Below are 45,402 nucleotides of genomic sequence, written 5' to 3' on the forward strand. Positions count from 1 at the left end.
TGTAATTCCTGCCTGTGGCAGACAGGCGTGTAATTAGTGGACAAAAAATTCCATTTCTTCAACAGAACAAGACTCTCAAACCTTCAAAGCTCCCACTTGGCTCTTTTGCCTTTTGCCTTGGCTCTTTCTTTTTGTTCAAGGTTCAAGGTTCAGATGTTAAATATTAAATGTTAACCTTTAACTCTTAACCGTTAACATTTTGACTCATTCCAAGGTGGTATTGTCAACATTTCAAGCAATTTCCTTAATGAAATCCTTAAGACCTTAACTTCTTAATGGTTCACAATCTTCCCAAATCCGGCTTTCCTCTAATCTCCACTCCTCACTTTTCATTCATCACTCCTCACTATTCACTCCCCCCTCCTCAAACCCCTATCCCATAATGCTCAAATCCCAATCCCTTCAAATACTCCCTATCATAAATGTTCCTCCCATCAAACACCACCTTATCTTTCAGCAACTTGCCCAAAACCTCCCAACTCGGAATACGGAATTCATGCCATTCGGTCACGAGCAACAAGGCATCTGCATCCACACAGGCATCATAGGCGTCCTTGGCATAAGTCACCGTATCCCCCAAGTACAGGTGCTGTGCTTCCTTCATCGCCACAGGGTCATAGGCCCTCACTTGGGCACCTAAAGCCAACAACTGCTCGATAATCACCGTCGCCGGTGCCTCCCGCATATCATCTGTATTGGGTTTAAAGGCCAATCCCCATACCGCAAAGGTCTTGCCCGAAAGGTCCTTCCCATAATGCTGCTTCACCTTCTCCACCATCACCTGCTTCTGAAACTCATTCACTTCCTCTACTGCCTGAAGTACCTTCAGTTCATAACCAAACTGCCGTGCCGTACGGATAATGGCCTTCACATCCTTGGGGAAACAGGAACCCCCATAACCCACGCCCGGATAGATAAACTTGTTCCCGATCCGAGGATCCGTTCCAATCCCCCTCCGCACCATTTTGGCATTGGCCCCAACCCGCTCGCAGAGGTTGGCGATGTCATTCATAAAGGAAATCTTGGTAGCCAACATGGCATTGGCCGCATACTTGGTCATCTCCGCGGAGGGAATATCCATAAAGATGATGCGGTCACCGTTCAACTGAAAAGGTTTGTATAGGCGTTTCATGATTTCTTCCGCCCGTGCCTCGTCCACTCCGATTACAATGCGGTCCGGCTTCATAAAGTCCTCTACAGCAGCTCCTTCTTTCAGAAATTCCGGATTGGAAGCCACTGCAAAGGGCAGGTCTGCCCCACGTTTTTCCAGTGCCTGCTGCAAGGTATTCCGAACTTTCTCCCCTGTACCTACGGGGACGGTACTCTTGGTCGCCACCACCATATAATCTGAAAGGTGCTGTCCGATTTCATCGGCTACTGCCAGCACATATTTCAAGTCTGCGGAGCCATCCTCACCGGGAGGGGTGCCCACAGCGATAAAGGCCACTTCGGAACCCTGAATGGCTTCTCCCAAGTTGGTAGAGAAAGCCAGCCTACCCTGGGCATAATTTCTTTTGACGATTTCTTCCAGTCCGGGTTCATAGATGGGCATGATCCCATTTTTTAGCCCATCGATTTTTTTCTGGTCCACGTCCACACAGACCACTTGGATACCTACTTCCGCAAAACATGCGCCTGACACCAGACCTACATAGCCGGTGCCTACTACGGTGATTTTCATAATTTATTGTTAAATGTTCAGTTGTTCAAAGTTCAGTTGTTCAAAGTTCAGTTGTTAATGCTTGCTCCGAAGAATTTCGGAGGGTTAAGAGTTAACTGTTAACCTTTAACATTTTAACCGTTAACCGTTAACATTTTAACCGGAGAGCTTTGGATTGTTCAGTTGTTAAATATTAAGGTGTGTATCCCTGATTAGTGCTGACCGTTAACGCTTAACCGTTAACATTTTAACTATTAATAGTTAAAATCCTGATTTGAGAGCTTACTCTTTTATTGAATGCGGAGGGGAAAGTTGTTCAGCGTTCAATTGTTCAGATGTTACTGTTTCATTGTTAACCGCTAATACTTGCTCCGAATTGGTCATGATTTTAATGTTTCTCAATAAATTGCGTACTTAGTTCCTTTTCAAAATAGGCTATAGTCTTGGCAAGTCCTTCTTTCAGCTGAATAGTGGGTTGCCAATTAAGTTTTTCCTTAGCCAAAGAAATATCGGGTTGTCTTTGCAGAGGGTCGTCCTGTGGAAGTGGCTTGAAAATAAGACTACTGCTGCTATTCGTCAATTCCAAGACCAATTCCGCCAATTCGAGAATAGTGAATTCATTAGGATTACCAATATTCACTGGTCCCACAAATCCCACTTCATTATTCATTAACCTAACCATGCCTTCAAGCAAATCATCCACATAACAAAAACTTCTGGTTTGGCTACCAGCGCCATAAATGGTGATCGGATCCCCTTTAAGGGCTTGAATAATAAAATTACTGACCACCCTGCCATCATCAGGATGCATATTAGGTCCATAAGTATTGAATATTCTCATGATTCGGATATCCACCTTATGTTGCCTATGATAATCAAAAAACAAAGTTTCTGCACAACGTTTTCCTTCATCATAACATGCCCTAGGCCCAATTGGGTTAACATTCCCCTTATATTCCTCTGTTTGTGGATGAACTAAAGGATCTCCATAAACTTCAGAGGTACTGGCCTGTAGAATTTTAATTTTCAACCTTTTGGCCAAACCAAGCATATTAATTGCGCCCAAGACAGAAGTTTTTGTGGTTTGCACAGGGTCAAATTGATAATGTATGGGGCTAGCTGGACTTGCTAAATTGTAAATCTCATCAACTTCTACATAAAGTGGCCAAGTAATGTCATGCCTTAGAAACTCGAATCGAGGATTACCTAGAAGATGATAGATATTCGATTTTCTTCCCGTAAATAAATTGTCAACGCATACCACCTCATTCCCTGCGTTCAACAATTTTGCACACAGATGAGATCCCAGGAAACCAGAGCCTCCCGTAACAAGAATTCTTTTCATGGATTAAACTATTTAAATTTTAATTTTATTTGCTTACTATATTTCCCTGTGCCTTTAAAACTTTGAAATATGACTATGCTACAGTGAAGATTTATTTTGTTCATATTCAGGATTGAAACCTGGTTTAAAGTATTTCGGAGGGGTCAATTGTTCAGATGTTAAGCGTTAAAGCTTGCTCCGAAGAATTTCGGAGGTTTAAATATTAACTGTTAACCATTAACTTTTAACCGTTAACATTCTGATTCAAGATAGATTCATTAAAAGTTGACAAGCTATTTCTATAAAGCGAAGGAGCGGAGAGGCGAAGGAGCGAAGGGAAAACCCAACTTTTTACTTTTTCCTTTTGCCTTGGCTCTTTCTTTTGTTCAGGGTTCAATTGTTCAGTTGTTCAAGGTTCAGTTGTTCAAGGTTAATGGTTAACTGTTAACTGTTAACCTTTAACTTTTAACCGTTAACATCCTGATTTGAAAGCTTACCCGTTGATAAAAAGCGAAGGAGCGGAGAGGCGAAGGAGCTGAGAGGCGAAGGGGAAACTTCAAGTTAGTCTGAACCGCATTTGGAAACGGAACATTCGCGGAAATTCGTAAGCTCTGCGCCTAATTCTTTTTTCCCATTCTACCTGTAAAAAATTACAATAATTGAAGGCGGGCGAGGGCAGTTATTTACAGATCAGAAATTGGCAGTATTGCTTTATGAAGTTTAAAGTTTTAGCAGAAACTAAATAGTTTATCAAATTAGTCTAGCAATACTAAATATTTTCAAATTCCATAAATGTAAAACAAGAAGGGTAAAAAGATTCAATTTCTCACTAAAGACCCAATATAAAGAACTGCCGAGGCCATGGCCACTTCTCTGGTATGTGAAATACTTACTGAGATAGCGTAATTTGAATGATCAAAAAATGGATGGTGAACTACAGGTAAAGGATAGCCCTTCGCATGTTTTACAATTTCTATATCTGTTATGGCTACTTCAATTTGAGGAGACAATGCCTTTAACACGGCTTCTTTAGCACACCAGATACCTGTTAATGTGGAAGCAGGACTTGCTTTTGAGAAAGCATAAACCCACTCTGATTCATAAAATATTTTTTTTACCAATTGTGGTTTACGGACAAGCAAGTTCTCCAGCCTAGAAATATTTTCAATATCAGTCCCTACAAACATGGTTAAAGGTAAAGCTCCCAATTTACATCTCCTGCAACACACATTTCTAAATGGCCAGGACAGATCCAATCTCCCTCTTTTATCTTATCTCTTAATTTTCTGATACTTTCCTTCGCTAGCTCTTTATTTCCAGTTTTCAATTTAGTGACAACAGGAACATTTGGAATTAATGCATCACCGGTAAAGAAATACTTACCGTATTTAAAGGTCAGCGATCCTGGATCATGACCAGGAGTTTCTAATACCTCTATTTTTTCACCACCAAAAATCATGACACTATCTTGATCGCCTACAAGAGCTACATTTTCTGGTATAAACTCAATAGGCGCTTCATGATAAAAGGAAAGATTTATTTTAGAGGACCTTAAGCCTTTTTGTGTAAATTCGGAGCAGTAAATAGACAAATTGGGAAAACGTTCCTGAAGTACTTTTAAGTCTTGAATATGGTCATAATGGGCATGTGTAAGAAAAACTCCCCTGACGGATTTTAATCCATCAAGGGCGTTTCTCAAACCTGAAATGCAACCTGCATCAATCAAATAAATTTCACCGGGTGCGCTTGCATCAGAAAGAATGTAACAGTTTGAAGTAAACTTTCCTCCAGGGAGTCTTTCAATAGAAACCATTTCATGAAAGGAAGGCAACTATATCTCCCACCGTTTTAAAATCCCTCAATTGTTCACCAGTTAGTTTTTTTCCAAACTCATCATCAGCAAGCACAATAATGGTCAATTTGGCCATTGAATCGTATTCAGGGATATCCTCCAAAGCCTTGTCTTCCGTCAAAGAATTCACATCAAGTTCTAATGCTTCCTCAATAAGATTTAATTTTTCTTGGACTGTCATAGTTTTTTGTTTTTTAGTTTTAATTTACTTTTTCATTAAAGTCATGGACTACTTGCAGCATAATTATTCTATATGCTCAAAAGCCATTAGCTACATTTTAACAGGAAAATAAAGGATTTTATAAGGGTACGTTTCTAAATATAGTCTATAGATTAAACCATATTATTTCACATAAAATCAAAAGACTAATTCTTTGCTACTGCAGGTAGCCCCCATCTGCTGGGAATGAAGTGCCATTGATAAAGCAAGAACTCTCACTTAATAAAAAAATACAGGCATTTACCAAGTTTGAAGGCTGAAGAAGCCCCATATATTGTCTTTCTAAAACAGCATCTTGCTTATCTTCTTTGCTGTTCATCAAAGCTTGATATGCCTCGGTATTTACTTGTCCACAGACTATGATATTGATTCTGATTTCTTTTTTATACAATTCTTTGGCAAGGCATCTTGTAGCGCTTTCCAAAGCACCTTTGGTGGCAGCATAGATGCTCACACCTGCGGCTCCAGAATGGGCAGAAATTGAAGAAATGCTCAGAATACTCAAACCTGACTGAAACCTTTTCTTTTTTGTAATCAATCTAATAACTTCCAAATAAGAAGTAAAGTTGGCATTAAAGGTATCTTGGATTATAGATACATTTAATAGATTAACTGGTCGTCGTAAGCGCACCCCTACGCAGTTTACAAACCCGTCTAATGGGCCAAAATCATCCAAAACCGACTGCAAACTAGCTTCTATTTCATGAGGCTTGAAAAAATCCGCTTGCCAAAAAGCGTGTCCACGTCCTTCAAAGTGAGTCCAAAGCCTTTCGTATCCTTCTTCACTTGAGGCATGTAGTAATAAGGATGTACCCTTGCTGTCCAATTCTTTAGCCAAGGCAAACCCGATTCCTTTGGATGCTCCTGTAATTAAAATTTTTTTCCTTTGAATGAATCCTCTATCATAGGGTATAGCCTCCGTCAAGCAATAAGTTTGTGCCAGTTAGTGTTTTTACTTGATCACTCAATAAGAATACTACCAAATTGGCTATTTCTTTGGGATCAATTGCACCTAACACCTGTTTTTCGAAATCATTATTTTCTGCAACAGCCATGTTGCTTTGAATAAAGTCTAGATTCATGTCGGTGATCACCCAACCTTTTTGGATGGAGTTCACTCTTATTTTTTTATCCGCCAATTCAGCAGCCATCCCTCTCACAGCAGCGTCTAGGGCTGCTTTTGAGGACGAATATACACTTTTTGATTTAAGACCTTTGATGCTGGATACGGAAGATAGTGCAACTATACTTGCTCCTTCGTTGATCAAGCGCTTTTTGGTCATTAGTCGGATGATTTCAAAAAAGGTAAAGACATTGTGGTGGAACATTTGACTTACAAAATCGGGAGAATTTAGCTTTAATGGACGCACACCTCCCATCCCACCTGCATATACAATCCCATCTATTTTTTCATTTCCCAATAATTCGACTAAGCGATCCAACTCGGTATTATCATAAAAATTTAGCTGGATAAATTCAACTGCTCCATTTTGGTCAAGGTCTACCTTTTCTGAACTCACGTAAAACAGTTTGCCAGCTTGATCAGAAACAATCCGCTCTGCAATCGATAAATTGATTTCAGAATTGCTGCCAAAAACAAGAATATTTTTACCGAGCAACATGGACTTATTTTTCACTGAGTTTTCTTTCTACCAAAGCTTGAATTGCACTTAAGGAATTGAAATTCTCAGGCTTCAAATCATGTACCCTAATATTGATTTCATAGGCATCATTTAATTCAGAGATGATGGACACAATATCAAAAGAGTCCAGTAATCCTCCCTCTACTAAAAGCGTCTCTGATTCAAAGTCAATATCAGGACGAACATCCGAAAGTATTTTTAAAATTTTTTCCATTTTATTTTTTCAACATTGAATATGATGATTTATTCAAATAGGTAAAACCAAATTTTTTATAAAGATTCACAGCAGGGGTGTTATCCTGAATGACCCAAAGCTGGAATTGCTTGCAACCAAGGGCTGAACCTTCTTTTAGATAGTAATTCACTAAACTGTTAGCCACCCCTTTACCTCTGTAATTCATGTCAACAACCACGTGCCCAAGCCAAAAAACAGCATTTTTAAAGTCTGCCTGTAAGATTCCGCATGGGTTTCCATCGAAATACGCCAAGTAAAGAAACCCATTCTCAGCGAATGTAGCAACTTCTTCCATACTTAGGTGGTCTCCCGTGAATCTATCTAGATTGGAGTCAATTAACTCTTTGGCATAACGGATTTCTTCTAAACTTTTGCCTTTTTTGATTTCTAAGGATAAACCAAGGTCTTCCACATTCAATGCAGTATTCTTTAAAAAGTAACAATCCCTGGTCAGATGAGATTTAAAAGATGCTGCTGACCAGTACTTCTGATGTATCGTTGGAAAATACTTTTCACCTCTGTAGAGAATTTCTAACACAATAGGTTCATCATAACTTAAATTATATACGATGTCAGGTTCATTGATAAAATAATACAATCTGAAGAATCCATCTTTTCTAACGTAAAAGAAAATATTTTCCCCCAGCTGATCATACCAAAGCGCTTGACTTTCAATAAGATTAGCATACTCTTCTCTGAGTATGTAATTGTTGGTTAAGGTCTCTTTTTTGAAAAAATCTGCCAAGACTTTATCCACAAAATCAATATCCAAAACAGGCTTCATATCAGCTTAATTCACCTTTGAAATACTTCTCTTTTAAGAGCGTACGGTCAATCTTTCCGTTTAAATTATACGGCAACTCTTCTAAGGAAATCAACACATTGGGAAACATAAATTTGGATACTTTATCCCGAAGCTCTCCATAAATGTATTTTCCATCTGCCCCCGTTCCTTTATACACAGCTATAATTTTCTGTTCCTCATGATCGTAGAAACAGATAGAAGCATCAATGCGGTCCATGGCATTGAGCAAAATTTCAATTTCGCCTAACTCTACCCGCTGCCCCATGTGCTTGACCTGATTGTCCTTTCTGGACATAAACATCACCTCGCCATACTCATTGAAGCGGGCCAAATCTCCTGTTCTATAGATCAATTCAGGAAAATGTGGGTTTAAGGGATTCTGACAAAAAGCAGCAGCTGTCTTTTCGGGATTGTTATAATAACCTAAGGCCAGGCAACAACCTTTAACACATAATTCCCCTGGTTCTCCTTCTTTTACTGCTTCGTTGTTTTCATTCAATATCAAGACTTCACAGTTTCTAAAAGGAATCCCTATTGGCAACACTTCATCATCTGCAAATGGTTTTTCAATTTTATAATAGGTACATACAGAAGTAATTTCCGTAGGACCATACAGATTCACAAATTGTGTATTAGGTAAATTCCTTCTCCAGTAATTCAATACCCGATTGTGCATCACTTCTCCTGAAAACATCACCTTCTTTAAGGCTGTTGGTTTTTCTTCTTCAAAGGCTTGGGCATTAGCCAACAAAGCAATGGCAGAAGCTGACCACATAATGGTGTCTATTTGGTGCTGATTGATATAGGAAACCAATTGACCAAGCATCATAAAATAGGATCGGGGGATAACATACATGGTTGCCCCGCACTTCACGGAACTGTAAATATCCTTGATAGAAGCATCGAAATAAAAAGGATTTTGATTGCCAAATACGTGGTTTTCATCGAAGTCAAATGTTTCCACCAAAGCCTCTGTCATATCGATGACAGATTGATGGCAGGTGATCACTCCTTTTGGTATGCCCGTTGAGCCGGAAGTAAACGTCGCATAGATAGGATCTCTGTCGACTATCTTCCTTCTAATCTTGACCAAACTATCGATATCAACAGGATATTCAATTGCCTGCTCATAATCAATCGCCATTAAATCAGGAGCTACCTCATACGAAAATTTCTTGGAAGCAGGAGTCACGACCATGGCAACGGGATTCAGCGTATTGAGAATCAGTTCTACCCTCAATTTTGGCATTTGAATGTCGATAGGTACATAGAAATTCCCACTGTAAGCAACTCCTAAAAAGGCCACCAAACTCTCAATATTCCTATCCACAAACACCACAATAGGTTTACGGATTTGTCCTTTGGTTTTCTGAATAATCGCCGAGCCTATGCTCTTTGCATACGCCTGAAGATTAGCATAGGTGATGCTATTTTTTTCATCTATAAAGGCGGATTTTTCGGGTACCCGCTGCGCTGAATCTTCTAAGTATTGTAAAATATTAATGATCATAATCGGATCCTAAAATTATAATTCTGATACTGAGCCAATAAAGCCTTCAGCAAAGCAATAATCACTTTCTTCAATAGGGAAAATATCTTCCGTATCGATTTCAAAAGAGGTTACTCCCCAGGAAATACCAACTCCAAAGCCTATCATCATGACCTTCAACTTTTTGGCTTCTTGATTTCCATAAAATTCACATAAACTTACCAAAGGAGAAGCACCCGAAGTATTTCCGTAAATCGGTAAGGTCAAGGGGATTTTTTCCATGGGGATTTTGAGCTTTTTAGCAATCTGTTTGATGATTAACAGATTGGCCTGATGGAAGGCAAAAACATCATAATTATCAATTGTGGTTTCTGTTATCGCCAAATAATCCTTCATGGCTTTCGGTACGTCAGAAATGGTAAAGGTGAAAACCGAAGTACCCTGCATAAAGGAATTATGTAAAGTTCTAGGGTTTCCGTCCTGACAAACTTCTTCTTGTACTGAAGCATTTAAATTTCTATAGCCACCTGCGGGAACTATCAAGTACCTATAACCCTCTCCGTCCGAACGTAACAACGAGCGAATCGGGGATACTTTTTCTGATGTTTTTTCCAAGTACACAGCAACAGCCGCTTCTCCAATCAGCATGATGGATGCCCGGTCATTAAGATTTGTCGTTTTACTTGTTGTGTCACCCAATACCAAAATGGCCTTATCAATATCCGAATTTACCATCATGGAGGCAACTACCTGCATGCCATATACCGCCGAAGAACAGCCCAAACTGATATCAAAAACGACTGTTTCTGTACTCAGTCCTAATTGTTTTTGTATCACAAAAGCGGAGGCAGGCCTTCTGTAGTCAGGACTGTGTGTACCAAATACCAGGGCTTTGATTTCCTTGGGATCCAAGCCCTTTTGCTTTATCAAGTTTTGGGCTGCTGCTGTGGCTAAGTCCGATGCGGTTTGTTTCTCTGAGGTCCAACGGGTTTGGGTGATGCCCGTCATCTCCATAAACTTATCTACCTCCTCGCTACCAAATCGATCTTTGAACCCTTCGGTTCGAATGATATTCTTGGGAATCACACAGCTAATTCCCCTGATTTTTATGTGATCAAATTTAAAATATGCCATTTATAAAACTGTTTTAAGGGCGGGGTTACCCATATAAAGGTTGTCATCTTTGGGTTTGGTCATGAGGACAGCCCCTGGCCCACTACGTACTTTATTTCCTATTTTTATTTTTTGCATGATCAAGGTATTTAACCCAAAAATATTGTGATCCCCTATTTTCACCTCTCCCGAAACCCTGGTTAGGGGCATGAAAACATTAAAAGAACCTACTTGAACATCATGTGCAAGTGCCGTTAGGCTATTAAATTGATTAAAATCTCCTACAGCAACATCTACTGAAAATGAACAGCCGCGAACTATCACGTTACCCCTTCCTATTTTGAAAGTTATTGGATCAGCAAAAAATACTTCCGGATGAATGATATTTGGATAATCAACTTGAGGGTTGATGATTTTCTTTACGAGTAGCTCAATGATTTTTGGCGAACCAATCGCAAAAACAACTGCAATTTTTGACGGCCAAGCATTTAAGGTGTCACATCCACCTAATACCTTTCCAAAATGAGAAATTTTTGTTCCTTCCAATACCCCATCATCAAAAAAACCAATTAATTCGTAAGACGGTTTGATTTCATTGATCTTATTGAGGATTGCGGCCACTTCCTTACCAAATCCTCCTGCTCCATAGATGGCGATTTTCTTCATTAATTTTTTCCATTAAAGGGTTGAAATGCTTTAGGATCTTCTGTAGTGATATCCTTCCGTTTGATGACCTTGATTAAGGTCAAAAAAAGTATTTTCATATCTAACCAAAAACTTTGGTGATCCACATACCACACATCCAATTCAAATTTTTTCTTCCAAGAAATATTGTTCCGACCATTCACCTGCGCCCATCCGGTTATGCCAGGTTTGACCTGATGCCTTCTAAACTGTTCTTCCGAATACAATGGAATATACTTCTCTAACAATGGCCGAGGGCCAACCAATGACATATCCCCTATCAATACATTGAATAATTGGGGCAACTCATCCAAGGACGTAGAGCGTACAAATCTACCTATGGGAGTCATGCGTTGTTCGTCTGTCAATAGCTTACCCTGTGCATCACGCTCGTCTGTCATGGTCTTGAACTTGATGATTTGAAAGAGTTTGGCATCTTTACCTGTACGGGTTTGGGTGAAAAAGGCGCCTGCTCCTTTGTTGAAAAATACCAATAGTATGGTAATGACACCCATTGGTATAGAAAGGAGTAGTAGCGCAATGGAACTTACGCTAAAGTCAATGAATCGTTTTAGCAAGGTAAAAACTTAAAAATTAAAACACATACTGAATTGCCATTTCATAATTAAAGTTTTTTGAAGCTTGGAAGGAGTTCCTCGATAATTGCTCAACTTTATCCTTATTACTCAACATTTTTAACACATAATTTTTAATTTCTGATACATCTTTCCCATCTGTGTAAAAACCTAATCTATGTCGCTTAATTAGCTTCTCAAGCTCAGATCCAGTGCTACCAATAGCTAATAATGGGGCACCAACAGCCATATAATTAAATGTTTTGCTTGGCACACTAGCGTGCGTTGCCTCTGGTTCTAAGGCTACGACTGCTAGGTCGCCAGCTGCTAATGAATACGGCAAAGTCTCCGCATCTTGCCATGTTAGAAAATGCACATTTTGTAATTTATACTTGGATGCCAAATCAATTAGCGTATTTTTCTTTGCTCCTTCACCTACAAACAAGAATAGTATTTCTTTCTTATCTTCAAGCTGCTTTGCAACGTCAATTAAAACTTCTAGTTTGTGCCCTATTCCCATATTTCCTGAGTAAAGAACAATGAATTTATCGACCCATTTGTGCTTTTTTAAAAATAGATTTGAATCCTTGGCAATAGGTTTAAATGTGTCAGATGCAGACCATACTGAAACTACTTTTACTTTTTCATCATTAACATAATTACCCAACTGCTTTTTCATCCCCTCACTAAGCGTAATGATTTGAACAGCTTTGGAAAACACTTTCTTATTTACTTTTTTCCAAATTCTATAAACAAATGAGGATTCCTTTATTCCAATTAACCTTAAAGCATCCGGATAGGTATCAAATACTACAATGCTAAATGGATTACTAAAAAAAAGCGCATTGAAATAAGACATGGGAGGATTTGTGTAATACAAAACATGATACCCACGGTATTTGAAGAGCAGCAAAAAAAACAAATGAAGCGTACAAACACCCCAAGTCCATAAACGCTTTACGGTGGAGCTTCTATTGTACTTAATCGTTTTTTGAATTTTAATGTCAGGATGAAAATTTCGCTCGGTTACTCTATTCATCCCATACATCACCACAACTTCTTCGTATTTTTCTTTAAAGGTATTGGCTACATCAATAGTCAGGTATCCTGAATTTTGATTGACAATCAATATTTTTCGTTTCATGAAAAAATTTTATTCATCCTGCTGATAAACAGCATGTCCTGCCTTTTGCAAATCCAAGTCCTTTTTAAACAAGAGCAAATCCGACTCCATCATCTCTTTTACCAGCATCGGCAAATCGTATTTCGGTGCCCAATTGAGTTTGGTTTTGGCTTTGCTTGAATCGCCAATCAACAAATCAACTTCCGTAGGACGAAAGTAGCGGGGGTCGATGCGAACAATTGGCGTGTTGAGGGTTAAATGCTGCACGTTAAGGCTTAATTCGGAGTACTCTGAACTTTTAATCGTTAACTCAGAACCCTTAACCATTAACTCAAGACCTGTTGCCTCTGTGTATTTCTCCAAATCAACACTTTCTAAAATTCCCACTTCATCTACACCTTCGCCTTCCCATCTAAGATTCATTCCCACTTCTGAGAAGGTCATGTTGATAAAGTCTCGGACTTTGGTAGTAACACCGGTTGCAATAATGAAGTCTTCGGGTTCATCTTGCTGAAGCATCAAATACATGGCTTCTACATAGTCTTTAGCGTGACCCCAATCCCTTAAAGCATCCAAATTGCCCATGTACAGGGTCTGCTGAAGACCCAAAGCAATTTTTGAAGCTGCTCGGGTAATTTTTCTCGTTACAAAAGTCTCACCTCTCCTTGGCGACTCATGATTGAAAAGAATGCCATTACAGGCAAATATATTATAAGCTTCCCGGTAATTCTTGGTAATCCAAAAACCATAAATTTTGGCTGCACCGTAAGGTGAACGTGGGTAAAAAGGCGATTGCTCATCGTACATCCCATTGGCATTCTTATTTTCTTCCATTCCTCCATATAGCTCTGAAGTAGATGCCTGATATATTCTGGTTTTTTTCTCTAGGCCCAGGATACGGACTGCCTCCAAAATCCGGAGTGTCCCAATACCATCAACATTGGCCACATATTCTGGTGAGTCAAAACTCACCTTAACATGGGACATTGCACCCAAATTATAGATTTCATCAGGTTGGGTTTCCTGAATTATACGGATCAAATTGGTGGAATCAGTCAAATCTCCATAGTGAAGTTTAAAATTGACATGGGATTCATGCTGATCCACATAGAGGTGATCCACGCGCTGGGTATTGAATGAAGAAGCTCTTCTTTTGATCCCATGAACCATGTACCCCTTTTCTAAAAGTAATTCTGCTAAATAGGACCCGTCTTGCCCAGTTATCCCTGTTATTAATGCTACTTTTTGCATGAAGTGAATTGGTTGTTTTGTTAAATGTTAAGACGCTTCGCTGTTAAGGGTTAAGGTCCAATTAACACTTAACCTTTAACTCTTAACCTCTTTACTCTCTATCATAATCATCCTCGATTCTCACGATATCATCCTCCCCAAAGTATGTTCCTAGCTGTACTTCGATAAAGACCACATCTTCACCCGTCTGATTCTGAATTCTATGCTTGGCTCCCAAGGGAATCTTGGCGACTTCTCCTTTTTTGTAAATCTTATCCTCTCCATCAAGGGTAATAATTGCCTCACCTTGGACAATGGTCCAAACCTCTGCTCTATGATGATGGTACTGATAGGAAAGCCTTCCTTCAGGTTTGACGATAATTCTTTTGACTTTATGTGTCGGGGCATCTTCCAATACAAAGTACTCTCCCCCAGGTCGTATGTCGTGTTCCATATTTTTCGGTTTATTAAATGTTAAGAAGCTACGGTGTTAAGCGTTAAGTCGCTTCGCTGTTAAGTGTTAAATGTTAAACGTTAAGTCGCTCGACTGAACGTAGAACAATGAACGTCTAATTATTCCACCAATGCACTCCCCTCTTTCGCCAGGCGCTCGTAAATCTTTTTCACCTCCTGCGACATGGATAAGGGCATGACCATCAAGGCTCCTTGATGCTGAATCACCATCACATTTTCCAAACCATGGAGCTCTACTTGATCATCGGTGATGATGAGATTGGAACCGGAAACAAAGGCTGATTTTTCCCTGAAGTATTCAAATAAGGATTCAAAGGAACCCAAATCCGACCATTTGAATTGACTTCGGACAACTTTAATCCTATCAGACCTTTCCATGACCGCATAGTCAATACTTTCTGAAGGAATAGCCTCGGAAAGCTTCTCGTGTAACTCCTCTTGATGAGAATTTCTGATCACTTTTTGACATGCTAAAAATATATCCGGACGGTATTGCTTTAATTCTTCCAAATAAACCCCTGCCTTAAAGGCAAAAATTCCACTGTTCCAGTAATAATTGCCCTCACTTAAAAATTGCTTGGCTTTATCCGGTGAAGGCTTTTCATGAAAAGCAATCACATCTGAACCTTCACTTTGAATGTAACCGTAACCTGTTTCAGGCTTATGGGGTTGTATTCCGAAAGTCACCAAATATCCTTTTGATGCCCAATCAAAGGCCTCCTCCACTGCGCTGACATAGGCTTCCCTATTTTCAATGACATGGTCGGAAGGCGTCACCAAAAGCAAATCCTCCAAATCAGCTTGGAATGCGGCAAAAGCAATTGCTGCAGCTGTATTTTTAGGTTTGGACTCTACGATACACCTGTAATTGTCAAAACTTCCCTTGGACAATACTTCTTGGGTAACTTTTAAGGAAGACTTATTAAGCACTACTACCCCTTGCTGACAAAGTTCCGCATTGAGACGGATAGCCTTTTCAAACAAACTCATCCCCTCAAAAATCGGAATATACTGTTTAGTTTGTGATTTTCTGGAAAGTGGCCATAATCGACTTCCCGAACCACCCGAAAGGAGGACGTGGATTTTTTTTCCGATCATTAAAGTTTTTTTAAACTAAGATTTTTAGATCTTAATAGTGTACCTACTAGACTGTGAAGCGGTAAATAATAAAGATTGGTCTAAACAACTATTAAGCGGCTTGGAACACTCAATAAACGGGTTAGGCTTAAAAGTATGGATGATAACATATATAAATTAAATGAGAGACAAGCTTGAACCCTGAATCCTCCGCTTCTTTGCTTCTTCGCTCCTTTGCATCTGCGCCATTCAGGAAAAGCTTAGCAACTTTAAATGTATCGTACTTGAACAATTGAACACTGAACATTTAACCATTCCCCTTAACCTCAATCCTTACTTCCTTCACTTCCTTTTGATGCTCTAAAAACCACTTATATGTTTTGGTTATTCCCTCTTCGAGATCAATCGATGGTTTCCAGCCCAATTTCATTAGCTTAGAGCTATCCATCCATTTACGTGGTGTTCCATCAGGTTTTGAGGCGTCCCAATGGATTTGTCCTTTGTGACTAACGATATTTTGGATTAGTGATGCCAATTCTTTTATAGAAATGTCTGAACCAAATCCCACGTTATATAAATGTTCTGGCAACCTATTTTCTAAAGCAAAGCAAACAGCCTCTGCCAGGTCATCTACGTGTAAAAACTCTCTCATGGGTGTTCCAGAACCCCACAGTTCGACAGGCTCACTGACCGCAGTTCTTTTTTCATTTACCATAGCCTCATGAAATTTACGGATCATCGCAGGAAGTACATGGGAAGTATGGAGATCGAAGTTATCAAAAGGACCATACAAGTTTGTAGGCATCAAACTGACAAAATCCTTCCCGTATTGCTTTCGGATGGCTTCACAGGCTTTTACGCCCGCAATCTTGGCGATGGCATACCATTCATTGGTAGGTTCTAAGGAGCCAGTTAACAAATACTCCTCTCTCAGTGGCTGAGGAGCCATTTTGGGATAAATACAGGAAGAACCCAAGAAAATAAACTTTTGAACAGCTGACTGTAAGGCAGCATCTATCAGGTTATTTTGAATTTGCAGGTTTTCCATCAAAAATTGATACGGGTAGGTATTATTTGCTAGTATCCCTCCTACCCTTGCTGCTGCATCAATCACTACATCTGGTTTCTCCCTTGTGAAAAGCTCCTGGACTGCAGCTTGATTTCTTAGATCTAGTTCTTTACTACTTCTACCTACCAGGTTGGTATAGCCTATGTATTCCAACCGCCTCCAAATGGCAGATCCAACCATACCCTTGTGGCCGGCGATATAAATTTTTTGATTCATGATTAATTTCTTAAAAAGACCTTGGAATTCTTTTTACATTCAGAAAATTCATAGCTGAGTGACTAACAGTTATCTTGACTTATATCTCATGAGGTATTTTGAAGTTCATGAAACACCCCTAGCAAAAAATAAAAGTTTACTTCCCACTTTTAATAGTCTATCAGGAAATGACTTCCTTAAAATTAATGTAATACTAGTAATCATTATACTTCTGCCGATTTTGGTTGAATTAAATTTTGGTTAAATTGAAACCCAATTCGATCAGCTTCAACTGCCACTGCCACGCCGAGGTCATCATATCATTTACATCATATTGTGCCTCCCAGCCGAGTACGCGTTTTGCTTTTTGTGGTAAAGAATAAATGGCTTCTACGTCGCCTTCTCTTCTATCTCCCATTTTATAGTTAACTTTTACTCCGCTAACTTCTTCAAAAGATTTTATGGCTTCAAAAACACTAACGCCTTTGCCACTTCCTAAATTGATTATCTCAAATTGGTTATTCCACTCGGGGTGAAATAGTTTTTGTAAAGCCAGTACATGGGCCAGAGCTATATCTGTCACATGAATATAATCACGAATGCAGGACCCATCCCTGGTATTCCAATTATCCCCAAAAACCGTCATATGGTCACGAATACCAGCCGCAGTTTGTGTTATAATTGGGACAAGATTATTGGAATGTTTTGAGGGAAACTCCCCTAACTGCCCGGAAGGATGTGCTCCAACCGGATTAAAATAACGCAAAGCAAACACCTTCAGGTTGCTCACCTCACAAATTGATTTTAAAAAGACTTCTCCATTTTGCTTACTATATGCATAAGGAGATTCTGCTTTTCTTATAGGGGTATCTTCCTGTACGGGTAAATCCTCAGGACTGACATTTCCATACACAGAACAGGAGGAAGAGAAAACCAGATTTTTTACATTATACTTATTAGCATAATGAGCAATAATAAGTGTACTGTTATTATTGTTTTGATAACAAAAAATAGGATTTGCAACGCTATCGGGTACGGACTTTAAAGCAGCAAAGTGAATAATCCCATCAATTTGGTTTTCTTGAAAAACAATTTCTACATCATTTTTATCAGCAAGGTCTAATTGGTATTTTTTAATCTTCGCTCCTGTAATTTCTTCTACCAGTTGATAAGATAAGTCAATTGAATTATAGTAATTATCAACTGAAATGACCCTAAAACCTGCTTTGATTAATTCTAAAAGAGTATGACTACCTATATAACCTGCGCCTCCAGTTACCAATATATTTTTCATAAAAACAATAAATACAATGTAAATTACTTTTCTTTTCTTATAGTTTTTCCCAATTCAAACGAACTCATAAACTCCACATCAGGCCATTTCTTGAGTACAGCAGTCAGCAAATGCTTTAGCTCCGTTAACCCTTTCTCCCTATTTTCAGGTCGGATACTTCCAACATAATTTACCCGATGGGAAGATATCACCGCAGGTTTTCTCCAACGGAAGGCTATTTCAATTTCTTTCAGGCAACTATCCACCCAATCCGTAATATGTTCCTGTTCCCCAAAGCAAACAGGTTCAAAGAAGGCATTCCGATTGATAATCACTTGATCATATTCATTTTTTTTACCAATGAAATTCCATTCTTTAGCAAAAACACCATCTCCTAACGGATACACTCTTTTTTTAGAACGGGTCAGGTATTGTACGCCAATTTGCTTTAAAGAAGACTCCAATTCCTTGGGTTCCTCCGCATTGGGGGCAATAAATACCCTCGGATAATAGCCCATATACTTATGAAAAAGTTTACCACCTTCTAATACATACTGATGCAACTCAGGAATCTCATCTTTAGCCTCTGGATGCAAAGCTCCCAAATAATTGGGATAATTTATGCCATTGTATCCTGATGGTCCAACGGAATGGTGCTCCAAGGCGTACCGTAATCCCTCCTTCCCTTTGTGGGACTGAAGAATTTTCATGTAGCGACGGACATTGATATGCTCTCTACCATGGATTTCAGGAACAAAAATATTTTGATTAAAACCTTGTCTCCATAAGTCCAAAACTCGATCACTTTGAGGGAACTCTTCCAAGGTTTCATGCAAGGGCTGGAAAAAATATTCCTGATAATCGGATACTTTAATTTTTTCAAAATCAGGATTACCCATAATACACATAGGTGTGAAGACAGGATGCTTGCCATTTTTATCTTTAAACCCTTGGAGTAAATCGAATAACATCTCCATATCCCTGTTGCTTTCCATAGATTCTACAGAATCGTAATGGATACGGCCTACATTCAGACCTTTATCTTTTAATGCCTCGTAAGCTACCTTATCTTTGATGCGAACTGCACCCCAATCATCTGATTCAATGACTAAAATCTTTCGATTGGTTCTCCAACCTGGGATATTGGAAATGTTTCTTCTTAAACTTTCTTTAATTCTTGACATGCTTCTTGTTTAGCATTTCTTGAAAAATGTTTAAATAATCCAGATACCTTATCTTTTTATCGAATAGGAGTTCTGCCCTTGCTCGACAAGCTTCTGATAACTGTTCATAATCCCTTTTTTCAAGCTCCTCAATTGCTTTTAAAATACCCGAAATGCTCCCTTTTTCCACGACAAGCCCTGTTTCCTTATCTATAGCTTCTGGACTCCCTCCAGTATTGTAAGTAATCACAGGCGTACCACAAGCAAGTGCTTCCAAGTTAGTGGTCGGAAAATTATCCTGAGATGTAGGATTCACAAAAATATGTGCCAAAGAATACCATTGTGCCAATTCCTGAACACTTTCTGTTCGCTCAAGGCCGATGATATTGTCAGGAAGTGCATTTAACTCTTTTGTATTCAACCCAATCATGACAATCTGATAGTCATTACTAAGTTTTTTGGATAATTCCACAAAATCCATATAGCCTTTTCGATTGGACCAAGTACTGGCACAGCCTAAAACCACTTTTTTATCACCCAGCTCATAACAATCTCTCAATTTAGATTGCAAAGGCTTAAATAAATCCAGATTGATCGCTGAAGGTGTTACATGAACTGTATAATTTTTTAAAAATGATTTTTTCACTAAATCACCCAACCATTGCGAATGCGTGATTAATTCCATTTTTTTAACAGATGTAAATAAATCCTGCTTTGCTTCAAAATTATCAAAGGAGTTGTCCACCCAAGAAGATGGATATCGTTTATGCTTGGGGCATTTTTCGCAGTGGCTTTCCCATTTTTTACAATTAATGTCATCAAAATACGTACAATGCCCGGTAAAAGCCCAGCAATCAAACAAGGTCCAAACTACGGGAATTTTATGCATATTGATATATGCAAAAAGCGTTGGTAAATGGATATAATATCCATGCAGATTATGTAAGGCGATCAAATCGGGCTTGATTTTTTCAACTTCCTTAATAAAGTTTTCAGTAGCCTTTTTTGAGGCAAATCCATGTTTATCCGTCAACAAGGTATAGGCCCCATGCAAATACACATCCATTTGCGAACCAATTTTAATAAGTTTGGATGCACTTGTTGCATTACCCCGACCATAAGCAATGTAGCTTTCATGGCCGTGGGCCAAGAGTACATTACCAATTTCCTCAGCGATGCGTCCTGTGGACCCGCTATTGGCGACGGCGTTAATTTGGAGAATTTTCATCTACATTAATTTGGCAAAAGAAAATCCATATATAATTTACCAAGAGTATCCAAACTATTCGTATTTCTTACTTCTTGAGAGTTTGTTGACATATTATGTAATAAATCTTCATTTTGAATTAAATTTTTAATGTAATGAGCCATAGAATCTGTATCTCCAACCTCCATTAAGTAACCATTTACTCCATGTTTAATGATATCGGAAGGGCCTGCAATACAATCAAATGATACAGGCACACAACCTTGAGCCATTGACTCAATAATTGCATTTGGATAACCTTCTGTGAGAGAAGTGAACACAAAAACTTTAGATTGAGCTAAATATTTATCTACTTCATTTGAAAAACCTAAAAATTCAATTCTATTTAAAACATTTAATTTCTTAGCATAGGTTTTTAAATCTGCCAACTCAGGACCATCACCCAATAAAATAAATCTCCAATTATTTTTTGCTAATTTTTTTACAACGTCTATAAAATGCTTTTGTCCTTTTTCAGGTACGGCTCTACCAACTGTAATGATAATATTTTCTTTTTTAATTTCGGGAAATATTCCATTTCCTTTAAAAAGTTAGGAATTACTCTAATAGAACATTTGAAACTTCTACTATATACTTCAGCTGCTGTTTGAGTCTGTGCAATTATTCCATCTACTCTACTATTTAAAAGCCAATATGAAAATTTATAAATCCCATTAAGAACTTTTGTTTTCGGAAATCTCACTCTATAGGGACTAGTTCGATTAGAAATAATTACTCTCGATTTAATTCCAAATGATGCAATCAAAGAAAAAAGTATATACCCAAGGCATAAAATACTATCTGGTTTTATGTTTTTTAAATTTTTTCTTAGGAATAAAATCAAATATGGTAAATATAATACTCTTCCAAGTTTGTCCCTAACTGCTGGCAATGGTTCTATAATTTTTACCCGCTTGTCCAAATTAAAAAAATGAGGATAATTGAACATTAATAAAATCGATACATCAATGTCATGGGATACCAAATAGTTTGCCAACTCTGCCGCAGTTCTCTCAGTACCACCCGCAGTTAATTTTGGTAAAATAATGGTAATTTTTTTCCTCATTTCTGTGTGGAAAGAATCGCAGCTGCTACGAGTTTAGGACTAATAGATTGGGAAAGTTCTCTACTTTTTTTTCCCATTTCGGATAATTGCTTTGGATTCAAGGAAAAAATTTTACTCAAAGCCGCTTGGACATCTGAAGATGAATGGGCTTTTATGGAGAAACCATTATAATTATTCTTCAAAAAATGAGGCGAAGCACCACAAACATCCGAAATAATCAGAGGCATTCCGGCAGCAGCGAATTCATGGACAACTACTCCCCAGGGTTCAAAAATAGATGGCAAAATAAAAGCTTTACATTTAAAAGCCAATTCTGCTAAATACTCTTGGTTGCTGAATGTATGGATAACAATATCATTAGGTAATTCTAATTTGTCCAAATAGGTGCCATTACCTACTAGATGTAATTTTGCGCCATTCTTATTTTCAATTTGTCTCCAGCCATCCAATAGATAATTTATTCCTTTGACTTTATTAAACCTACCAACAAACAATATATCCTTAGCTTCTTCAAATCTGCTTATACCCAAAGGAATTTGTTTAAAGGTTTTTACATCCGCTGAATACATTGGCCAAATAATCTTATCATTGGCAAATCCCAACTTTTTGGCATATTCAAACTGTCTTATTCCGGCCACTAGCATATGGGAAAAAAAACGCTTGTGTCGAAACCAAGACGTTACAACATTCAACCATTGCTTTCCTCCATACCAAGGGGTGTCATTTCCTGAAATCACTGGGATTTTTCCATTGTAGACTATGCCTATTTTGTTATACATGGCAATTGTTCTATCCGATATGTAAATAATATCTGGATTAAAGCCGTGAACCAAAAGCTCTAAACTTCTTTGATTTAAATCTGATTTCTTAAAATATTCTACTCCATCGAGGATTGGGGGCACATAAGGCGTTAATTTTTTAACATCATCATGTACGAATAAAATTTCAGCATTCAGTTTTACCAATTCAATTATTACAGGAATATTGTATGGCATTATTTCTCGGTATAAAAAAACAACCTTTGTTGTTTCAGCATCCTGTATTTCAATATTTTCAATTTTCATTGTGAAACATTTTTTGGAAAATCTTTCGCGCCGTTTCTGTTTGACAAATTACCCCCGCAGCATTAGGATACAATTTATTTCGTAAGATTTCTTGGATTCTCCCCCATCGTTTATCCGGCTGGCACCGATCCGAAACAAAGACTGGAAACTTTAATCCAAGTGTAGCCAATAAGACAAAATTATTCCACAACTCACCAAAGCTTAAAATCGTGTCAGGTTGAACTTTCTTGATTTTTTGTCTTAAAAACCAAAGCGTTTTGAACGTATTCCAAGTTCTCTTAGAATTGTCAAATTCAAATATTGGTTTGTGAACTATAATAGTTTCAGGAATTGGGTAAAAAATCTCCCTAGTAAGACCATAAAGCACCAAATGCACCTCATACTCCTCTTTAGAGCAAAAATAAGCTGCCAATTCGGACATAACACGCTCCATACCTCCGGATTGGAGAGATGGGATAAGGAGGCAGATTTTATTTTTATTTTTTATTTGCACTTAGATCAATTAATTTAATAAAGTGATTTACAAAGAGTAAATCATCGTAATGATACATCTTAAAAGTATCATACGCATTCTTTATGATATCTTGATAACATTCATAATCTTTCAAACAGGTACTAATTTTTTGTTCAGTATCTGATAAATCCCACCTTAATGGAATGTAGGTTTCATTATTAATAAAAAAATTAGGAAAGGTCTCTAAATGAGAAACATCTGGTTTAAAAAGAATAGCCTGTGAATACATAGATTCAAAATCACGATGACATATTTCGCCCCACCCAAAAGGACTAACAGATATTTTTGAAAGCTCCAATTCGCGTAAATATTCACTCTTCGAAACCTTACCACCTATAATTGATTCTTCTAAATCAATTGTCGTTAAAATATCATATAGCTTATTTCTCTGAGAGGAAATCTTATTATTCGAATAATTTTTTTCTCCGCGGAAAGAAAAACTATACCTCTTTATCAAATTAAAATTAAATTCTTTTAACACCTTATAGTTATGAAAGTTTTTGAACCTATTCAAAAAACCATAATTAAAATTAATATAACTACACAGTCCAATATTCCAACCTATAAGTAACTTTTCCAAGTCTTGATGAGTTGCCTTTTGATACTTCTCATAAAGTAAGGGCTCTTGATTATTCAACCATGGCCTCACCGCTGTGTCATTTGTAGCCGTTAAATAAAATGATTTATCTTTAAAAATCTGTTTTTTCCAAACCTTATCAAGGTAAATATAATCTTCAAAGTTTGGAATTCCAGAAGTATCAAAACCATCGAATAAAACAATTATTATTTTTCTATCTTTTAAATCATTAAAAAAACGTTCCTTTTGTTTACCATTTTTAAAAGTGTAGCGAACATGGACTATAATTAAATCACAATCAAATATTTTTGGTGAATGAATATTATAAAATAGGTTAATTTTATACCCCTTCTGTTTTATCAAATTCTTATTCTTATACAAAGGATAAAAATCATCAAAACCTAAGGAAAATTTTGATTGATAATGCAAAACATGAATCTTCATAGCTTATTACAGTATTTGATCACTTGATTTAAATATTACATCGGGCCACCTTTTAATTATTTCATCCAGCAGGTTTTTAAATTCTTTCAAATTTTTATCTCTGGCGTTTTTACAAAGCCCTCCAGAAAAATTAACTCGATGGGTACTTATAATAGCGGGCTTTTTAAATAAAAATGCATTGCTAATTTGGAAAAGGGTTTTAGAAAAATCATCCCCAAGTTCAATCGGCTCAAAGGAACAATTTCTAACACCATATGTCATCCCTGATTTGTTTTGTTGACCGAAATAAGTTCTCCTTTTATCTCTTTTCCCATCAATATTCATAGGAAATAATTGGTATTTCATACCCTGCAAATGCTTTACCCCTCCTTCAAATAATGTTTGTTCAATTTCTGATGGCCATATATAGTTGTTGGCAATAAAGGATTTTGAAAGAAAACCAAATATATCTTTGAATAGGATCAATCCTTCTTTAATAGAGTTTTTACAGTATTCGAAGTCTTCACTGTCATAGGTTGCTTGTATACTTTTTTGCATGTAAGGAAAGACATCCTTACTCAATCCCCACACTCCATGATCAAAAGCTAATTTAAAATCTTGATTATTTTGAAGGAGCTCTAACCAAAGAGGTATATTAACATGTTCTCTCCCATGAAATTGTGGCTTAATTAAACCCTCATTTAATCCTTGGTGAATTATATCCAAAACCTTTTCATGACCCGATAATCTTTTATAAGTTTGATATATGGATTCTTTGTAATAATATTCAAATTTGCTTGCTTTTATTTTCTGAAAATCGGGATTAGCAACAACAAAGTTTGCCGTAAGTATGGGATTTTCACCCTCTCTATTTTTTACAGAAGAAAGAACTTCCAATAACAAGGTCACGTCCTCTTCATTTTCAAGGGTGTCAAACTTACAATAAGCACTTTTATCTACAGGTATTCCTGCTTTAAGTAGTTCATTAAAAACATTTTTGTTGGGCATTCGTATGCTACCCCAATCATCAGATTCAATTACGACTATTTTCTTGGATACATTTTTACCAGAAAGATTCGTATGAAAGTTTGAAATGAATGATCTAAAACTACTCACTCCAAACAACTCTTTTAATGTAACTTGTATAACTCAGAATAATCCTTACCATCTTATCACTGACATTTGGCATGGAGTAATCCGATACTTGTTGGAATGTAGTGTTTAGTGATTGGTGATTAGTGATTAGTGAATCATTACTTATTTTCTCATTTTCGCTACTTTTATTTCTTAATCCTACAGCTTGACGTTCAAGTTGGGCGAGGCCTTGAAGGATTCGCTCAGGATTAAGGCCGACCATCATCACAGAAGCCTCTTCCATCGCTTCGGGTCTTTCATGAGCTTCACGTATATTCAGTGCCCTAAAGTTCATAATGGAGGACTCCTCAGATATCGTTCCACTGTCCGATAGCACGGCAAATGCATTAATCTGCAAAGCGTTATAGTCTGAGAATCCCATTGGTTTCTGCCATTGGATGAGGGGATTTAAATGGAACGCGGATACTTCGGTTTCGCTCAGTACAAGTGACTCGGATTGGGCGGATTTTTGCGGATTTAATTGTTCAAGATGTTTGCGAGTCCGTGGATGAGTGCTCACAATAATCGGATAGCCATACCTCTCAGCTATCTGGTTAAGAGACTCAAGGAGGGCGAAAAAGTTTTTGTCATTGCTGATATTTTCTTCTCGATGGGCAGAGACAACAAAGTATTTTCCTTGTTCCAGGCCCATGCTATCCAAAATGTCACTGGCCTGAATCTTCGGCATATAGTGATTCAGCACCTCATACATAGGAGAACCTGTTTTGATAATTCTATCAGCTGGTAAGCCCTCCCTTAACAAATACTCTCTGGCGATATCAGAATAGGTTAAATTGATATCGGAAATATGATCTACGATCTTCCTGTTGGTTTCCTCGGGTACCCGCTGGTCAAAACATCGGTTACCGGCCTCCATATGGAAAATAGGAATATGTCGCTTCTTGGCAGGAATGGCACACAAACAGGAATTTGTATCCCCCAAGACCAAAAAAGCATCAGGCTTCACTTCTTCCAGAATAGGATCAATATTGATCAAAATCTGTCCTACCGTTGCCGTGGCCGTCGCCCCAGCCGCATTCAAAAAATAATCCGGCTTGCGAACACCTAAGTCTTCATAAAATACCTCATTGAGTTCATAGTCGTAATTCTGACCAGTATGAACAGTGATATGCTCAATCGCCGGACTAGCATCCAAAGCTGCCATTACTCGGGATAATCTTATTATTTCTGGACGAGTCCCTACGACCGTCATAACTTTGAGTTTTTGCATATTTTTAAATAAGATAAAAGACAAAAGTAAAAAGATAAAAGTGGGGATTGCTTCTGACTACTTTTGTCTTTATCCTTTTATCTTTTGTCTTTAGAATTTCTAGCTTTTTGAACTATCGAGCCTAAAATTAACTTCAATTCTTTAGATTCTTGAATGAGTGCATTTAATTCCTCGTCGGCTTTCGATTCAATACCTTTAAGAATCCTTAACCAATAATTGGACTCCCTCATTTCACGCAAAGAAATTCTTACCTTATTTGTGAAATCTAATTTTGAGGAACCAGCTTGCGCTTCTTCATAATTCGCTCCACTGGAGGTTGAGGACTTTGTTAACTGGTATTTAATTACGTTGTATTCAGATGTAGATGGCAATGACCGAAGGTACTTTATTGTTCGAACAGCAAAATTGAACAACCTCTCTTCCAAATCATTTCTACCTCCTTCCATATTTACAACTTAAAGCCACTTTTATCTTTTGTCTTTATCCTTTTGTCTTTTCTAAACCACTTCAAACCAAGTATCCGGATCCCCCGCATCATACGGCTCATTGATCCAGAAGATAGTATACAAGGTGTCTTCTCCTATATTCTTAATATTATGGGTATACCAAATGGGCATATCGACGTAGGCGGGTTGATCGCTGTCTAGGTAGAAGTTGTGGACTTCGTTGGTTCCAATTTTTCGGAGCTGAATTAGGGCTTTGCCTTTGATGACGGCGAAGCGCTCAATTTTGCGGGTATGGAAATGGTTGCCACGGGTGATACCTGGAAGGGTTGTTGAAAAAGAAGTTTGTCCAGCAATCCCATGACGGGCGATTTCTACGAAGGCTCCACGGTTGTCTGTATGTTGCGTGAACTTTCTTGGGAAATAATTTGCAATGTCCATGTAACAGCGATAAGTATTGAACAATTTGTGTTCAAATGCGCTGTTGATGGCTGGAAACTCGCCCTTTTCTTGATAAACCTCTTTGTAGTGCTCCAACAGAGCTAAAATTTCAGACACCTTAGCTTCTGCTGTATGGGAAATTTGAAGTTCGTGGGTGTTATCATCATTACGAATGGCCTTGATGATTTCCTCTACCAACTCACCCACATAAATTAACTTCAATTGTCCGTCCACTTCTATCTTGGGTGTTTCATTGTGCGATACTTGATGACAGAACGTGGCGACTACTGAATTATAATAAGGATGTCCAAAGGGTCCGTACACATTCGGTATTATCATACCTGTAAACCTTCCTCCTGCTCTATTTGCCCAATCTGATAGCATCAAACGACCTTCTTTCTTGGATTTACCATAGAGATTATCACGCTCTTCCTGCGTAGAAGAGGAAATAATTACATGCGCTTGGCTTTGGGTTCTTTCAAGCGAAGCAACCAGTTTCTTCACCAAACCCGTATTCATTTCATAAATGACCTCTGGGTCGTTGTGGCGGTTCAATGCGGCCAAATGAACAATCACATCGCACTGCGATACAAACTCGTCTAAGCTTGCATCATCCTCAAAAAATCCCCGCTCAAAATCAATCAGGGTAAACTCCTCCTTGTACAGTTTCAAAGTCTGATACAAATGCCAACCCACAAACCCATTCTGACCGGTAATCCCTACTTTTTTCATATCTGATTTTTAATGGAACGCTGATACTTCGACTTCGCTCAGTACAAGTGACACGGATTTTGCCGATTTACGCAGATTTTAATCCGTGACCATCCGTCCAATCCGTATCATCCGTGATCTATTCTCACCAATTGATATTATCTAAACTCTCCCTAAAATCATCCCCCATCGAATGCTCCAATCCAACATTCGAAAAAACCATCATCACAGCCCCCTCTTCCAACCCCTCAAATCCATTATAATGCCCTGCAGGGATTTCCAAAACATTGCTTTCAGAATCTCTCAAAATATATTCTTTCCTATCAAGGCTATCCATCTCCACTGTTTTCACCAAAAAACTCCCCTTCGCTGCAAAAAACCACTTGGTTTCTTTCCGATGTCCCTGCCAAGCCCTGATAACACCCAACTCCGCCTCAATACAATACATCCTCACAACCCGAGACATATCGAAGTCATTCACAAACCTCACTACTCCCCTCTCATCCCTATGCAAATTTCCTTCAATCAATCCCACTTTTGTCTTTTTACTTTTATCTTAAAAATACTTGGCTCTTTTTACTTTTGCCTTGGATCTTAAACAATAAACTCCTCCACCTCTTCCCCAAAAATCTCTCTCCTCACCAACCCCAATCCACAGATCAACTTCTTCACGCCTTCTACATCTAGTCGTTCGGTATTATGAGAATGATAATCTTCCACTTTTGCAATATCTTGTTCCCCTTCGGAAAAATACATCGCATAATTCAAATCACGGTTATCGGCAGGGATGCGGTAAAAATCACCCATATCCTCGGCTTTGACCATTTCTTCACGCGTACATAAGGTTTCAAATAATTTTTCTCCATGCCGCGTACCTATGATTTTAATTTCATTATCCGCTTGTGCCAATTCTTTGATGGCTTGAGCCAAATCACCAATAGTTGCAGCAGGCGCTTTGTTAACAAATAAGTCTCCAGAATTTCCGTGTTCAAAAGCAAATAACACCAAATCCACGGCATCATGCAAACTCATCAAGAAGCGCGTCATATTGGGGTCAGTGATGGTGAATGGTAATCCACTTTTGATTTGATTGATAAACAAAGGAATTACCGAACCCCGTGAAGCCATAACATTGCCATAACGAGTTAAGCAAACAGTAGTATCTGATAAATTTCTTGCTTCTGCTATCGCTACTTTCTCCATCATTGCCTTTGAAATACCCATGGCATTGATAGGATAAGCGGCTTTATCGGTGCTCAAACAAATTATTTTCTTTACACCATTGGAAGCCGCAGCACGTATCACATTTTGTGTTCCTTCTACATTGGTCTTAACCGCCTGCATAGGAAAAAACTCACACGATGGTACTTGTTTCAAAGCTGCTGCATGAAAGATATAATCCACACCTCTTGTAGCAGGTTCTACCGAATCAAAATCCCTCACATCACCTATATAAAACTTCAATTTGGAGCTTTTCAAAGAATTCCGCATATCATCCTGCTTCTTCTCGTCACGGGAAAAAATACGTATCTCCGAAAAATGATCCGTATGTAAAAACCGCTGCAATACCGCATTCCCAAACGACCCCGTTCCCCCCGTAATCAAAAGTGTCTTATTTTTTATCATGGCTTTTAAAACCTTTCTTTTGTCTTTTTACTTTTGTCTTTTACAATCTTGGCTCTTTTGCCTTTTTACTTGGCTCTTAAAACCCACCCTGCAACCTGGCTCGTCGCTAAAATGATTCACTGAATCATTTCTTAACGCTCCGCCCTCTTTTTACTTTTTCCTTGGCTCTTGTTTTTCCAACTTCTCCAAAAAGTCACAAAGCTTCCTCGCCTGCACATCTTTATTAAAATGCTCCTCGGCCACCTTCCTTCCATTTGCTCCAACTCTCTTGGCATTTTCATAATCACCCAAAGCTCTGCCCATTGCATCAGCAAAGGACTCAACCGAACCAGGTTCAGCGAAAAATACTGATTCATTGTCTGTCAGGTAATCCGGTATCTCTCCTACACGTGTGGCGCATACAGGTTTTCCTGTTGCCAAGTATTCTCCCAGTTTGGTCGGAAAACCTCCCTGAGCCTGCTTGGAATCAGGTCTGGGCAATACAAGCAAGTCCGCATTACAAATGATATTGGGGATTTGTTCTCTAGAATATTCCTTCATCCAGAAAACTCTTTTTGCTAAGCCTAAATCCTTGATCAACTGCAAATGAATGGGCGTATCATAGTTCCATGCCCCTACTAAATAGACTTTATGTGAAGGGAATTTGTCTTTAATGGAATTAAAAGCTTTTATCAAGTTACTTACTCCGTCCTTGGCATCATTCATTACCCCTACAAAAGCAATGTAAGGCGATTGGAATTCTGGAAGTGGTTCTTTTGGACTTTGAAACCTCTCCAAATCTACTGTCATGGGAAGGTGCAACAGTTTGGGTTGGGGATTTGGAAAGTTTTGGTAATGCTTAACCAAGGTTTGGGTCATCAAGGCCATGCCATCATAGGCAAAGAAAGCTTTTTTCTCAAACAAGCGTTGTTTAGCATCCCCTTGCCATCTTTGGAGAAAATTACCTTTATTGTAATGGTGAATATCCAGGAATTCGCTCATTTCAATAAAAAGTTTAGCTTGCGGATTTTGCTTTTTAATAGCAACAGCAAATCGAAAACTCAAGGATGATGCATCCGTCCAAATGATCCCTTTTTCGTTTTAAAAAGTTTTTAAGTTTTTTTATCACTTGGCCATTTCGAATCGTCTGGCCGATATAATTATGGAAACGAACCATCCAATAGCCTTCAACTAAGATAGGCAGTACGTATTCATAGCTTATATTTTTATGAACACCTTTTGCTCCAAATTTTTCTTTCTCTTCCGCACTGGTATACCCTCCACTTATCAGCAATTGGACTTTTGCACCTAAAGAAGCAATACCCTCAATCAAAGTTAGCCATCGGTTGGCGCTGGCGGAGGATTGGTTAAAGGGATTGGAATTAATGACTACAGAAACAATCAACTAAGAATAATTTAAAATACTATTATAAACTGACAAATATTGTTCTAAAACTAATTCTTTATCATGACGTATCAAAGCACGCCTTCGTGCATTATTACCAATTGATAAAGCTTTATCATAATCATTTTTTAATTCAATTATAGAACCAGCCATTGCCCAAGGATCACCATCCTGAATTAGAATTCCCTCTTCACCATCTTTTAAAAGGCTACTGGTTCCTCCGGCAAAAGTTGCAATACAAGGCATTCCAAGAATCATTGCTTCACATAAATTATTAGGACTATTCTCAATATGTGATGGCATCACATACATATGAGCAGCCAGTAATTCTTGAACCAAACTTTCCTCATCAAGCGGTCCAAGCAATTTATATCCTGACTTTGGGAAACTTGAACCTAAAAAGCTTCTACAAATAGAAACTATTAAACTATTGTCCTTAATACCTGCAATCCTCCATTCTATATCAATTCCTATTTTTTGCAATAATGTAATACTATGAAAAACAGTTTCTATTCCCTTAAAATAATTATCGCTATTGGTAGTAAAAATTATAAGTTTACCCTCATTTTGATATAGATTATCCCATTTGTTAGAATAGAATGCCTCTCTCAATAATTCCTCACCCTTGAAGTATTTACTATTTGGAGAAAGAACCCTTGTAATTCTGTAATCCCAATCAGTTCGCCCTATAATGTATTGAACATCTTTCATTCTTTTTTGCTCTATTTGAGTCATTTTTGAAAGAAAATTCTTACTTCTTTTAAAGCTTTTGGGACCTAAAATGAATTCTTTTAAACTTGTGGAATTTAGCCGATTTAAAAATTTACCGTTAAATCCCGAAAAAAATTTGTGATTAAGGACTGTAACATTACCTTGAATCGAAACAATAGCAGGTATTTTTATATGCCCTAATATACAAAGGAATGAATTTTCAGTTCCATGGATGTGAATAATATCTGGTTTAACTTCATTGATTACATTCAAATAAAAATCAAGATATTTATCATCAGGTACATCGATAAAAAATCTACTTTTAATTAAATTATACAATATATTTCCGGTATAAACAGGATAATATTTTGTACCTCTGTATTCAAATAAATCTTTTTTGTAAGGATAGTGAAAAGCAATATGGAGATCAACCTTGTTTTTCATGATTTCATTTAACGCTGACATCCAACCTCCTGTACCCTTAATTTTAGATTCTTTACTTAAAAACTCAATTCCTAAAGCAGGAGTATTTGAAAACCAAAGAACCTTCATCTTGGTATGATTAGTTGTTTAACTTGTTCATTGGTTAACCCTCTGTAATAAACAGAAAAACAAATAGGTATCGACAACCAAAGCAAAATATAACGATGATTAAAAACAGGAATATTGAAGCCAATCATTCCTAATAAATGTATTAAAAGCAAGGCGGCAAAAGCTTTCGTGAAGTCATTGTTGCTTTGAAACCATCCTAAATAAAATGCTTTCAAAAAAAAATAAAGTATTAATAAGAAATACACATTGCCACCTTTTAATACTAAGGTAAGGTACCCATTTTCAATAACCCTTCCTTCACCTTTGTCTGCAGAAGATCCAATTGAGCGTTTAACCGTTCCATTTAAACCTCTACCTATCAACCAATCTTTAGTTGAACCAAAATCGCTAAAAAATTCCTCAAGCACTTGACCTCTTGACTCTTCCCATCCAGCTTTGTTTAGCCCTCTTTTAAAAACACTAAATTGGGTAAAATCGCTCGAATAGATCAAAAATACAGGAATGATAAAAAGGCCTAAAACACTATACCTAAATATTAAAGATAGTTTAGATGTGGATTTAGATGATAAAGTAATTAATTGATAAAATACAAAAATCAGGATTAAATCTCCAAAAATAGACCTCCTACCATAAAATCCAGCTATAAAAATAGTTAAGACAAAAACGATATACAAAAAAAAATCAAGTCTTTTGTTGTTCCAGAAATCTTTAACTAAAAATAAAATGGGAAAAGAAAAAAGAAATAACTCATAAGTATAAACATGCAAGAGCCAATTTTCAAAATTAAGGTTCGCAATAATGAAGATGAGTACCAATACACCTGGAATCAACAACTTTTTACATATAAGAAAATATTGCCTTAATTGTGAGGGAGCTAATATAATTGACAACATAAATAAAGGGAGCAAATACGGTAACGCATAAAGTTCACCTACTAAAAACTCTTGAATATAAAATACCTCTGGTCTAAAACTATCCACAAAAAGATAGGATGTAAAAACAAAAAAGAAGAAATAAACTATTTTGTCGAGTTTACCAATCAACCATTTAGGCCTCGTTCTGATAAATGCATAGAAAGAAACAATTAAAAAAAGAACAGGAACAATATATTTAATAATTGAATTAAAGCTAATTGTATTTTGCAAATAACTTACAAAACCAAAAAATGGAATTAAACACAGTAAGTATATAAACTTTTTCAATCCTTCTTAATCTAATTCAGATCAAATTCTGATAATATACCCTATTTGAACATCCAAGAAAAAATCTTTTAACAATGTATGGATTTAACCTAAATAGTATCCAATAGAGTTTGGTGAATTTTTTGTTATTTAAATTCTTTTGTTGAAAAAATCTATGAATTAATTCGTTAAAGATGAAACCAAGTGCCTCTATTGATGAAACATGATTTTTACAATACATAGCTTGAAACCTGAAAGTCTGAAGAAAAATTGGATGAAAAATTCTATTTTCACCTGCGGCGGTAACACTTGTCGATGATTTTCTATATGAAGCAAGCTCTTTTTCAATCAATATTGCATAAAACCCTTTTTGATTTAACTTTAGAAAAAATGGATAGTCTTCCAATAATTTAAAACGCTCATCAAATCCTCCTACAGTATCATACATTTCTCTTGAATAGAAAGCAGTCAGAGGCGGAATAGTACCTGAAATTCGCAATGCCATCTGAAATTGCTCTTCACTATTTTTCAGTTGATGAAAAAATTTTGTTTTTTTAAGATTTACAGCCCCTATTTTTCTACTACTTTCATCGATAATCCGATAATTTGAACAAAGAATAAAATTATCTCCGAGAATCGAAATTTTTTTTAGATACTCAGAAACCAAAGTTTCATCTATTAAGTCATCTCCTGCAATTAACTTTATCCACTCTCCTTTAGAAGCCTTAACCCCTCTATTACAATTAGCAGGAATACCCGTATTTTTTCCTACAGTTATCAATTCCGTATTTACAAACCTATCTTTATTCTCTTTTAGCCATTCTTTGCAAATTTCAATGGTATTATCCGATGAACAATCATCGCTTATTATCAACTCTATATTTTGATAAGTTTGGGCTTTGGCACTTTCCAAAGTCTCCAAAACAAACTTAGCTGAGTTATAGGTGATAACTATTATTGATACCAGAGGATTCTTATCTTGATTCATTTCTCATACTTTTTCAAAGTCTCTAAAAATCACTTTTTAAATCCCATAAAACTTATCTCTTAAACCCATTCTCTTATCTAGATTAATCAAATTGTAAATAGCTGATACTACTATTAAGATTAATCCAATTAAGTACATTAAATAGATATCCATAATCAATAGCACTACTAAAAGACATATTACTGTTAAAGTCAGATTGAGAAAAAATATCTTAACTAGCACACTATCGATTTTAAATTTAAATAAGGTTTTTGACACCAAATAAACTTGACACGCATACAAAACATAGGTTACTAGAAATGAAATTCCTAAACCGGTAAGTCCATACCAATAATAGCCAGCTAGGTTAAGCCCAAGCATATAAATATTGGTGATGAGTTCATTCCAGAAAAAAAGCTTGCTGGCGCTTTTGGCTAAAAACACAAAGGCAATCGCCCAACTCAATGCTTTAAATAGCATACCTGCTGCGGCAAATAAAATCATTTGATTGACTGGTAAAAATGCCTCTGAGTACAAAAGGAAGACTACCCATTTGATAAAAACAATAAAAACCAAAATGATGGGACTTAAAATCAGAATGGCTATTTCTGCTTGTTGGTTGATGGTCTGATTCATTTTATCCACATCATGGGCTACTCCTGATAATTTGGGATAGTAATCTGTTGCCATCGCTGTAAAAATCATGCCTACGTAAGTATTGATAATTGCAAAACCGGCATTATACAAACCTACATCATCTACTGAACCATAATTACTGATAAAAATCCGAACCAAATAGGAAAATGCTAGGGTAATAATTCCACTTAGGCTAATCATAAAACCCATAGTAAGCATATCTTTACCTTCAATCTTGACCGTAGAAAAATCGACCTTAACTTTTTTGAAGGAAAGCTTGGAAGCAAAATACCAGCTTAAAAAAAGAGAGGTAAAAGCGGCTAAAATCAAGGCAGGAACGATACCGTCCATTCCATAAAAATAATAGAGTGGAATCGTGGTCACAAGACCTAAAACACTCCCAATCATGGAAGATTTTGCCATCAACTTAACTTCGCGCATGGCTCTTAATAAAACACCCTGTCCAGCACTGATTTGATTTATTAATAGCGTGATTGACAGCAAAGCGAAGGCCCAAGTGTAATCCTTATTGCCAAATGTTAGTTGACTTAGGTAGGAGGATAGTCCCAAAGTAATTATCAATCCAAGCAATCCCGTTGCCCAAACCAAGCGTCTAAAAACTGCAATTATTCTACCGACTTTTTCTTCATCCCCTTCCGCATGAGCTGCCGATATATTCTTGATCGCACTGCTGGACAAACCAAAGTTTGTAAGCCCTGCAATCATCCCATTCCCGGCCTGAAGCAAGCCAGCAAGACCCATTCCTGCAGGTCCTAAAAGAACGGCAATGAATTTAGATCTAACAATTCCAATCAGGATCTGAAAAACCTGCACACCTCCGAAGATGGAGGTTGCTTTCATGATCTGACGGTAAGCCGATTTATCCTCGCTCATTAAAAAACGCTACAATGGCAGCAGTTACTTCCTTAACCTGCCCCTCAGTCATACCTGGCCATAAGGGTAAACTTAAAGAAGTTTCCGCCAATTCTTCTGCAATCGGAAAATCTCCTTTCTGAAAGCCCAAAGAGGCATAGGCTTGCTGTAAATGGGGTGGAATAGGATAATGGATCATGGTACCAATCCCTTGTTGTGTGAGGTATTCCTGCAATTTATCCCTCTGTTTAGTCCGTACTACATACAAATGATATACGTGGCTTGCATTTTCTAAAGTGTAAGGAAGGATCAAATCACCAATTCCCTGAAGCTGCTGACAGTACAAACTGGCGATTTGCTGTCTTTCCATTGTCCAGTTCTCCAAATAAGGAAGCTTCACGCCCAATAAAGCTGCTTGTAGCTCATCAATCCGCATATTGTAACCGGGGACTTCATTGTAGTATTTCTTTTGGGAACCGTAATTTCTCAACACCTGAACCTTATGCACCAAAGTGGCGTTATCTGTAGTAACTGCTCCCGCTTCTCCCAGAGCGCCTAAATTCTTTCCCGGATAAAAACTTGTTCCATTGATATGACCCCAACTCCCTGTTTTCTTTCCCAGAAATGTGGCCCCATGAGCCTGGGCATTGTCCTCAACAATAAGTAGGTCATGCTTTTTAGATAAGTCCTTTATCGCATCCATCTCACAGGCCTGACCATAGAGATGTACTGCCATGATGGCTTTTGTTTTTGGGGTAATAGCTTCTTCAGCCATTCTTGGGCAGATATTGTAAGTTCTAATATCCGGTTCTACAGCTACAGGCTTGGCACCCACATAAGAAACGGCCAGCCAAGTAGCAATATAGGTGTTGGAAGGAACCAAAACCTCATCCCCTTCTTCTATTCCCAAGGCCTTCAGACTGAGCACCAGTGCATCTAATCCATTACTCACCCCTACACAATAATTGACCTGATTCCATTCCGCATAAGCTTTTTCAAAGCTTTTGGTAAATTCCCCTAAGACATACCAGTTGGAATCATAAAATTGACTAAAAGCTTCATACATCTTCGCCTTTATATCCGGATGCATCCCTGAAAATGAAAGAAATGGGATTTTCATTCTGTCGTTTAAATTAAAGTAAAATTCTCCCCGTCAAATTGATAACGGTTTCCAGTCTTTTTGTCTACTAGGTCCATGTCAAGGGTAACACCATCCTTTGTTACAAACCCTACCTGTTTGGCTGGGTTTCCCACCAAAAGAGAGAAACGAGGAACATCTTTGGTGACCACTGCACCTGCTCCTATCATAGAGAATTTACCGATAGTTATTTCTGAAAGGATTGTTGCATTGGCACCTAAGGAAGCTCCTTGCTCTATTTTGGCACCTTGATGTTTTTCAGGATATTTTTTCGATCTGGGATAAGGATTGTTCACAAAAGTGACATTGGGGCCTATAAAAACATCGTCTTCTATTACTAAGCCATCCCACAAATAAACTCCACTTTTTACTGTAACATTATCGCCCAATACAACTTCATTTTCTATAAAAGTGTGTGCGTTTATATTACAGTTTTTACCAATAACTGCTTTGGCCAAAATTACGGCATACTGCCAAATAACTGTTCCTTCACCTATTTTATTTGTTTGAACCTCTGCGGATGGATGAATCTTGTACATGAGTTAAAAATTGATCGTATTCTCTTATATAATCTTTTTCGTCATACACATGGGATGCAAAAACAAGGCAAATGGATCCCGAAGAAAAATTAATCTCCGAGGCCCAAATACCCGGAGGGATATGCAAGCCCATATTAGGCCTGTTGAGCATCGCCTGACGCTTAGTTTTTCCATCATCTAAGAGCACTTCAAAAGCCCCACTCGCTGCTACTAAAAACTGATGGCATTCTTTATGTGCATGTGCCCCTCTTGATTCACCACCCGGGATATCATATAGATAAAAAACCCTTTTAACTGCAAATGGAATTTCATTATTATTATTTACAGCAGTGATGTGTCCATTTCTGTCACCCAATTGAGGGAGATATATAATATTGCAATCAAATACCGTAACCATAAAAATTAAAAACTTTTGTATTGTTCAAAATCTCTCAAATAGTCCGCTTCATCAAAGACTGAACTAGAAAGGTGAAGTCCCAAGGAATTGGTGGAGAAATTCTCCATATGTCTCCAGGTCATGGCGGGGATATACAGCCCATAATAGGAGCGGTTTAAGGAATACTTGGTTTCTGCCCCTTCTTTATCCGTAATCACCACATCGAAGCTTCCACCCAAGGCGATAATAATCTCTTCCTGCTTAAAATAAGCATGCCCTCCCCTAGTCTCCCCTCCTGGCACATCATAGGTCCAGAAAACCCGCTGAATTTCAAAGGGAACCTGATCTGAGTTTTGTAAAAAAGTCAAGTTCCCCCTCGGGTCGAAGATTTTAGGGAATTGAATTATTCTGCAATCCATTGCTTAAACTAAATTTTGGAGATAGTTGGCATAACTGGACTTACCCATGGACTGACTCAGTTGTTTTAAAGTGTCATCATTGATCCAGCCCATTTTATATCCTATTTCTTCTAGACAAGCGATTTTCAAACTTGTCCTCTTTTCCACTGCTTTCACAAATTCCGTCGCTTCCACCAAGGACTCATGTGTTCCTGTATCCAACCAAGCATATCCCCTGCTTAATTTTTGAAGAAAAAGCTGCTCTTGAGCGAGATAGTATTGGTTAATGGAGGTGATTTCCAGTTCCCCTCTGGCGGAAGGTTGGACCTGTTTGGCCACTTCCACTACCGAATTGGGATAGAAATAAAGCCCAACCACGGCATAGTTGGATTTGGGTTGGACTGGCTTTTCCTCTATGCTCAAGACCTTTCCCTCTTGATCAAATTCGGCTACTCCATAGCGCTGAGGATCTTCTACATAATACCCGAAGACCACCGATTGACGCTCTTCCTGAACTTTCTTCACCGCGTTTTTCAGGATTCCCTGAAGACCTGCTCCATAAAAAATATTATCACCGAGCACCAAGCATACATCATCCTCACCGATAAATTCCTCCCCTATGAGAAAGGCCTGTGCCAAACCATCCGGTGAAGCTTGGGCCGCATAGGACAAGGAAATTCCAAATTGACTTCCATCACCTAATAATCTCTGAAAACTTGGCAGATCATGAGGTGTAGATATCACCAAGATTTCCCTTATCCCAGCCAGCATCAGCACCGATAACGGGTAGTAAATCATGGGCTTATCGTACACCGGCAAGAGCTGCTTTGAAACAGCCAAGGTAAGCGGATGCAAACGTGAACCGGAACCACCGGCTAAAACAATTCCTTTCATCGATTCAGATATTGTTCATCATAATATGCCTGATAAGCGCCGGAAGTGACATGTTCTAGCCATTCGGAATTAGAAAGGTACCAATCTATGGTTTGTTGAAGTCCTTCCTCAAAACTGTATTTTGGCTTCCATCCCAATTCATTGGCAATTTTAGTCGCATCAATGGCATACCTCAAATCATGTCCGGGCCTATCCTTCACATAAGTGATTAATCTTTGGTAATCTCCTTGTTCCCTGCCCAGCCTTTTGTCCATCAGCTTACCAAGCAAATTCACCAGATCGATATTCTTCCACTCATTCCAACCACCAATATTGTACGTCTCCTTGTTCTTGCCTTGATGAAAAACCACATCGATGGCATCTGCATGATCTTCCACATGCAGCCAATCGCGGGTATTATCCCCTTTGCCATATACCGGTAAAGGTCTTTTGTGGATAATATTATTAATAAATAGCGGAATCAATTTCTCCGGAAACTGATTGGGTCCGTAATTATTGGAACAGTTGGAAATGACATAAGGCAATCCATAGGTCTCTCCAAAAGCCCGGACAAACAGATCACTACTAGCCTTGCTGGCGGAATAGGGACTATTGGGATCGTATGGGGTTTCTTCGGTAAAGAATCCCGTTTCTCCCAAGGTACCATAGACCTCATCTGTAGAAATATGATAAAAGCGTTTGTTTAAAAAATCATTCTTCCAAGTATTGACTGCCGTATGTAGCAATACCAAGGTGCCTATAACATTGGTTCTAGCGAACGCAAAAGGATCGGTAATACTTCGGTCTACATGTGATTCAGCAGCGAGATGAATGACCCCATCAAAAACATATTCTGCAAAAAGCTCACGCAATAAATCTTGATCTTCAATTTCACCTTTAACAAAAACGTAGTTAAAAGCTCCATCGATGTCACTTAGATTTTCCAGATTTCCCGCATAGGTCAACTTATCCAGGTTGACAATAAGGTATTCAGGATAGCGTGTGACCATTCGCCGCACTACATGGGAACCTATAAATCCAGCTCCGCCGGTAATAAGGATGCGTTTCAAGGGAAGGGTTGATTGTTTAGGGTTCAATTGATCTGTGTTCAAGCTTTCTCCGAAGAATTTCGGAGGGTTAAAGTTCTGTTGTTTAGTGTTCAATGTTCAAGTGTTCAGAATTAAACATTAAAACTTGCTTCGAAGAGTTTCTGAGAATTTACATTTAACGGTTAACATTTAACAATTAACTGTTAACCGTTATCCCTTAACACCCACTTTTTCATAAAACTCCCTATACCACTCTACAAATCTCCTCACCCCTTCCTCCACGGAGGTTTGGGGCTTGAAGTTGACCCAGGATTCCAGGGATTGGGTATCGGCATGGGTAGCGGGTACGTCACCGGGCTGCATGTCCAAGAGTTGACGGATGGCCGGCTTGCCTAAGGCGGTTTCTACGGCTGCTATATACGCATCCAGCTGCACGGGAGCGGAATTTCCGATATTGAAAATCCTGTACGGTGCAGGGGATGCATCGGCAGCAGGCTGCCGTGCATTCCACGCTGCATCGGGCTGGGCGGGTTTGATGGTTAAGCGCTTGACGGATTCTACTATATCCCCTACATAAGTAAAATCCCTGATCATCTTCCCATAGTTGAAGACCTTGATGGGCTTGCCTTGTAAGATCGCCTCGGTAAAGAGAAACAAGGCCATGTCCGGCCTGCCCCAAGGACCATAGACGGTAAAGAAACGCAGGCCTGTAGTCGGCAGTCCAAACAAATGGGAATAGGTATGGGCCATCATCTCGTTGGCTTTCTTGGTCGCCGCGTACAAGGACATGGGGTGTTGGGTAGGTTGCTTCTCGGAAAGCGGCATCTCTTCATTCAGGCCATAGACGGAAGAGGTACTGGCATAGACCAGGTGCTTTACCTTGCTATGGCGGCAACCTTCCAAGATGCTCAGGAAGCCATCGATATTTGACTTGGTATAAGCCCTGGGATTGTCTATGCTGTATCGTACACCCGCCTGCGCTGCCAGGTTGACCACATAGTCAAACTTCTCCTGAAGCATAAAAGCCACAATAAAATCGTGTTCAGACAGGTCCGCCTGAATAAAGCGGTAATTGGGATAGGTCTCACTTTGGATCAGGTGATGGGAAAGGATGACTTCTTTGGCGATACCATGTTGCGCCAGCCGCGCATACTTCAGGTTCACATCATAGTAATCATTGATCACATCCAATCCTACAATCTCATACCCCCCTTCCTCCAGGAATCTGGATACCAAATGAAAGCCAATGAAGCCCGCGGAGCCGGTGATTAATATCTTTGACAAGGTTTGTGTTTTTAGGTTTTGATTTTTTAGCCAAGAGGCTAAGAAGCGAAGTAGCTAAGGTTTTGAGTATGTAGCTAAGAGGCGAAGAAGCGAAGTAGCTAAGGTTTTGAGTATGTAGCTAAGAGGCGAAGAAGCGAAGTAGCTAAGGTTTTGAGTATGTAGCTAAGAGGCGAAGAAGCGAAGTAGCTAAGGTTTTCAGTTTGAAGCGAAGAGGCTACGAAGCGAAGTAGCTAAGGCTTTGAGTATGTAGCCAAGATGCTGAGGAGCGAAGTAGCAAGGTTTGTTGAGCTAAGGGGCTAATGAGCATTTCGCAAAGCTAAGTCAGTAAAATTACACTTAATTACCTGTTATTCAGAGAATTAGTTAATCAAACTTTTTCGGAAGAAATGGATTTTTTTACTTAATTCTAAGAGTTTATCATTGAGGTTCAACCTTTGATCTTCGGTTATAATCCTTCTCTTTTCGTAAACATGTAAAATATTAGCACACTCAAATATGGATCTTCTGGAAATGTTTAGAAAATTTGCAAAATCCTTATTTGAATAGGAACCAGAACCTTCTGCTATGTTATTAGAAATACTTAGCGCTGCACCGTTGAGTTGTTCAGCAAACTTATATTTCTTTTTTTCTTCCGCCAAATCTGCAATATCAAACAAAATATTAGTCAAATCTATACTTTCCTTCCAAATATCCAATGATTCAAATCGAAAGTTCATGGCTGTAAAAATTAAGTTTAAACAAACAATCATTTAAACCCAAATTTATAATTTTTACACCACTCACTTAACAATCAATAAAAGAAAAACTTTATTTCTATTCTAAACTCAAACTTACTTCTATTTTTCCTCACCCCTCAAACCATTTCTTCTTAGCTCCTTCGCTCCCTTGCCTCTCAGCTCCTTAGCCTCTCCGCCCCTCCGCCTCTCCGCCCCTCCGCCTCTCAGCTTCTTAGCTTCTCCGCTTCTTCGCCTCTCCGCCTCTTCGCCTCTCCGCCTCTTCGCCCCTTCGCTCCTCTGCCTCTCAGCTCCTTCGCCTCTCCGCCTCTCCGCCTCTCCGCTCCTTCGCCCCTTCGCCTCTCCGCCTCTTCGCTCCTTCGCCCCTCCGCTCCTTCGCCCCTTCGCCTCTCCGCCTCTTCGCTCCTTCGCCCCTCCGCTCCTTCGCCCCTTCGCTTCTTCGCCCCTCCGCCTCTTCGCCTCTTCGCTCCTATAGCCGTGAGTCCACCCTCTCCTTCTCCAAAAACCCCTTTACATCATACACTACCTGCTTATCGGATGTTTGGATGTTCCAGGATTTGAATTCGTTGTGGGCGACGGCTAGGATGATGGCTGCGTATTGATGTAAGTTTTCTTGGGTATTCCCATTCATAATCTCAAGACCATATTCATGCATGACCTCAGCAGGATCTGCCCAGGGGTCATACACATCCACCTGCATATCGAAGGATTTGAGTTCTTGGTAGATATCGATTACCCGCGTATTGCGTACATCCGGGCAGTTTTCCTTAAAAGTAAAGCCTAAGATCAATACTTTGGAATCCACTACTTTGAGATTCTTGCGCATCATATACTTGATTACCTCCGTAGCTACATGCCTCCCCATGCTGTCGTTCAGCCTTCTACCTGCGAGGATGATCTCGGGATGATAACCTACCTCTTGTGCTTTCTGGGCCAGGTAATAGGGATCCACGCCTATACAGTGTCCACCTACCAGGCCCGGTTTGAAGGGCAGAAAATTCCATTTGGTTCCTGCCGCTTCAAGGACTTCATGGGTGTCTAGGCCGAGCAGATTGAAGATTTTGGAGAGTTCATTGACAAAAGCTATGTTGATGTCCCTTTGGGAGTTTTCGATCACCTTGGCAGCTTCTGCCACCTTTATTGAAGTAGCTAAATAGGTACCGGCAGTGATGATAGATGCATAAAGTGCATCCACAAAGCGTGCTGTTTCCGGGGTGGATCCTGAAGTAACCTTTCTTATTTTGGAAACTGTATGTTCTTTGTCCCCTGGATTGATCCGCTCGGGAGAATAGCCCACATAAAAATCCTGATTGAATTTCAGTCCTGAACTCCTTTCCAGTACCGGTACACATTCTTCTTCTGTCACTCCTGGATAAACCGTGGATTCATAGATGACAATGTCTCCTTTTTTCAGGACTTTACCTATCATATCCGATGCGCGAAGCAAAGGAGTAAGCACAGGACGATTATGTTTATCAGTAGGTGTAGGTACTGTCACGATGTACACGTCACAGTTACTTAGCGCTCCTATCGCATAGGTAACAAACAAACCATTGTCAGATAGCTGAAGGGCTACCATATCATGGATTAAATGTCTTTGCAGTTCACGGTCTTCTACTTCCAAGGTACTGTCGTGCCCTTTCTGTAATTCATTGATGCGCTCCGGATTGATATCATAGCCCACCACTTTGAATTTTTTGGCAAATTCTACTGCCAAAGGCAGTCCTACATAGCCTAGGCCGATGATCGCGATGGTGGGATTGGAGGAGTTTGATGTCATGGAAATTCGTTGGGAATGATTTAATTTAATTTTGAAGGCGAAGGAGCAAAGGGTTCAGTTGTTCAATGTTCAATGTTCAATTGTTCAGGGTTCAGGGTTCAATTGTTCAAGGTTCAGTTGTTCAAGGTTCAGTTGTTCAAGGTTCAGGGTTCAATTGTTCAAGGTTCAGTTGTTCAAGGTTCAGGGTTCAATTGTTCAGTGTTAAGTCTGGGAAAAGGAAATCAAGGATCAAGTTTGTTGCCTTTTCTGTCTGAAGATTTAAGGTATCTCAAAACCCTCTGCTTTGTTGTCCATAACTGAACCAGAAGAGGCGTTAATTTGGGAACATAATTTAAAGTCCTTGGAGAAACTTTCTTTTCTAGTATATACCCTGATAATTTTGCTTAACGCTCTGGCTTCCTGCCAGATTTCCAGGTCTTCAAAGTTTTTAGCTTTCATTGACTTACAGTTTAATGTTGTAAGCCTAATCTACAAAAGCCAGTTTTAAATACTTAATTTTATCCGTTTATCTAATCAAGAAGCTAGGTTATAGCGTTTTTTGTCTAAAATCCAATGCTCCAAAGTAACCCAAAATTCCTTCTTTTCTCAAGTCCACATTGAACAAGGAACACTGAACACTGAACACTGAACATTTAACATTTTAAACCAGGCCCTCCTACCTTTACCAACTCCTCCTTGAACATTGAACAATTGAACACTGAACATTTAACCTTTAACCCTTAACATTTTTAACCAACTTCCCATCCGCCTACAGCTTCGCCCCTTCAGTCACATTCCTGTGCTTAGCGGGGTTGGGTTAAGGATCAAAAAAGAAGGCTTGGAGGACATGAAAATTAGACCGGACCCTGCCCCTTTTTGATTTACAAATGCTAATAAATAGGATGAATTTTTAATGGCGCACTAAATAGGAAAGAACTATATTGAAGCGATCCTTTTTGTAAATGAAGTGAAGGACTTTCCGGTTATAGGATGCGAAGGAGCGGAAAAGCGGAGGGTTCAGGTGTTCAAGGTTCAGTTGTTCAAGGTCGAATCATTAAAGGTTGCCAAGCTTTTTTGAAGGGCGGAGGGGCGGAGAAGCGGAGAAGCAGAGGAGGAGCTGCAAGGTAGTCTGAACCGCATTTGGAAACGGAAAATTCGCGGAAATTAGTAAGCCTGCGCCTAATTTTTTCTCCTTTTGCAGCTTTAATGACACAAATACCTCAAATGCCCTAAAGAGCCTTAAATCAGGTCAATTAGTGTAATTCCTG

General features: G+C 38.6%; 48 protein-coding genes. All 48 read right to left on the reverse strand.

Features of this window, described 5'->3' with window-relative positions; all coding sequences use genetic code 11:
• Nucleotides 1-364 precede the first annotated feature (364 nt).
• Complete coding sequence (locus tag B879_RS10940) at nt 365-1,681, reverse strand: UDP-glucose dehydrogenase family protein (protein ID WP_009185244.1); 1,317 nt, start codon at nt 1,679-1,681, stop codon at nt 365-367.
• Nucleotides 1,682-2,048: 367 nt separating this feature from the next.
• Entirely contained in the window at nt 2,049-3,005 is a 957-nt protein-coding gene (locus B879_RS10945; RefSeq protein WP_009185246.1) for a UDP-glucuronic acid decarboxylase family protein, read from the reverse strand.
• A gap of 797 nt (nt 3,006-3,802) precedes the next feature.
• Nucleotides 3,803-4,171, reverse strand: coding sequence for a holo-ACP synthase (locus B879_RS21800; protein ID WP_009185247.1), 369 nt, complete (start codon nt 4,169-4,171; stop codon nt 3,803-3,805).
• A 2-nt stretch (nt 4,172-4,173) separates the two neighbouring features.
• Nucleotides 4,174-4,815 (reverse strand): MBL fold metallo-hydrolase, encoded by a 642-nt coding sequence (locus B879_RS10955; protein WP_009185248.1) that lies wholly within the window; start codon nt 4,813-4,815, stop codon nt 4,174-4,176.
• The gene (locus B879_RS10960) at nt 4,799-5,017 is read right to left on the reverse strand and encodes an acyl carrier protein (protein WP_009185249.1); all 219 of its coding nucleotides are present in this window, start codon (nt 5,015-5,017) and stop codon (nt 4,799-4,801) included. The genes B879_RS10955 and B879_RS10960 overlap by 17 nt, the downstream gene beginning before the upstream one ends.
• Nucleotides 5,018-5,213: 196 nt before the next feature.
• Nucleotides 5,214-5,981: an SDR family oxidoreductase gene (locus B879_RS10965; protein ID WP_009185250.1), complete on the reverse strand. Its 768-nt coding sequence runs from the start codon at nt 5,979-5,981 to the stop codon at nt 5,214-5,216.
• Entirely contained in the window at nt 5,959-6,693 is a 735-nt protein-coding gene (locus B879_RS10970) for an SDR family NAD(P)-dependent oxidoreductase (protein ID WP_162136886.1), read from the reverse strand. Before B879_RS10970 ends, B879_RS10965 begins: the two co-directional genes overlap by 23 nt.
• On the reverse strand, nt 6,683-6,913 hold the full coding sequence (locus B879_RS10975) for a phosphopantetheine-binding protein (RefSeq protein WP_009185252.1): 231 nt from the start codon (nt 6,911-6,913) through the stop codon (nt 6,683-6,685). The genes B879_RS10970 and B879_RS10975 overlap by 11 nt, the downstream gene beginning before the upstream one ends.
• A gap of 1 nt (nt 6,914) precedes the next feature.
• The gene (locus tag B879_RS21805) at nt 6,915-7,718 is read right to left on the reverse strand and encodes a GNAT family N-acetyltransferase (RefSeq protein ID WP_009185253.1); all 804 of its coding nucleotides are present in this window, start codon (nt 7,716-7,718) and stop codon (nt 6,915-6,917) included.
• Nucleotide 7,719: 1 nt separating this feature from the next.
• Nucleotides 7,720-9,249, reverse strand: coding sequence for an amino acid adenylation domain-containing protein (locus B879_RS10985; RefSeq protein ID WP_009185254.1), 1,530 nt, complete (start codon nt 9,247-9,249; stop codon nt 7,720-7,722).
• A 15-nt stretch (nt 9,250-9,264) separates the two neighbouring features.
• Nucleotides 9,265-10,362, reverse strand: coding sequence for a 3-oxoacyl-ACP synthase III family protein (locus B879_RS10990; RefSeq protein ID WP_009185255.1), 1,098 nt, complete (start codon nt 10,360-10,362; stop codon nt 9,265-9,267).
• A complete protein-coding gene (locus tag B879_RS10995) occupies nt 10,363-11,007 on the reverse strand; it encodes a PglD-related sugar-binding protein (RefSeq protein ID WP_009185256.1) in 645 nt (214 codons plus the stop codon).
• Nucleotides 11,007-11,603 (reverse strand): sugar transferase, encoded by a 597-nt coding sequence (locus tag B879_RS11000; protein WP_009185257.1) that lies wholly within the window; start codon nt 11,601-11,603, stop codon nt 11,007-11,009. The genes B879_RS10995 and B879_RS11000 overlap by 1 nt, the downstream gene beginning before the upstream one ends.
• A 16-nt stretch (nt 11,604-11,619) precedes the next feature.
• Nucleotides 11,620-12,744 carry a glycosyltransferase family 4 protein gene (locus B879_RS11005; RefSeq protein WP_009185258.1) on the reverse strand — a complete coding sequence of 375 codons (1,125 nt, stop codon included), beginning with the start codon at nt 12,742-12,744 and terminating at the stop codon, nt 11,620-11,622.
• 9 nt (nt 12,745-12,753) lie between these two features.
• On the reverse strand, nt 12,754-13,974 hold the full coding sequence (gene gmd, locus B879_RS11010) for a GDP-mannose 4,6-dehydratase (RefSeq protein ID WP_009185259.1): 1,221 nt from the start codon (nt 13,972-13,974) through the stop codon (nt 12,754-12,756).
• Nucleotides 13,975-14,065: 91 nt separating this feature from the next.
• Entirely contained in the window at nt 14,066-14,407 is a 342-nt protein-coding gene (locus tag B879_RS11015; RefSeq protein ID WP_009185260.1) for a phosphomannose isomerase type II C-terminal cupin domain, read from the reverse strand.
• Between the two features lie 119 nt (nt 14,408-14,526).
• Nucleotides 14,527-15,525, reverse strand: a complete 999-nt coding sequence (locus B879_RS11020; RefSeq protein WP_009185261.1) for a mannose-1-phosphate guanylyltransferase — start codon at nt 15,523-15,525, stop codon at nt 14,527-14,529.
• 286 nt (nt 15,526-15,811) lie between these two features.
• Nucleotides 15,812-16,789, reverse strand: coding sequence for a GDP-L-fucose synthase family protein (locus B879_RS11025; protein WP_009185262.1), 978 nt, complete (start codon nt 16,787-16,789; stop codon nt 15,812-15,814).
• 229 nt (nt 16,790-17,018) lie between these two features.
• Entirely contained in the window at nt 17,019-18,062 is a 1,044-nt protein-coding gene (galE, locus tag B879_RS11030; RefSeq protein WP_009185263.1) for a UDP-glucose 4-epimerase GalE, read from the reverse strand.
• Nucleotides 18,063-18,085: 23 nt separating this feature from the next.
• The gene (locus B879_RS11035) at nt 18,086-19,225 is read right to left on the reverse strand and encodes a hypothetical protein (RefSeq protein ID WP_009185264.1); all 1,140 of its coding nucleotides are present in this window, start codon (nt 19,223-19,225) and stop codon (nt 18,086-18,088) included.
• Complete coding sequence (locus B879_RS11040) at nt 19,212-20,432, reverse strand: glycosyltransferase (RefSeq protein ID WP_009185265.1); 1,221 nt, start codon at nt 20,430-20,432, stop codon at nt 19,212-19,214. The genes B879_RS11035 and B879_RS11040 overlap by 14 nt, the downstream gene beginning before the upstream one ends.
• Nucleotides 20,433-20,437: 5 nt before the next feature.
• Nucleotides 20,438-20,983 carry a glycosyltransferase gene (locus B879_RS11045; RefSeq protein WP_083847945.1) on the reverse strand — a complete coding sequence of 182 codons (546 nt, stop codon included), beginning with the start codon at nt 20,981-20,983 and terminating at the stop codon, nt 20,438-20,440.
• Nucleotides 20,902-21,516 carry a glycosyltransferase gene (locus B879_RS11050; protein WP_009185267.1) on the reverse strand — a complete coding sequence of 205 codons (615 nt, stop codon included), beginning with the start codon at nt 21,514-21,516 and terminating at the stop codon, nt 20,902-20,904. Before B879_RS11050 ends, B879_RS11045 begins: the two co-directional genes overlap by 82 nt.
• Nucleotides 21,513-22,580 (reverse strand): glycosyltransferase, encoded by a 1,068-nt coding sequence (locus B879_RS11055; RefSeq protein ID WP_009185268.1) that lies wholly within the window; start codon nt 22,578-22,580, stop codon nt 21,513-21,515. Before B879_RS11055 ends, B879_RS11050 begins: the two co-directional genes overlap by 4 nt.
• A complete protein-coding gene (locus tag B879_RS11060) occupies nt 22,570-23,013 on the reverse strand; it encodes a glycosyltransferase (protein WP_157231592.1) in 444 nt (147 codons plus the stop codon). Before B879_RS11060 ends, B879_RS11055 begins: the two co-directional genes overlap by 11 nt.
• A gap of 43 nt (nt 23,014-23,056) precedes the next feature.
• On the reverse strand, nt 23,057-24,115 hold the full coding sequence (locus B879_RS21810) for a hypothetical protein (protein ID WP_009185270.1): 1,059 nt from the start codon (nt 24,113-24,115) through the stop codon (nt 23,057-23,059).
• A 6-nt stretch (nt 24,116-24,121) separates the two neighbouring features.
• Nucleotides 24,122-25,210: a hypothetical protein gene (locus tag B879_RS11070; RefSeq protein ID WP_009185271.1), complete on the reverse strand. Its 1,089-nt coding sequence runs from the start codon at nt 25,208-25,210 to the stop codon at nt 24,122-24,124.
• Nucleotides 25,203-26,459: a non-hydrolyzing UDP-N-acetylglucosamine 2-epimerase gene (gene wecB, locus B879_RS11075; RefSeq protein WP_009185272.1), complete on the reverse strand. Its 1,257-nt coding sequence runs from the start codon at nt 26,457-26,459 to the stop codon at nt 25,203-25,205. The genes B879_RS11070 and wecB overlap by 8 nt, the downstream gene beginning before the upstream one ends.
• Nucleotides 26,460-26,536: 77 nt before the next feature.
• Nucleotides 26,537-26,905, reverse strand: coding sequence for a four helix bundle protein (locus B879_RS22845; RefSeq protein WP_009185273.1), 369 nt, complete (start codon nt 26,903-26,905; stop codon nt 26,537-26,539).
• Between the two features lie 51 nt (nt 26,906-26,956).
• On the reverse strand, nt 26,957-28,075 hold the full coding sequence (locus tag B879_RS11085) for a polysaccharide biosynthesis C-terminal domain-containing protein (protein WP_009185274.1): 1,119 nt from the start codon (nt 28,073-28,075) through the stop codon (nt 26,957-26,959).
• 124 nt (nt 28,076-28,199) lie between these two features.
• Entirely contained in the window at nt 28,200-28,589 is a 390-nt protein-coding gene (locus tag B879_RS11090) for a WxcM-like domain-containing protein (RefSeq protein ID WP_009185275.1), read from the reverse strand.
• Nucleotides 28,590-28,648: 59 nt separating this feature from the next.
• Nucleotides 28,649-29,680, reverse strand: a complete 1,032-nt coding sequence (locus B879_RS11095) for a polysaccharide biosynthesis protein (RefSeq protein ID WP_009185276.1) — start codon at nt 29,678-29,680, stop codon at nt 28,649-28,651.
• Between the two features lie 150 nt (nt 29,681-29,830).
• Nucleotides 29,831-30,661 carry a glycosyltransferase family 4 protein gene (locus B879_RS11100; RefSeq protein WP_009185277.1) on the reverse strand — a complete coding sequence of 277 codons (831 nt, stop codon included), beginning with the start codon at nt 30,659-30,661 and terminating at the stop codon, nt 29,831-29,833.
• Nucleotides 30,662-30,695: 34 nt separating this feature from the next.
• Nucleotides 30,696-31,064 carry a hypothetical protein gene (locus B879_RS11105; RefSeq protein ID WP_009185278.1) on the reverse strand — a complete coding sequence of 123 codons (369 nt, stop codon included), beginning with the start codon at nt 31,062-31,064 and terminating at the stop codon, nt 30,696-30,698.
• Nucleotides 31,065-32,327 (reverse strand): glycosyltransferase family 4 protein, encoded by a 1,263-nt coding sequence (locus B879_RS11110; RefSeq protein WP_009185279.1) that lies wholly within the window; start codon nt 32,325-32,327, stop codon nt 31,065-31,067. It abuts the gene before it with no gap.
• Nucleotides 32,324-33,529: a hypothetical protein gene (locus B879_RS11115; RefSeq protein ID WP_009185280.1), complete on the reverse strand. Its 1,206-nt coding sequence runs from the start codon at nt 33,527-33,529 to the stop codon at nt 32,324-32,326. Before B879_RS11115 ends, B879_RS11110 begins: the two co-directional genes overlap by 4 nt.
• A 16-nt stretch (nt 33,530-33,545) precedes the next feature.
• Entirely contained in the window at nt 33,546-34,496 is a 951-nt protein-coding gene (locus B879_RS21815; protein ID WP_009185281.1) for a glycosyltransferase, read from the reverse strand.
• Between the two features lie 36 nt (nt 34,497-34,532).
• Nucleotides 34,533-36,005: an O-antigen translocase gene (locus B879_RS11125; protein ID WP_009185282.1), complete on the reverse strand. Its 1,473-nt coding sequence runs from the start codon at nt 36,003-36,005 to the stop codon at nt 34,533-34,535.
• Nucleotides 35,992-37,104, reverse strand: coding sequence for a DegT/DnrJ/EryC1/StrS family aminotransferase (locus B879_RS11130; protein ID WP_009185283.1), 1,113 nt, complete (start codon nt 37,102-37,104; stop codon nt 35,992-35,994). The genes B879_RS11125 and B879_RS11130 overlap by 14 nt, the downstream gene beginning before the upstream one ends.
• Nucleotides 37,105-37,112: 8 nt before the next feature.
• Entirely contained in the window at nt 37,113-37,661 is a 549-nt protein-coding gene (locus B879_RS11135; RefSeq protein ID WP_009185284.1) for an acyltransferase, read from the reverse strand.
• The gene (locus B879_RS11140; RefSeq protein WP_009185285.1) at nt 37,621-38,058 is read right to left on the reverse strand and encodes a sugar 3,4-ketoisomerase; all 438 of its coding nucleotides are present in this window, start codon (nt 38,056-38,058) and stop codon (nt 37,621-37,623) included. The genes B879_RS11135 and B879_RS11140 overlap by 41 nt, the downstream gene beginning before the upstream one ends.
• 5 nt (nt 38,059-38,063) lie before the next feature.
• Nucleotides 38,064-38,456, reverse strand: coding sequence for a sugar 3,4-ketoisomerase (locus B879_RS11145; protein ID WP_009185286.1), 393 nt, complete (start codon nt 38,454-38,456; stop codon nt 38,064-38,066).
• Between the two features lie 3 nt (nt 38,457-38,459).
• Entirely contained in the window at nt 38,460-39,329 is an 870-nt protein-coding gene (rfbA, locus tag B879_RS11150) for a glucose-1-phosphate thymidylyltransferase RfbA (protein WP_009185287.1), read from the reverse strand.
• Nucleotides 39,326-40,378 (reverse strand): dTDP-glucose 4,6-dehydratase, encoded by a 1,053-nt coding sequence (rfbB, locus tag B879_RS11155; RefSeq protein ID WP_009185288.1) that lies wholly within the window; start codon nt 40,376-40,378, stop codon nt 39,326-39,328. The genes rfbA and rfbB overlap by 4 nt, the downstream gene beginning before the upstream one ends.
• 189 nt (nt 40,379-40,567) lie before the next feature.
• Entirely contained in the window at nt 40,568-41,641 is a 1,074-nt protein-coding gene (locus B879_RS11160) for an NAD-dependent epimerase (RefSeq protein WP_009185289.1), read from the reverse strand.
• A 359-nt stretch (nt 41,642-42,000) separates the two neighbouring features.
• The gene (locus tag B879_RS11165; protein ID WP_040400525.1) at nt 42,001-42,357 is read right to left on the reverse strand and encodes a four helix bundle protein; all 357 of its coding nucleotides are present in this window, start codon (nt 42,355-42,357) and stop codon (nt 42,001-42,003) included.
• A 487-nt stretch (nt 42,358-42,844) separates the two neighbouring features.
• Complete coding sequence (locus tag B879_RS11170) at nt 42,845-44,155, reverse strand: nucleotide sugar dehydrogenase (protein ID WP_009185291.1); 1,311 nt, start codon at nt 44,153-44,155, stop codon at nt 42,845-42,847.
• Between the two features lie 258 nt (nt 44,156-44,413).
• Nucleotides 44,414-44,593, reverse strand: coding sequence for a four helix bundle protein (locus B879_RS11180; protein WP_009185292.1), 180 nt, complete (start codon nt 44,591-44,593; stop codon nt 44,414-44,416).
• Between the last annotated feature and the right edge of the window lie 809 nt (nt 44,594-45,402).

Source organism: Cecembia lonarensis LW9 (genome assembly GCF_000298295.1).
Taxonomy (GTDB): domain Bacteria; phylum Bacteroidota; class Bacteroidia; order Cytophagales; family Cyclobacteriaceae; genus Cecembia; species Cecembia lonarensis.

Coding starts and splice junctions, on each gene's coding strand:
- B879_RS11130 (WP_009185283.1), bottom strand. CDS start 37,104: ATGAAAATCCCATTTCTTTCATTTTCAGGGATGCATCCGGATATAAAG.
- B879_RS21810 (WP_009185270.1), bottom strand. CDS start 24,115: ATGAAGATTCATGTTTTGCATTATCAATCAAAATTTTCCTTAGGTTTT.
- B879_RS10960 (WP_009185249.1), bottom strand. CDS start 5,017: ATGACAGTCCAAGAAAAATTAAATCTTATTGAGGAAGCATTAGAACTT.
- B879_RS11100 (WP_009185277.1), bottom strand. CDS start 30,661: ATGAGCGAATTCCTGGATATTCACCATTACAATAAAGGTAATTTTCTC.
- B879_RS21815 (WP_009185281.1), bottom strand. CDS start 34,496: ATGAATCAAGATAAGAATCCTCTGGTATCAATAATAGTTATCACCTAT.
- B879_RS11170 (WP_009185291.1), bottom strand. CDS start 44,155: ATGACATCAAACTCCTCCAATCCCACCATCGCGATCATCGGCCTAGGC.
- B879_RS11140 (WP_009185285.1), bottom strand. CDS start 38,058: ATGGTTACGGTATTTGATTGCAATATTATATATCTCCCTCAATTGGGT.
- B879_RS11180 (WP_009185292.1), bottom strand. CDS start 44,593: ATGAAAGCTAAAAACTTTGAAGACCTGGAAATCTGGCAGGAAGCCAGA.
- B879_RS11085 (WP_009185274.1), bottom strand. CDS start 28,075: ATGAAAAAAGTAGGGATTACCGGTCAGAATGGGTTTGTGGGTTGGCAT.
- B879_RS11110 (WP_009185279.1), bottom strand. CDS start 32,327: ATGAAGGTTCTTTGGTTTTCAAATACTCCTGCTTTAGGAATTGAGTTT.
- B879_RS11050 (WP_009185267.1), bottom strand. CDS start 21,516: ATGAGGAAAAAAATTACCATTATTTTACCAAAATTAACTGCGGGTGGT.
- B879_RS11005 (WP_009185258.1), bottom strand. CDS start 12,744: ATGAAACGAAAAATATTGATTGTCAATCAAAATTCAGGATACCTGACT.
- B879_RS11135 (WP_009185284.1), bottom strand. CDS start 37,661: ATGTACAAGATTCATCCATCCGCAGAGGTTCAAACAAATAAAATAGGT.
- galE (WP_009185263.1), bottom strand. CDS start 18,062: ATGAAAAATATATTGGTAACTGGAGGCGCAGGTTATATAGGTAGTCAT.
- B879_RS11165 (WP_040400525.1), bottom strand. CDS start 42,357: ATGAACTTTCGATTTGAATCATTGGATATTTGGAAGGAAAGTATAGAT.
- B879_RS10995 (WP_009185256.1), bottom strand. CDS start 11,007: ATGAAGAAAATCGCCATCTATGGAGCAGGAGGATTTGGTAAGGAAGTG.
- B879_RS10945 (WP_009185246.1), bottom strand. CDS start 3,005: ATGAAAAGAATTCTTGTTACGGGAGGCTCTGGTTTCCTGGGATCTCAT.
- B879_RS10975 (WP_009185252.1), bottom strand. CDS start 6,913: ATGGAAAAAATTTTAAAAATACTTTCGGATGTTCGTCCTGATATTGAC.
- B879_RS22845 (WP_009185273.1), bottom strand. CDS start 26,905: ATGGAAGGAGGTAGAAATGATTTGGAAGAGAGGTTGTTCAATTTTGCT.
- B879_RS11125 (WP_009185282.1), bottom strand. CDS start 36,005: ATGAGCGAGGATAAATCGGCTTACCGTCAGATCATGAAAGCAACCTCC.
- B879_RS21800 (WP_009185247.1), bottom strand. CDS start 4,171: ATGTTTGTAGGGACTGATATTGAAAATATTTCTAGGCTGGAGAACTTG.
- B879_RS11015 (WP_009185260.1), bottom strand. CDS start 14,407: ATGGAACACGACATACGACCTGGGGGAGAGTACTTTGTATTGGAAGAT.
- gmd (WP_009185259.1), bottom strand. CDS start 13,974: ATGCAAAAAGTAGCATTAATAACAGGGATAACTGGGCAAGACGGGTCC.
- B879_RS11040 (WP_009185265.1), bottom strand. CDS start 20,432: ATGAAAATTCTCCAAATTAACGCCGTCGCCAATAGCGGGTCCACAGGA.
- rfbA (WP_009185287.1), bottom strand. CDS start 39,329: ATGAAAGGAATTGTTTTAGCCGGTGGTTCCGGTTCACGTTTGCATCCG.
- B879_RS11055 (WP_009185268.1), bottom strand. CDS start 22,580: ATGAAAATTGAAAATATTGAAATACAGGATGCTGAAACAACAAAGGTT.
- B879_RS11035 (WP_009185264.1), bottom strand. CDS start 19,225: ATGTCAAGAATTAAAGAAAGTTTAAGAAGAAACATTTCCAATATCCCA.
- B879_RS10940 (WP_009185244.1), bottom strand. CDS start 1,681: ATGAAAATCACCGTAGTAGGCACCGGCTATGTAGGTCTGGTGTCAGGC.
- wecB (WP_009185272.1), bottom strand. CDS start 26,459: ATGCAAAAACTCAAAGTTATGACGGTCGTAGGGACTCGTCCAGAAATA.
- B879_RS11060 (WP_157231592.1), bottom strand. CDS start 23,013: ATGGAGCGTGTTATGTCCGAATTGGCAGCTTATTTTTGCTCTAAAGAG.
- B879_RS10985 (WP_009185254.1), bottom strand. CDS start 9,249: ATGATCATTAATATTTTACAATACTTAGAAGATTCAGCGCAGCGGGTA.
- B879_RS11025 (WP_009185262.1), bottom strand. CDS start 16,789: ATGAATCAAAAAATTTATATCGCCGGCCACAAGGGTATGGTTGGATCT.
- B879_RS11020 (WP_009185261.1), bottom strand. CDS start 15,525: ATGATCGGAAAAAAAATCCACGTCCTCCTTTCGGGTGGTTCGGGAAGT.
- B879_RS21805 (WP_009185253.1), bottom strand. CDS start 7,718: ATGAAGCCTGTTTTGGATATTGATTTTGTGGATAAAGTCTTGGCAGAT.
- B879_RS10990 (WP_009185255.1), bottom strand. CDS start 10,362: ATGGCATATTTTAAATTTGATCACATAAAAATCAGGGGAATTAGCTGT.
- B879_RS11145 (WP_009185286.1), bottom strand. CDS start 38,456: ATGGATTGCAGAATAATTCAATTCCCTAAAATCTTCGACCCGAGGGGG.
- B879_RS11095 (WP_009185276.1), bottom strand. CDS start 29,680: ATGATAAAAAATAAGACACTTTTGATTACGGGGGGAACGGGGTCGTTT.